Source organism: Actinokineospora alba (genome assembly GCF_004362515.1).
Classification (GTDB): domain Bacteria; phylum Actinomycetota; class Actinomycetes; order Mycobacteriales; family Pseudonocardiaceae; genus Actinokineospora; species Actinokineospora alba.
On sequence record NZ_SNXU01000001.1, the window covers coordinates 5,480,389 to 5,535,299 of the forward strand.

General features: G+C 70.9%; 55 protein-coding genes, 1 tRNA gene and 1 pseudogene (2 of these 57 only partly in view). 22 read left to right on the plus strand and 35 right to left on the minus strand.

All coding sequences use genetic code 11. The annotated features are described in order from the left end of the window. A protein-coding gene (locus tag C8E96_RS25135) for an SCO1664 family protein (RefSeq protein ID WP_091368971.1) crosses the window boundary here: on the minus strand, positions 1-133 show its 5' portion. Its footprint begins 662 nt before the window's first position; 133 of the gene's 795 nt are visible here — the first part of the coding sequence; the start codon lies at positions 131-133; its stop codon lies beyond the left edge, outside the window. 6 nt (positions 134-139) lie between these two features. Beyond that, entirely contained in the window at positions 140-706 is a 567-nt protein-coding gene (locus C8E96_RS25140) for a DUF3090 domain-containing protein (protein ID WP_091368977.1), read from the minus strand. A 112-nt stretch (positions 707-818) separates the two neighbouring features. On the opposite strand from C8E96_RS25140, the gene C8E96_RS25145 reads away from it, so the two are divergent. Both C8E96_RS25145 and C8E96_RS25150 read left to right on the plus strand, forming a co-directional pair. Further along, positions 819-2,756 carry a prolyl oligopeptidase family serine peptidase gene (locus tag C8E96_RS25145; protein ID WP_091368981.1) on the plus strand — a complete coding sequence of 646 codons (1,938 nt, stop codon included), beginning with the start codon at positions 819-821 and terminating at the stop codon, positions 2,754-2,756. Then, positions 2,753-3,661 carry a S66 peptidase family protein gene (locus C8E96_RS25150; protein WP_091368984.1) on the plus strand — a complete coding sequence of 303 codons (909 nt, stop codon included), beginning with the start codon at positions 2,753-2,755 and terminating at the stop codon, positions 3,659-3,661. Before C8E96_RS25145 ends, C8E96_RS25150 begins: the two co-directional genes overlap by 4 nt. Before the next feature lie 82 nt (positions 3,662-3,743). On the opposite strand, the gene C8E96_RS25155 is transcribed toward C8E96_RS25150, so the two are convergent. From C8E96_RS25155 to C8E96_RS25185, 7 genes are all read right to left on the minus strand, one after another. After that, positions 3,744-4,565: a hypothetical protein gene (locus tag C8E96_RS25155; protein WP_091368989.1), complete on the minus strand. Its 822-nt coding sequence runs from the start codon at positions 4,563-4,565 to the stop codon at positions 3,744-3,746. Between the two features lie 30 nt (positions 4,566-4,595). Then, positions 4,596-5,501: an RNA polymerase sigma factor gene (locus tag C8E96_RS25160; protein ID WP_091368993.1), complete on the minus strand. Its 906-nt coding sequence runs from the start codon at positions 5,499-5,501 to the stop codon at positions 4,596-4,598. A 69-nt stretch (positions 5,502-5,570) separates the two neighbouring features. After that, positions 5,571-6,173 carry a C39 family peptidase gene (locus C8E96_RS25165; RefSeq protein ID WP_091368998.1) on the minus strand — a complete coding sequence of 201 codons (603 nt, stop codon included), beginning with the start codon at positions 6,171-6,173 and terminating at the stop codon, positions 5,571-5,573. Between the two features lie 71 nt (positions 6,174-6,244). Next, on the minus strand, positions 6,245-6,925 hold the full coding sequence (locus C8E96_RS25170) for an MBL fold metallo-hydrolase (protein ID WP_091369001.1): 681 nt from the start codon (positions 6,923-6,925) through the stop codon (positions 6,245-6,247). A 58-nt stretch (positions 6,926-6,983) separates the two neighbouring features. Further along, positions 6,984-8,540 (minus strand): polyprenol phosphomannose-dependent alpha 1,6 mannosyltransferase MptB, encoded by a 1,557-nt coding sequence (gene mptB / locus C8E96_RS25175; RefSeq protein WP_166658114.1) that lies wholly within the window; start codon positions 8,538-8,540, stop codon positions 6,984-6,986. Between the two features lie 157 nt (positions 8,541-8,697). Then, positions 8,698-9,429 (minus strand): S8/S53 family peptidase, encoded by a 732-nt coding sequence (locus C8E96_RS25180; protein ID WP_091369005.1) that lies wholly within the window; start codon positions 9,427-9,429, stop codon positions 8,698-8,700. Between the two features lie 107 nt (positions 9,430-9,536). Next, complete coding sequence (locus C8E96_RS25185) at positions 9,537-10,064, minus strand: hypothetical protein (protein ID WP_133794766.1); 528 nt, start codon at positions 10,062-10,064, stop codon at positions 9,537-9,539. Between the two features lie 212 nt (positions 10,065-10,276). Between C8E96_RS25185 and C8E96_RS25190 the strand changes: the two genes are divergently transcribed. Continuing rightward, positions 10,277-13,432: a GH92 family glycosyl hydrolase gene (locus C8E96_RS25190; RefSeq protein ID WP_091369014.1), complete on the plus strand. Its 3,156-nt coding sequence runs from the start codon at positions 10,277-10,279 to the stop codon at positions 13,430-13,432. Here the strand turns inward: C8E96_RS25190 and C8E96_RS25195 are convergent. From C8E96_RS25195 to C8E96_RS25210, 4 genes are all read right to left on the minus strand, one after another. After that, positions 13,426-13,932 (minus strand): hypothetical protein, encoded by a 507-nt coding sequence (locus C8E96_RS25195; RefSeq protein ID WP_133794768.1) that lies wholly within the window; start codon positions 13,930-13,932, stop codon positions 13,426-13,428. The genes C8E96_RS25190 and C8E96_RS25195 overlap by 7 nt on opposite strands. A gap of 38 nt (positions 13,933-13,970) precedes the next feature. Next, positions 13,971-14,399, minus strand: a complete 429-nt coding sequence (locus tag C8E96_RS25200) for a hypothetical protein (RefSeq protein ID WP_091574771.1) — start codon at positions 14,397-14,399, stop codon at positions 13,971-13,973. An 85-nt stretch (positions 14,400-14,484) separates the two neighbouring features. Beyond that, positions 14,485-15,186, minus strand: a complete 702-nt coding sequence (locus C8E96_RS25205) for an MSMEG_4193 family putative phosphomutase (RefSeq protein ID WP_091369023.1) — start codon at positions 15,184-15,186, stop codon at positions 14,485-14,487. Between the two features lie 59 nt (positions 15,187-15,245). Then, complete coding sequence (locus tag C8E96_RS25210) at positions 15,246-15,779, minus strand: hypothetical protein (protein WP_091369025.1); 534 nt, start codon at positions 15,777-15,779, stop codon at positions 15,246-15,248. A 169-nt stretch (positions 15,780-15,948) separates the two neighbouring features. Here C8E96_RS25210 and C8E96_RS25215 point away from each other — a divergent pair, with 169 nt between their 5' ends. The 4 genes from C8E96_RS25215 to C8E96_RS25230 all read left to right on the plus strand — a co-directional run bounded on the left by C8E96_RS25215 (position 15,949) and on the right by C8E96_RS25230 (position 22,330). Further along, positions 15,949-17,358: a sensor histidine kinase gene (locus C8E96_RS25215; RefSeq protein WP_228769603.1), complete on the plus strand. Its 1,410-nt coding sequence runs from the start codon at positions 15,949-15,951 to the stop codon at positions 17,356-17,358. Positions 17,359-17,409: 51 nt separating this feature from the next. Beyond that, positions 17,410-19,206: an ArnT family glycosyltransferase gene (locus tag C8E96_RS25220; RefSeq protein ID WP_091369032.1), complete on the plus strand. Its 1,797-nt coding sequence runs from the start codon at positions 17,410-17,412 to the stop codon at positions 19,204-19,206. A 74-nt stretch (positions 19,207-19,280) separates the two neighbouring features. Continuing rightward, a complete protein-coding gene (locus C8E96_RS25225; protein WP_091370120.1) occupies positions 19,281-20,534 on the plus strand; it encodes a glycosyltransferase in 1,254 nt (417 codons plus the stop codon). Continuing rightward, on the plus strand, positions 20,531-22,330 hold the full coding sequence (locus C8E96_RS25230) for a glycosyltransferase family 39 protein (protein ID WP_091369036.1): 1,800 nt from the start codon (positions 20,531-20,533) through the stop codon (positions 22,328-22,330). The genes C8E96_RS25225 and C8E96_RS25230 overlap by 4 nt, the downstream gene beginning before the upstream one ends. Here C8E96_RS25230 and C8E96_RS25235 read toward each other — a convergent pair. Both C8E96_RS25235 and C8E96_RS25240 read right to left on the minus strand, forming a co-directional pair. Beyond that, positions 22,327-23,154 (minus strand): undecaprenyl-diphosphate phosphatase, encoded by an 828-nt coding sequence (locus tag C8E96_RS25235; protein WP_091369040.1) that lies wholly within the window; start codon positions 23,152-23,154, stop codon positions 22,327-22,329. The genes C8E96_RS25230 and C8E96_RS25235 overlap by 4 nt on opposite strands. Continuing rightward, positions 23,151-24,200, minus strand: a complete 1,050-nt coding sequence (locus C8E96_RS25240; RefSeq protein ID WP_091369043.1) for an LLM class F420-dependent oxidoreductase — start codon at positions 24,198-24,200, stop codon at positions 23,151-23,153. The genes C8E96_RS25235 and C8E96_RS25240 overlap by 4 nt, the downstream gene beginning before the upstream one ends. Before the next feature lie 93 nt (positions 24,201-24,293). Here C8E96_RS25240 and C8E96_RS25245 point away from each other — a divergent pair, with 93 nt between their 5' ends. From C8E96_RS25245 to C8E96_RS25260, 4 genes are all read left to right on the plus strand, one after another. After that, a complete protein-coding gene (locus C8E96_RS25245) occupies positions 24,294-25,271 on the plus strand; it encodes an aldo/keto reductase (protein WP_166658115.1) in 978 nt (325 codons plus the stop codon). Positions 25,272-25,360: 89 nt separating this feature from the next. Further along, complete coding sequence (locus C8E96_RS25250) at positions 25,361-28,327, plus strand: AMP-binding protein (RefSeq protein ID WP_091369049.1); 2,967 nt, start codon at positions 25,361-25,363, stop codon at positions 28,325-28,327. Between the two features lie 69 nt (positions 28,328-28,396). After that, a complete protein-coding gene (locus C8E96_RS25255) occupies positions 28,397-28,954 on the plus strand; it encodes a winged helix-turn-helix domain-containing protein (protein WP_091369052.1) in 558 nt (185 codons plus the stop codon). Further along, the gene (locus tag C8E96_RS25260; RefSeq protein WP_091369054.1) at positions 28,947-29,822 is read left to right on the plus strand and encodes an SRPBCC family protein; all 876 of its coding nucleotides are present in this window, start codon (positions 28,947-28,949) and stop codon (positions 29,820-29,822) included. The genes C8E96_RS25255 and C8E96_RS25260 overlap by 8 nt, the downstream gene beginning before the upstream one ends. Here C8E96_RS25260 and C8E96_RS25265 read toward each other — a convergent pair. After that, entirely contained in the window at positions 29,806-30,225 is a 420-nt protein-coding gene (locus tag C8E96_RS25265) for a hypothetical protein (RefSeq protein WP_091369057.1), read from the minus strand. The genes C8E96_RS25260 and C8E96_RS25265 overlap by 17 nt on opposite strands. Positions 30,226-30,391: 166 nt before the next feature. Here C8E96_RS25265 and C8E96_RS25270 point away from each other — a divergent pair, with 166 nt between their 5' ends. Continuing rightward, entirely contained in the window at positions 30,392-31,387 is a 996-nt protein-coding gene (locus C8E96_RS25270) for a YncE family protein (protein ID WP_228769604.1), read from the plus strand. Then, positions 31,384-31,596, plus strand: a complete 213-nt coding sequence (locus C8E96_RS25275; RefSeq protein WP_091369063.1) for a DUF5703 family protein — start codon at positions 31,384-31,386, stop codon at positions 31,594-31,596. Before C8E96_RS25270 ends, C8E96_RS25275 begins: the two co-directional genes overlap by 4 nt. Here C8E96_RS25275 and C8E96_RS25280 read toward each other — a convergent pair. Then, positions 31,589-32,071 (minus strand): DUF2231 domain-containing protein, encoded by a 483-nt coding sequence (locus C8E96_RS25280; protein WP_091369066.1) that lies wholly within the window; start codon positions 32,069-32,071, stop codon positions 31,589-31,591. The two genes, C8E96_RS25275 and C8E96_RS25280, sit on opposite strands and share 8 nt — an antisense overlap. Positions 32,072-32,116: 45 nt before the next feature. Further along, entirely contained in the window at positions 32,117-33,304 is a 1,188-nt protein-coding gene (locus C8E96_RS25285) for an MFS transporter (RefSeq protein ID WP_228769605.1), read from the minus strand. A gap of 183 nt (positions 33,305-33,487) precedes the next feature. On the opposite strand from C8E96_RS25285, the gene C8E96_RS25290 reads away from it, so the two are divergent. After that, positions 33,488-33,757 (plus strand): hypothetical protein, encoded by a 270-nt coding sequence (locus C8E96_RS25290; RefSeq protein ID WP_091369069.1) that lies wholly within the window; start codon positions 33,488-33,490, stop codon positions 33,755-33,757. 210 nt (positions 33,758-33,967) lie between these two features. Here C8E96_RS25290 and C8E96_RS25295 read toward each other — a convergent pair whose 3' ends face one another. Together C8E96_RS25295 and C8E96_RS25300 are read right to left on the minus strand one after the other, a co-directional pair. After that, positions 33,968-34,852 (minus strand): alpha/beta fold hydrolase, encoded by an 885-nt coding sequence (locus C8E96_RS25295; protein WP_091369072.1) that lies wholly within the window; start codon positions 34,850-34,852, stop codon positions 33,968-33,970. A gap of 20 nt (positions 34,853-34,872) precedes the next feature. Beyond that, complete coding sequence (locus C8E96_RS25300; protein ID WP_091369075.1) at positions 34,873-36,204, minus strand: M20/M25/M40 family metallo-hydrolase; 1,332 nt, start codon at positions 36,202-36,204, stop codon at positions 34,873-34,875. Positions 36,205-36,302: 98 nt separating this feature from the next. On the opposite strand from C8E96_RS25300, the gene C8E96_RS25305 reads away from it, so the two are divergent. After that, a tRNA-Leu gene (locus tag C8E96_RS25305) sits at positions 36,303-36,386 on the plus strand. 32 nt (positions 36,387-36,418) lie between these two features. Here the strand turns inward: C8E96_RS25305 and C8E96_RS25310 are convergent. From C8E96_RS25310 to C8E96_RS25320, 3 genes are all read right to left on the minus strand, one after another. After that, a complete protein-coding gene (locus C8E96_RS25310; RefSeq protein WP_228769606.1) occupies positions 36,419-37,687 on the minus strand; it encodes a recombinase family protein in 1,269 nt (422 codons plus the stop codon). 659 nt (positions 37,688-38,346) lie between these two features. Continuing rightward, on the minus strand, positions 38,347-39,201 hold the full coding sequence (locus tag C8E96_RS25315; protein ID WP_091369083.1) for a V-type ATP synthase subunit I domain-containing protein: 855 nt from the start codon (positions 39,199-39,201) through the stop codon (positions 38,347-38,349). Beyond that, on the minus strand, positions 39,198-39,593 hold the full coding sequence (locus C8E96_RS25320; protein WP_091369086.1) for a hypothetical protein: 396 nt from the start codon (positions 39,591-39,593) through the stop codon (positions 39,198-39,200). The genes C8E96_RS25315 and C8E96_RS25320 overlap by 4 nt, the downstream gene beginning before the upstream one ends. 286 nt (positions 39,594-39,879) lie before the next feature. Between C8E96_RS25320 and C8E96_RS25325 the strand changes: the two genes are divergently transcribed. Beyond that, positions 39,880-41,247 (plus strand): wax ester/triacylglycerol synthase domain-containing protein, encoded by a 1,368-nt coding sequence (locus C8E96_RS25325; RefSeq protein ID WP_091369089.1) that lies wholly within the window; start codon positions 39,880-39,882, stop codon positions 41,245-41,247. A 348-nt stretch (positions 41,248-41,595) separates the two neighbouring features. Here C8E96_RS25325 and C8E96_RS25330 read toward each other — a convergent pair whose 3' ends face one another. From C8E96_RS25330 to C8E96_RS25350, 5 genes and pseudogenes are all read right to left on the minus strand, one after another. Beyond that, positions 41,596-42,237, minus strand: a complete 642-nt coding sequence (locus tag C8E96_RS25330) for a LiaF domain-containing protein (RefSeq protein WP_228769607.1) — start codon at positions 42,235-42,237, stop codon at positions 41,596-41,598. A 148-nt stretch (positions 42,238-42,385) separates the two neighbouring features. Then, a pseudogene (locus C8E96_RS34505) lies at positions 42,386-42,541 on the minus strand (DUF4342 domain-containing protein); the annotation flags it as partial. Positions 42,542-42,565: 24 nt separating this feature from the next. Continuing rightward, complete coding sequence (locus C8E96_RS25340) at positions 42,566-43,150, minus strand: Rv1733c family protein (RefSeq protein ID WP_133794770.1); 585 nt, start codon at positions 43,148-43,150, stop codon at positions 42,566-42,568. A gap of 46 nt (positions 43,151-43,196) precedes the next feature. Next, positions 43,197-43,811, minus strand: a complete 615-nt coding sequence (locus C8E96_RS25345) for an acyltransferase family protein (protein ID WP_091369098.1) — start codon at positions 43,809-43,811, stop codon at positions 43,197-43,199. A gap of 1 nt (position 43,812) precedes the next feature. Beyond that, complete coding sequence (locus tag C8E96_RS25350; protein WP_091369103.1) at positions 43,813-44,016, minus strand: hypothetical protein; 204 nt, start codon at positions 44,014-44,016, stop codon at positions 43,813-43,815. 214 nt (positions 44,017-44,230) lie between these two features. Between C8E96_RS25350 and C8E96_RS25355 the strand changes: the two genes are divergently transcribed. Next, positions 44,231-45,115 (plus strand): polysaccharide deacetylase family protein, encoded by an 885-nt coding sequence (locus C8E96_RS25355; RefSeq protein WP_091369107.1) that lies wholly within the window; start codon positions 44,231-44,233, stop codon positions 45,113-45,115. A 12-nt stretch (positions 45,116-45,127) separates the two neighbouring features. On the opposite strand, the gene C8E96_RS25360 is transcribed toward C8E96_RS25355, so the two are convergent. From C8E96_RS25360 to C8E96_RS25370, 3 genes are read right to left on the minus strand one after another with little or no spacing between them, the layout of a single operon-like run. Continuing rightward, complete coding sequence (locus C8E96_RS25360) at positions 45,128-45,856, minus strand: dienelactone hydrolase family protein (RefSeq protein ID WP_091369110.1); 729 nt, start codon at positions 45,854-45,856, stop codon at positions 45,128-45,130. 19 nt (positions 45,857-45,875) lie between these two features. Next, positions 45,876-46,232, minus strand: coding sequence for a DUF5655 domain-containing protein (locus tag C8E96_RS25365; protein WP_228769608.1), 357 nt, complete (start codon positions 46,230-46,232; stop codon positions 45,876-45,878). A gap of 18 nt (positions 46,233-46,250) precedes the next feature. Then, entirely contained in the window at positions 46,251-47,513 is a 1,263-nt protein-coding gene (locus C8E96_RS25370; protein WP_091369113.1) for an NAD(P)/FAD-dependent oxidoreductase, read from the minus strand. Positions 47,514-47,698: 185 nt separating this feature from the next. Here C8E96_RS25370 and C8E96_RS25375 point away from each other — a divergent pair, with 185 nt between their 5' ends. Then, complete coding sequence (locus tag C8E96_RS25375) at positions 47,699-48,457, plus strand: SDR family NAD(P)-dependent oxidoreductase (RefSeq protein WP_091369116.1); 759 nt, start codon at positions 47,699-47,701, stop codon at positions 48,455-48,457. A 229-nt stretch (positions 48,458-48,686) separates the two neighbouring features. Further along, positions 48,687-49,148, plus strand: a complete 462-nt coding sequence (locus C8E96_RS33540; protein ID WP_166658116.1) for a universal stress protein — start codon at positions 48,687-48,689, stop codon at positions 49,146-49,148. A 57-nt stretch (positions 49,149-49,205) separates the two neighbouring features. Here the strand turns inward: C8E96_RS33540 and C8E96_RS25385 are convergent, their stop codons facing one another. Together C8E96_RS25385 and C8E96_RS25390 are read right to left on the minus strand one after the other, a co-directional pair. Further along, on the minus strand, positions 49,206-49,664 hold the full coding sequence (locus tag C8E96_RS25385; RefSeq protein ID WP_228769609.1) for a universal stress protein: 459 nt from the start codon (positions 49,662-49,664) through the stop codon (positions 49,206-49,208). Next, positions 49,664-49,945: a DUF1918 domain-containing protein gene (locus tag C8E96_RS25390; protein WP_091369126.1), complete on the minus strand. Its 282-nt coding sequence runs from the start codon at positions 49,943-49,945 to the stop codon at positions 49,664-49,666. Before C8E96_RS25390 ends, C8E96_RS25385 begins: the two co-directional genes overlap by 1 nt. Positions 49,946-50,106: 161 nt before the next feature. On the opposite strand from C8E96_RS25390, the gene C8E96_RS25395 reads away from it, so the two are divergent. Further along, complete coding sequence (locus tag C8E96_RS25395) at positions 50,107-51,096, plus strand: Acg family FMN-binding oxidoreductase (RefSeq protein ID WP_091369129.1); 990 nt, start codon at positions 50,107-50,109, stop codon at positions 51,094-51,096. A 20-nt stretch (positions 51,097-51,116) separates the two neighbouring features. Further along, positions 51,117-51,578 carry a GyrI-like domain-containing protein gene (locus C8E96_RS25400; RefSeq protein WP_091369133.1) on the plus strand — a complete coding sequence of 154 codons (462 nt, stop codon included), beginning with the start codon at positions 51,117-51,119 and terminating at the stop codon, positions 51,576-51,578. 71 nt (positions 51,579-51,649) lie between these two features. Here the strand turns inward: C8E96_RS25400 and C8E96_RS25405 are convergent, their stop codons facing one another. After that, positions 51,650-53,242, minus strand: coding sequence for an ABC transporter permease (locus C8E96_RS25405; protein ID WP_091369137.1), 1,593 nt, complete (start codon positions 53,240-53,242; stop codon positions 51,650-51,652). Beyond that, positions 53,239-54,153 carry an ABC transporter ATP-binding protein gene (locus tag C8E96_RS25410; RefSeq protein ID WP_091369140.1) on the minus strand — a complete coding sequence of 305 codons (915 nt, stop codon included), beginning with the start codon at positions 54,151-54,153 and terminating at the stop codon, positions 53,239-53,241. The genes C8E96_RS25405 and C8E96_RS25410 overlap by 4 nt, the downstream gene beginning before the upstream one ends. A 167-nt stretch (positions 54,154-54,320) precedes the next feature. Between C8E96_RS25410 and C8E96_RS25415 the strand changes: the two genes are divergently transcribed. Then, positions 54,321-54,911, plus strand: the 5' portion of a protein-coding gene (locus tag C8E96_RS25415) for a GerMN domain-containing protein (RefSeq protein ID WP_091369143.1). 324 nt of this gene lie beyond the right edge of the window; only the first 591 of its 915 coding nucleotides appear in the window; its start codon is at positions 54,321-54,323; its stop codon lies off the right edge, out of view.

Here is a 54,911-nt window from a genome sequence, read left to right on the forward strand (position 1 = left end):
CGCACTGCGCCCGCACACCGTCGAGTTCGACCGCGCAGAACAGGGTGGTGTTCGACGCGTCGACGAGCCTGCCCTCGATGTCGATCGAGCCGTGCAGCAGTAAGTCCCCGGCGGCCGGGTCGGTGGGGCGCACGGCGGGTCAGCCCTCTTCGGTGCGGCGGTACCCGTTCTGCCGGGGACACACGTGCCCGGCCGGGTCCAGCGGTTCGGCGCACAGCGGGCACGGTTTGCGGCCCGCGTTGACGACCTTGCCCGCCCGGTCGGCGAAGGCGCGGGCCTCCAGCGGCGAGAGGAACACGCGGACGGCGTCGGGACCTTCCTCGGTGTCGTCGAGCACGACCGACTCGTCGACCTCGCCCTCGGTGACCGCGAGCAGCTCGATGACGACGGCACTGCTCTCGGCGTCCCAACCCAGGCCCATGGTGCCGACGCGGAACTCCTCCTCGACGGGCACCTGCAGCGGGTCGGCGTCGACCTGGTCCTCGGGGACGTCGCCGGGCAGCTCCGCGCCGAAGCGGCGGTGGACCTCTTCGAGCAGCGAGCCGATGCGTTCGGCGAGGACCGCGACCTGCTGTTTCTCGATGGTCACGCTGACGGTGCGGGCGCTCTCGACGGCTTGCAGATAGAAGACGCGGTCGCCGGGCTGCCCGACCGTGCCTGCGATGAAGCGGTCGGGCTGGCGGAAGACGTGGATCACACGGGCCATGGCACCCCAAACCCTATTGCACATCGTTGTGGCCGGCAGACCATGCCCCCGTCGGGAGGGTCACCACTCCACGGTATCCGCTTCCGCGCCGGTGATCGGTAGTGTCATTGCTGTGGTGAAGATCGCTTCGTATGGGACATGGGCATCGCCGATCGACGCGGCCGTGGTGGCGCAGTCGGGCCGGCGCCCCGGGTGGACGAGCACGCACGCCTCCGGTGTGTGGTGGACCGAGAGCAGGCCCGCCGACGGCGGCCGCCTGGCCTTGGTGCGCCACGACGGGGCCGGGGCGCGGGATGTGGTCGCCGCCCCCTGGAACGTGCGCAACCGGGTCCATGAGTACGGGGGCAACCCGTATGTGGTCATCGACGACGTCGTCGCGTTCACCAACTGGGACGACCAGCGGATCCACACCGTCGACATCGAGGGCAAGGGTGAGCCCGCGCCGATCAGCCCGGCGCCCGAGCGGCCGCAGGGCGCGCGCTACGCCGACCTGATCGCCGGTCCGGGCGGCGCCCACGTGTGGTGCGTACGCGAGACCGTCACCGGGGACCGGCCCATCGACGTGCGGCGTGACCTGGTCGCCGTGCCGCTCTCCGGCGGCGAACCCCAGGTTCTCGCCGCGTCGCACCACTTCATGACCGCCCCCAAGCCCAGCCCCGACGGCCGCTACGCCGCGTGGCTCGGCTGGGAGCACCCGGACATGCCGTGGGACAGCACCGAACTGTGCGTCGCCGAGGTCCTCGCCGACGGCACGTTCGGCCCGCACCGCGTCGTGGCCGGTGGTCCCGGTGAGGCGGTGTGCCAGGTGGAGTGGGAGGCCGAGGACTCGCTGCTGGTGCTCACCGACCCGCAGGGCTGGTGGAACCTGCACCGGGTCGGCCTCGACGGGACGGCGGTCAACCTCGCCCCGTGCGAGGAGGAACTCGGCGGTCCCCTGTGGATGCTGGGGTACCGCTGGTTCGCCCCACTGGGCCGCGGCCGGTTCGTGGTGCTGCGTGGCGGGCGGCTCGCGGTGCTCGACGAGCGCAGCGGCACGGTCACCGACATCGACACCGACCTGCCGAGTTGGGCCTCGGACATCAGCGCGGTCGACGGGGTCGTCACCGCGGTCGCGGGCGGGCCGCTGTCCGAGCCCGCGGTGGTGTCGCTGAACCTGTCCAACGGTGAGCTCACCGCGCTGTCGGAGCCCTCGACCGGGATACCGGACGAGCGGTACCTGCCGCGCCCGGTCGAGCGCACGTTCGTCGCCGCCGACGGCCGGAAGATCCCCGCGTACGTGCTGGCCCCGACCAACCCCGACTTCGCCGCACCCGAGGGCGAGCTGCCCCCGTATGTGGTGCACGTCCACGGCGGGCCCACCTCGGCCTACTCCCCCGTGCTGAGTCTGAGCCTGGCGTACTTCACCAGCCGCGGCATCGGGGTCGTCGCGGTCAACCACGGTGGATCCACCGGGTACGGCCGCGAGTTCCGCGACGTACTCAAAGGGCAGTGGGGTGTGGTCGACGTCCAGGACAGCGCGACCGTCGCGGCCGCGCTTGCCGCGGAGGGCACCGCCGACGCGGAGCGCCTGGCGGTGCGCGGCGGCAGCGCGGGCGGCTGGACGGCGGCGGCGTCGATGACGACCGTCGACACCTACGCGTGCGGCGCCATCCACTTCCCGATCCTCGACCTGTCGAGCTGGACCAGCGGCGGCGGCGAGACCCACGACTTCGAGTCGCGCTACCTCGAAGGGCTGGTCGGGTCGCTGCCAGAGCACGCCGACCGCTACGCCGAGCGGTCCCCGATCAACCACATCGACAAGCTCGCAGGCCCGGTGCTGCTGCTGCAGGGCCTGGAAGACGAGGTGTGCCCGCCGGAGCAGGCCAACCGGTTCGTCGCCGGCCTCGACGGCACCGGCATCCCGCACGCCTACCTGACCTTCGAGGGCGAGCAGCACGGCTTCCGCAAAGCGGAGTCGATCATCGCCGCGCACGAGGGTGAGATGTCGTTCTACGGGCAGGTCTTCGGGTTCACCCCGCCCGGTGTGCCGGTGCTGGAGCTGCGGCGGTGACGCGGGCCCGCCCACGCAGGCTCGGCCCCGGGTCGACGGTCGCCGTGGTGGCGCCCGCGGGCCCGGTGGACCCCGAGCAGCTTGAGCGGGGCGTGGCGGTGCTGGAGTCGTGGGGGCTGCGGGTCGAGCTCGGCAAACACGTCCTCGACCGGCATCCCACCCTGCCGTACCTGGCCGGGCGCGACGCCGACCGGGCCGCTGACCTGGTCCGGGCGTGGTGCGATCCGGATATCGAGGCGGTGTTCTGCGCCCGCGGCGGCTACGGCTGCCAGCGGATGGTCGACCTGCTCGACCTCGACGCGATGGCCGCGGCGGGCCCGAAGGTGTTCGCCGGGTCCAGCGACGTCACCATCCTGCACGACGAACTCGGCGCGGCCCTGAACCTGTCGACGTTGTTCTCGCCGATGATCGCCGGCCACTTGTTCGACGCGGGCGCCCAGGAACACTTCCGGTCCACGCTGTTGTCGCCGGAGTCGGTGGTCGAGCTGATCGGTCCGCGCACGGCGACTGCCGGCCACGGGATCGCCTCCGGCATCACCGTGGGCGGCACGTTGAGCTTGATCGTCGGGATGCTGGGGGCGCCAGGCTCGGCGCCGCCGCCGGATGGGTCGATCTTGTTGCTTGAGGATGTGACCGAGAAGCCGTATCGGGTGGATCGGATGCTGACTCAGCTGTTGCGGGCAGGCTGGTTCACCGGGGTCTCCGGTATCGCGCTGGGCTCGTGGGCCGGGTGTGGTGACGTGCGGCCGGTGGTGGCGGACTTGTTGGGCAGCCTGGGTGTGCCGATGGTGTGGGAACTCGGGTTCGGGCACTGCCCAGGGCAGCTCACCGTGCCCTTGGGCGCCGAAGCGGTCCTCGACGCCGACAACGGCACTCTCACGATGGTCGAACCCGCCCTGGTCTGAGCGGCTCAGGGGTCGCCGTGGTACTCGGGCGGATATCGCTGACCAGTGGTTCGCCTGCGCGAGCTGCGGCGTGCTGCGCGACTCATCCCGCCTGCCACGCCCGCACGGCTTCGGCGACCGTCGGGTCGATCGCGGCCAGGCGGTGCACGACGGCCTCCGGGCTCAACGTCGGTTGGCCCAGTGTCTGCTGGAAGGCCATCATCGCGTCGATGCCGCCGGTGTTCCAGATCGACTCGGCGAACCCGATGAGCATGAACTCGAACCACACGTAGTTCGGCACGCTGGCCTGCATGCTGGCGCCCATCGCGGCGAGCTCGCGTAGTGGCCACGGCTGGGCGCCCGCGGCCCGGGCGGCCGCGGCCAGCGTGGCAGGCAGCGGTAGGAGCTCGGGCTCGTGTGTGGCGACATAGCCGTGCATGCCGATGTTGGCGAACAGCTCCATCACCCAGTCGGCCGGGAACTCCGGCGCCCAGGTCACCGGGTGGATCTCGTGGAACAGGTGGGTCAGCTCGTGCACCGCGACCAGGTCGGCCATCGTGGTGAAGTCCGCCGGGTCGCCGAACACGCGTGCCAGATCGGCAGACACCTCCGGCGGCAGGTGTGGCCGCAGCGCGTCGAGATACTCCTGCCACCAGCCCGCAGGCTCGGGTGAGGTGACGATCTTGCCCGGTACCGACTGCGGCATGCCGTAGATCGGCACGTCCGCCACCGCGGGCCAGTCCTGCTCATCGAGGACGTAGAGGGTGAACAGCGGCCGCCGCCGCAGCGAGCGTTCCAGCCAGGACAAGGCACGGTCCACGCGGGCGGCGATCACCCGGGCCCGCTCTTCGCTGCCCGCACTCGCCAACACGGGCATCGCGTAACCGTCGAGGGCGACCAGGTTGGGATTCGTTGTTTCGGTCATACCCACCAGTGGCACGCACGGCCGGAAAGTTCACTCCCGGCCGTAATGCAGATGCAGCGCGGCGATCTCGGGTCCGCGGTGGAAGAACACCTGGGTGGTCAGCGGCGGGCAATGGGCAGGGTCGTCCGGCGGGTTGGTGAACGCGCCCTCGACCACCGTGAGGTCGCGGCCCGCGATGACGTTGAGCAGCCGCAGCCGAACACCGACGGCGACATCCTCACCGATGCCCCGCACGATCAGGTCGCGGCCCAGGATGACCTCCGACGTACCGGCCGCGGTGAGCCGGGCGTCCGGCAGCAGCGCGGTCCTCAGCAACGCAGGCTCAGCGCCACGGTTGTACTGCTCGGCGATTCCCGCGAACAGCGCCGTGCGGTCACGCTCGAGCGCGCCGTGATCAGGGGACGCGGAACCCGCCAGGTCGCGGAGCTGCGCCGCCAGGATCCGGCGGGCGTGGCTGAGCCTGCTACGCACCGTGCCGACCGGCACGCCGAGCGCCTGCGCGATGGACTCATAGCTGCGTGCCGAGCTGAAGTAACGGAGCAGCACGGCGTGGTGCAGCGGCTCGGACAGGGCGTTCACCGCGCCCCAGACCCAGTCGTGATTCGCGAGCCGGTCAAGCCGTTCCTCGGGCCCCGGCGCCTCGTCCGCGGTGTCGGGTAGCTCGACCGTGCGGGCACCACGCATGCGGTCGCGGCAGACGTTGCGGGTGATGCCGGTCAGCCACGAACGGGCCAGGTCCGGGTCGCGCAGCCGCCGCAACGACGTCAGAGCCACCAGGCTCGCGTCCTGCACGACGTCCTCGACATCGGCCCCGGGGCCCAGCCTGGCAACGGCGACCGCGTGCATCGCCGCCCGATGACGCACGAGCAGCACCGAGAACGCCTTGCTGTCACCAGCTCGCTCCAGCAGCACCAGCTCACGGTCGGAAAGCTCCACGACTTGTATTCGCGCCTGCCGCCGACGGCGCTACCGGGACGAAAGCTTGAACGCCACCGAGTACCCCGCTCAGGCCGAGTACCCTCGGGCGGCGATCCAGTGCGCCATGCGGGTCGTGTCCATCCAGTACCAGCCATACCCGTTGGCGTCGGCGGAGTCCGCGAGCTTCACCGTCCACCCGTTGTTGCCGTACCCGATGATCGTCAGGTAGTGCCCGCCGCTGTAGGTATGCCAGTCGCCGTCGGTGTCCATGGCACTGCCCACCACGTTCGCGACGATCGGGTAGCCGCGGTCGATGTCGTAGACGACGTCCCACTGCAGCCGGTTGATCTCGGCCTGGGTCGCGGACTGCCCAGGGATCCACTTGGTCTCGTAGAACCACGTGTTGCCCAGGTTGTTTAGGACCCGGGTGGTGTCGGCGGCGGAGTTGGTGCCGTTCGTGGTGGTGCCGAGCCTGCCCGCGATGAACGACTGCGAGTGGTAGATCCCGCGCGAGGTCAACGCCATGCGGGTCGCGGCCGGGCCGCAGAAGTAGTAATTCTCCTGCCACTGGAACTGGTAGCTCAGGACCTTCGACGTCGCGGCGCTCGCCGGTGCGGCGGTGGTGATCAGACCGGCGAGCAGGATGGCGGTGACGGTGAGCAGGTGGGCGAAGCGGGGGCGGCGGGACATCGCGGCTCCTGACGTCGTTCGCGGGCAACCACGTCCATCATTTGCGTCAGGCGCCGACCGTCACCAGCCCCTTAAGGGGCGCTGACCGTGCGCAGGCTGCGGGCGGCGTCGCCCACTACCGGGTCGCCGTGGCCGAAGCAGGCGATGTCGACGTCGAGTTCCGCCTGCCGCCGCAACGACTCCAACGCGCGGTCCGGGTCGGAGTTGAACACCCCGAGGATCACCTTGTCCTCGTAGTTGGCGATGGTGTCGCCGGTGAACAGGACCCGGTGTTCAGGCAGGAAGATCGCGATGCTGCCGTCGGTGTGTCCCGGCACCGACAACACCTGCGCTCCTCCGCCAAACGGCAGGACCTCCCCGCCCTCAAGCTCCACATCCACCGGACACGGCGCCGCGTCGGGGACGGTGGGGACGATCTCGTCGTAGAGCGCGCGTTCCCAGTCCTGCAGCACCGGCTCCGGAGGCCCTGCTTCCCCACGAACGATCGGGGCGTCGGCGCGGTGGGCGAACACCGGGGAGCCATGCCAGCCGCGCACCTCGGCCGCGCCGCCGGTGTGGTCGTTGTGGCCGTGGGTCAGCACGATTCGCTTGATCGCGGCCGTGGTCAGTCCTAAGCCGGTGACCGCGTCGGCGATCAGCTGGGCTGAGCCTGTCGTGCCGGTGTCGATCAGCGTCAGGTCATCGCCGTCGCGCCAGAGGTAGGCCTGGCCGATGGGGAAACGGATCAGGGTGAGGTTTTCGGTGATCACCATGTGCGCGAGGCTAGGCGCGTGATCACGCGCCTAGCCTGTCGTTTCGCGCAGAGCGGAGTCAGACCTTCGCGGGGAGGGTGACCAGTTCCTGTCGTTCGCCGAACAGGCCCAGCGGGTCGTTGCGCAGCAGGGAGATCCCCGCCAGCACCGACACCGCGATGGCGCCCGCGATGAACGGCCAGTTGTAGAGCAGGTCCTCACCGGCAGGCGAGTACGTCAGCACCAGGAACACCGCGGCGCTGGCCAGGATCGCGAGCTGGCGGCGTTGCCACGGCAGCGCGGCGGCGATCACGAAGCCCCAGGTCAGGTACCACGGCAGGGTGGCCGGGGACAGGACCGCGACGGCGAACAGGACGAACGCCATGCGGCGGACCGCGTCGGAGCCGCCGTGCCGCGAGAGCCACCACTGGCGGATCGCGATGGCGAAGAACAGCAGGCCGCCGATCGCGCGGGCGGTGTTGACGAACCAGCTCTTGTTCGCGTCGATGACCACGTTGACGACCGTGTGGACGATCTCGCCGATCGCGGTCGGCACCGAGAGCCAGTTGACGATCATCGCGGGGGCCTGCAGGGCCTTGAACCAGCCCAGGTTGACCCCGGCGAGCCACGTCGTCGCGGCGAACGCGCCGACGAAGATGCCGACGGAGGCCGCGCAGGCGCGGGTGAAGTTCTTCCAGAACGTGGAGTTCAGGTGGCCGGCCCACACCCACACCAGGAACGGCAGGGCGATGGCGGCGGTGGCCTTGACCGCGGCGCCGAGGGTCACCAGCAGGATGCCGACGACGTGCTTGCGTTCGAGGACGCACAGCGTGCCCGCGGCGAGGAAGCCCACCATCAGCAGGTCGTTGTGCGGGCCGCCGACAAGGTGCACGACGGTCATCGGGCCCGCGATGGCCAGCCACAGGGTGGTCGGCAGGTTGCCGCCGAGGTGGCGGACCAGGCCGGGCAGCGCCCACAGCAGCAGTCCGAGGCCGATCAGCAGCGCCAGCCGCATGAGGATGACGCCGAGGATCATGTTCGTCCCGGCGACGGCGGCGATGCCCTTGGCCAGGAGGATGAACAGCGGCCCGTAGGGCGCCGGGGTGGTCTGCCAGAACGGGTGCACGTTCTGCACGAGTTCCTGCAGGCCCAGCACGATCGGCCCGACGGCGTACGGGTCCTCGCCGTAGAGCGGCAGCGCGCCCTGGGCGAGGTAGGAGAACACGTCGCGGGTGAACACCGGCGGCGAGATGAGCAGCGGGCCCATCCAGCACGCGGCGGCGACGAGGACCGGCCGGGAGCCGACCCGCCCCGCGAGCACGTGCCTGCCCAGCCGGATCCACGCCCACACGACGAGCGCGAAGCCGAGGTAGAGCACGACGGTGGCCAGCATCCGGCCGTGGCCGTATCTGATCCACGACAACGGGCCGTGGCCGAGGACGGGGTCGCTGACGAGGATGCCCGCGGCGCCGAACGCGCTGATGAGGATCATCAGGCTGCCCGCCGTGCCGAGGGCGATCGTGCGCACGGGAAGCGGGCCCCTGCGCTCAGCGGCGGCGGGGGCTTCGGCGTGCTCAATCTTCTCTGCGACCAAGGACTCTTCCACGTCTGGAGACGGATCTGTGGTGGTGGCCATCGTGGGTTGAGATTACACAGGGCACGCGGACCGCTTTCGCGCAATGGTCATTACGGCGGTACCGCGCGCGTGCGATTGGTCACCAGAGGTAGCCGCCGAACGGCTCACATGGGGCGGGTGGGCCGCTCGGGTGATCGAGCCCACACGGTTTGTCCGGTCAGCCTGCGGCGAAGTTGAGCAGGCCGAGGTGTTCGTGGGCGCGGGTCACGTCGAGCAGCGGGGGGCCGCTGCGGCGCGGGTTGGTGGCGCCGATGGACAGCGCGGAACGGACCCGGTGACCGCCCGCGAGGGGGTGCAGCGACAGCAGCAGCGCGGCGGTTCCGGCGACGAGTGTCGCGGCGACGCCGTTGCCGGAGGCGGGCCCGGTGGGTCCGGGGAGGTCCTCGCCGGGGGCGAGCAGGCCGCGGGGTTCGTCTTCGAGGTCGACGAACCAGCTGACCCGGCCCGAAGGCGCGCAGGAGGAGACGGGAAGCACCCAGGAGTGGGTGGTCAGGTCGGTGTGCGGGCCGCCCGCGGCGAAGATGAGGACGCCGCGTTCGGCGGCGCGGTCGAGGGTCTCGGCGAGAACACGCCGTTCGTGCACGCCCCCGTCGAGCAGGCCGGTGCCGATGGCGATGACGTTCGCCGGGCCGTCGAGCAGTTCCCCCAGGATGACCGATAACTCCCCTGGGGTGACGCCCGCGTCCGGGCAGGACCGGGGCAGGATCGGGCACAGGGGGCTGACCGAGAGCGCGTCGCCGGTCAGGACGCAGGCGAGGGCGGTGATGTCGTTGTCGCCGCTGACGAGTCCGATGGCGATGTCGGGCGACCCCGCGCCGTGGCGGCGGACCGGGGGCAGCCGCACGAGGTCGAGCAGCGGTGAACGAACGCGGCGGCGCGTTCCGATCATGGCCGCACACCTCCAGCCGTCGTCTCGGCCTTGCGGAGGTCTCCGCCGGGCATCGCGAACTGTAGCGGCGGGACGTCGCTGTGTGATCACTCCAAGCGAGTGAACGTTCAGCCGGTCGAGGACTTGACGCGGCCCGCGGAGAACCGGTTGACGGCGTCGAGGATCTCGTCGCGGCCGCGGGTGAACAGCCGGGTGTCCAGGGGCAATCCGGGGCCCGAGGCGACCGGCCAGGCGTCGCGCCGGTGCAGGCCGGTCACCCCGGCGGTGCCGGGGGTGACGCCCGCGCGGAGCCGGAAGCGCAGGGTGGGGCCGTCGACGACGACGTGGCGCAGGGTGTCCCACGGCAGGAACGCGGGGCCTTGGCCGGTGGGCAGCCGGATGCCTTCGACGTCGATCAGGAGCGGCGACTCGCGGCGGTGGCGGCGGAAGTAGTAGGCGCCGAGTTTGGCACCTGGGGCGGCGAGCGCGGCACCGATGAGCAGGAGCGCGACGCCGACGCCGATCAGGTCGGCGACCGTGGCGATGATCACCGCGATCAGGGCGATCACGCCGCCCGCGACCCAGGGGACCAGTGGTCGCCGCCAGGCCTCGAGGTCGACATCGGCCACGAACGATTCTCCGGCCCCAGACGTCATCGCATGGTCCTCCCCGACAGAGTTCGATGTTGGGGCGAACACTATGGCCGGGCGGGTATTGGCTGGTGGCGAACCGCCGGGCCGGTGGGATGAGCTCGGTCACCGTGGGAGCTGGGTGGGCGGGCGCCGCTTCCTCGTCGACACCCGCCGCTGCCCATCATGCCGGGTGGGTCGCGGCACCGACCACTCGAATTTCGGCCTACCCTTGATCAATGACCTTTCGCACGTCGTTCGAGTCCGACGATGCCGTCCCGACCTGGTCGGACACCGTGGAGGTGTCCGCGCGCGGCGCCGCGGTGTCCGATGGGGCCACGTTGCGGACCAGGGTCGAGGGCGGCCCGGCCGACGCTCCGGCCGCCCGATCGGGGGTCGGGTTCACCGGTTCGTGCGCGCTTCGGTACGAGGGCGCGCACACAGCCGACGGTGTCGGGTACCAGACGAACCGGGTGTTCTGGACGGAGATCCCGGTGGTGGCGGACACCGTGCTGAGCTACGTGGTGTTCCCGGAGCTGGTGGGCGGCGACCTGCGGTATCCGAGCACGTATGTGGCCGTGGACCTGCTGTTCGACGATGGCGCGTACCTCAGTGAACTCGGTGCGGTCGACCAGTTGGGGTTCCCGATGACCCCGCTGGGTCAGGGCGGGTCGCGGGCGCTGTTCCCGGACCAGTGGAACCACCGGTCGGTGCGGCTCGGTGAGGTCGCGACGGGCCGGACGATCACCCGGATCCTGGTCGCCTACCGCGGCCCGGAGGGTTCGGCGGAGTTCGCGGGGTGGATCGACGACCTCGCGGTGGAGTCGGTGCCGCGGCGGGAGCTCGACCCGGTCGACCGGGTGCTCACCACGCGCGGGACGCATTCGTCGGGCGACTTCTCCCGGGGCAACACTTTCCCGGCGACGGCGGTGCCGCACGGGTTCAACTTCTGGACGCCGGTGACGAACGCGGCGGTGACGAACTGGTTCTACGAGTACCACCGCGGGTCGACCCCGAGGAACCAGCCGGCGCTGCAGGCGATCGGGATCAGCCACCAGCCCAGCCCGTGGATGGGCGACCGGCACACCTTCCACCTGATGCCCACGCGGGAGACGAAGGTGGGGCGGGAGGCGCGGGCGCTGACCTTCCGCCGGGAGAACGAGCTCGCCCGCCCGCACTGCTACGAGGTGCGGTTCGACAACGGGATTCACGCGCAGGTGGCGCCCACCGACCACGCGGCGGTGCTGCGGTTCACCTTCCCGCCGGGCCAGGCGAACCTGGTGCTGGACAACGTGGGCCTGGGCGGGGCGGTGCGGGTCGCGCCGGACGGGACGATCACCGGGCACTCCGACGTGCGCAGCGGGCTGTCGGTGGGGGCGGGCCGGATGTTCGTGCACGCCACCGTGGACCGCCCGGTACGGGAGTCGGGGCACCGGCTGCGGGGGCTGGCGTGGGCGCGGACCGCGCTGGTGCGGTTCGAGCCGGAGGCCGAGGGCGAGACGGTGCTGACGGTGCGGATCGCGACGTCGCTGATCAGCCCGGAGCAGGCGCGGCGCAACCTGGAGACCGAGATCGGCCCGGACGACACGTACGAGTCGGTGCGTGACCGGGCGCGGGCCCAGTGGGCGGAACTGCTCGGCCGGGTCGAGGTCGACGGGGCGAGCGAGGACGAGCTGACCACGCTGTACTCGTGTCTGTATCGGCTGTTCCTCTATCCGAATTCCGGATACGAGGAGACCGCGTCGGGTCCGCGGTATGCCAGTCCGGTGAGCCCGCCGGCGATCGTGGACGGGAAGGTATTCGTCAACAACGGGTTCTGGGACACCTATCGGACATGCTGGCCCGCGTACGCCCTGCTCGCCCCGACCCGCTGCGGTGAGCTGATCGACGGGTTCCTGCAGCAGTACCGCGACGGCGGGTGGGTCTCGCGGTGGTCCTCCCCCGGCTACGCGAACCTGATGACCGGCACCAGTTCCGACGTCGCGTTCGCCGATGCCTACCTCAAGGGCGTGCGCGGTTTCGACGTCCACGACGCCTACAACGCCGCCCTGCGCAACGCGACCGTGACGCCGCCGGACGAGTCGGTCGGCCGCAAGGGGCTGGAGCGGTCGATCTTCCTGCACTACACGCCGACCAACACCCACGAGGGCCTGTCGTGGGCGCTGGAGGGCTGCGTCAACGACTTCGGCATCGCCAACCTCGCCGCCGCCCTGGGCGATGAGGACAACCACGCCTACTTCCTCGATCGGGCCCGTCACTATGTTCACCACTTCGACCAGCGAATCGGGTTCTTCCAGGGGCGCGGTCCGACTGAAGGGTGGCGGTGCTCGCCCGCCTCCTACGACCCGAAGGTGTGGGGCCACGACTACACCGAGACCAACGGGTGGACGGCCGCGTTCGCCGTCCCGCACGACGGCGCGGGCCTGGCCGAGCTGTACGGCGGGCCGGACAAGCTGGCCGCGAAGCTCGACGAGTACTTCGCCACCCCGGAGACGGGCACGCACCCGGGGTCCTACCGCCGGGTGATCCACGAGATGACCGAGGCGCGCGATGCGCGGATGGGGCAGTACGGGCACAGCAACCAGCCCGCCCACCACATCCCGTACCTCTACACCCAGGCCGGTCACCCGGCGCGCGCCCAGGAGAAGGTGCGCGACGTGCTGGCCCGGCTCTACCAGGGCAGCGAGATCGGTCAGGGGTATGTGGGCGATGAGGACAACGGCGAGATGTCGGCCTGGTTCCTGTTCAGCGCCCTGGGTTTCTACCCGCTGCGCGTGGGCAGCCCGACCTATGTGATCGGCTCACCGTTGTTCCCGCGCGCGGTCCTGCGGCTGGAGAACGGGCGGGAGCTGGTGGTGACCGCGGCCAACCACGGCAGGCGCAACGTGTACGTGCAGAGCCTGCGGGTCAACGGGGAGCCGTACGGGCTCACCTACATCAGCCACGAGATTCTCGCCGAGGGCGCGCGGCTGGAGTTCGAGATGGGCCCGGAGCCCTCGGACTGGGGCACCGGCCCCGACGCCACTCCCCCGGCGCTGGGCGCGGGCCCACCGCTGCGCGACGTCACGCGCGGCATGGAAGGTCCGCTGTTCGACGACACCACGCGCACGGAGTCCGTTGTGGACGCTCCAGTGGAGATCGAGACGGACCCTGCCGAGGTGCTGATCTACACCCTCACCTCAAGTGGCGAAGGCCCGGACCCGACCGACTGGGTGCTGCGCGGGTCGATCGACGGGGTGATCTGGGACGAGCTTGATCAGCGCACCGACCAGAAGTTCCCGTGGCGCAGGCAGACCCGGCCCTTCAAGGTGAAGGCGCCGGGCCCGTACCGCCACTACTCGCTGGTCTTCGACGGTGTCGCCTGCCTCGCGCAGATCGAACTGCTTGCTCAGTAGCGGCCGCTGCGGAAGCGCAGCCAGGCGCCGGTGCTGTGGGCGCCTGCCTGGATGAGGCTGACGAGCGGCAGCACGCTGAAGGCGATCGCGATGAGGACGAGGCCGCCCTTGGCGCCGGAGGGGTCCTCGGGATCAAGGGTGGTGCCGGGAAACCAGACAGCGACGCCGATCCAGAGCAGCGACAGCAAGAGGTGGATGGCGTTTCCCGCGATGATCACCGACCGGTGCTTGCCGAGGAGGAGCAGGACCCCGCCCGCGACCAGACCCTCCATGGCGATGAACTGCAGACCCCAGAGGGTGTGCGCGATCACGGCGTGCGTTCCGGTCCTTCCCATGGCCACGAAGACCATGACGAGCGTCGTGATCGCGGTGAGGCCGCTCTGGATGAACGCGAGCACGGCCGCCGACACCACCATCCCCGGCCGCCGCACCACAGGTCGGTCGACAGCCGCCACCGGCGGACCGCCGTAGTGCGGTGCGCCGAGTTGTCCGTCTGTCATCCACGCTCCTCGTCGTCGGGCCCGGTGCCGAGTATCCGTCAGGGCGAGCGCAGCCAGGCACCGGTGTCGCGGTGCCAGGTCTGGATCAGGCTGATGACCGGCAGCACAGCGAACGCCACAGCGAAGCGGGTGACCACGGCCTGCCCACCCGCCGGGTCGTGCACCTCGATGTCGCCGCCGAACTCGACCGCGGTGGCGATCCACAGGCACGACAACACGAGCTGCACGGCGTTGCCGCTGGTCAGCACCTTGCGGCCGCGGCATTGGAGCAGCACGATCCCGCCGTGGACCAGCAGGTACAGGCCGATGACCTGCAGCACCGCGAGTCCCAGGACGGCCGGAGCCGCGGAGTCGTCACGCAGGATGCCGACCATCAGCATGTAGATCGTCGTCATCGCCGTGGCCGACGCCTGGACGAACGCCAGCACCGCGGCCGAGAGCGCCACACCTGGCCGGTCCGGGGGCATCGCGGTGATCTCCGTTCGATCGGAGGCCGCATGATCGCACGATGGTGACAGGTCGGCCGCCGCCGTTGTCCGTTCCGTGACGAAATCAGGCGCCGGTGGAGCCGCCGACGACCGCGTCACCGGAGGCGACCGCCTCTTCCTCGGGCTTGGGTTCGGGCGGGACGATGCCGGTGAGCGCGCTGCCCAGGTCGTTCATCCGCAGCACGAACGGCCGGGTCTCGGTGTAGCGCACCACCGACACCGACGACGGGTCGACCATGATCCGCTGGAACGAGTCCAGGTGTTGGGCGAGCGCGTCGGCCAGGATCGCCTTGATGACGTCGCCGTGGCTGCACAGCAGCCAGACGGCGTGGTCGCCGTGCTCGGCGGTGATCTTCGCGTCGTGCGCGCGGACGGCGGCCACCGCGCGGGCCTGCACCGCGGCCAGCCCCTCACCGCCGGGGAACACCGCGGCGGACGGGTGCTGCTGCACGACCTTCCACAGCGGTTCGGAGAACAGGTCTTTGAGCGCGCGGCCGGTCCAGGAGCCGTAGTCGACCTCGGCGAGCGCGTCCTCGGTGACGGGGACGAGTTCGCGGTCGGCCGCGAGCGGGGCCACGGTCTCCGCGCAGCGGGTCAGCGGTGAGGAGACGATCGCGCGCAGCGGGACGTCGGCGAGGCGGGCGACGAGCCCTTCGGCCTGGGTGCGTCCGGTGTCGTCGAGGTGCACCCCTTCGGCGCGCCCGGCGAGGACGCCGGAGCCGTTGGCGGTGGATCGGGCGTGTCGGAGCAGAACGACTGTGGCCACGGTCCGAGCTTAATGCGCGCCCGGAGCGGCGGACCCGGTCGCCCGGGTCCGCCGCGCGCTCACGGGGTGCCCTCGCGGCGCGGTGGGACGCCCTGCTGGTTCATGGCGGGGCCGCCGCCGGGGCCCGCCATCGTCGACGGTTCGGCTATCGACTCGGCGACGCCCACCTCGTCGGCGGTGACGACCACCTCGTCGCCGACCTCGACGGCGGCGCGGACGGTGTCGCCGTCGATCGTGTAGGTCTTGGTGTAGCCGTCGTCGCTCTTGGCGGTCAGGGCGGTGTCGCTCACTTCGGTGACCTCTCCGGTCTGCGTCAGCTGCGTCTTGTAGCCGCCCCGTTCGTCGGGGACGACGAACTCGCCGTGCAGCGCTCCTCCCTGGCCGCCGCGCATGAGCATCGGACCGCCGCCGCGGCCGCCTGGCGAGTCGGCGGTGGCGCCGCTCGCGGCGTAGACGGCGAAACCGCCCGCGGTGGCGACGCCGAGGGCGACCCCGGTGGCGGCGACGGTCTTCTTCCATGACCAGCCGGGCTCGGTGCGCTCCGGCACGGGGGCGCCCCACACGCCCGGGGCGGGCTCGGTCTGCTCAGTCATGATTCCTCCTGGGTCACGGGGGCACTGTGCCCGCGTGGACTCCACGATCACGGCCGTCCCTGTGCGCTCCCTGTGCCCGTGGTGGGCATCGGCTATGACTGCCCCGACGCACAGCTGTGGCACAGGTTCGGCACAGGGCGCCCCCACCGGTGGGCGACACAGTGGCGGCATGTCGTTGAGGGCGAAGCTGATCGCCGAGCAGGTGGTGCTGCTGGCCATGGTGTGCCTGGTCATCGGGGTGGTGACGATCGTCGGCCTGCGCACTTTCCTGGTCGGCCAGCTCGACGGTCAGCTCACCGACGCCAGCCGCCGGGCGCTGGTGTTCGTCGGCCGCGACCGTGGGCTGCCCAGCCCGCCGCCGCCGATCAACGCCCCAGGTCAGGGGCCGGGCACGATCAACGCGCTGCTCGTGCGCGGCTCGGTGTACGACGCGGCCCGGCAGACCAGTTCCGGGTTCAGCCAGTCGCTGCGGACCGAGCTGCACAGCGTGCTGCTGGCGCTGCCGACCGACGGCGAGGCCCACGACCGCGCGCTGGGCGAACTGGGTGACTACCGGCTGCTGGCGACCCGATCGCTCGACGAGGACGTCGTGGTGATCACCGGGCTGCCGCTGGGCGCGGTCGACGACACGATCCTCACCACCGGGCTGTTGCTCGGCGGGATCACGCTGCTCGGCCTGACCATCGCCGGGGTCGCCGGCGTGCTGATCGTGCGGCGCACCCTGCGTCCGCTCGACCGGATGGCCGCGACCGCCGCCCGGGTCGCGGAACTGCCACTCGACCGCGGGGAGGTGGCGCTGTCGGTGCGGGTTCCGACGGTCTACACCGACCCGCGAACCGAGGTCGGGAAGGTCGGTTCCGCGCTGAACCGGATGCTCGGCCACATCGGGGCCGCCCTCACCGCGCGGCACGCCAGCGAGTCCAGGGTGCGCCAGTTCGTCGCCGACGCCAGCCATGAACTGCGCACACCGCTGGCGGCGATCCGCGGGTACGCCGAACTGGCCCAGCGCCGGGGTGTGGACGTGACCCACGCGCTGTCGCGGGTCGAATCCGAGGCCAAACGCATGACCATCCTGGTCGACGACCTGCTGTTGCTGGCCCGTCTCGACGCGGGCCGCCCGCTGCGGCAGGAGACCCTCGACCTGTCCCGGCTGGTGCTCGACGCCGTGGGCGACGCGCGGGTCGCGGGTCAGGACCACCGGTGGCGGCTCGACCTGCCCGCCGACCCGGTCATGATGCGCGGCGACGAGGCGCGGCTGCACCAGGTCGCCGCGAACCTGCTGGCCAACGGCCGCACCCACACCCCACTGGGCACGACGATCACCACCAGGCTGGTGGTCGACGGCGACGAGGTGGTCCTCACCGTCGCCGATGACGGCCCGGGCATCCCCGACGCGCTGCTGCCCGAGGTGTTCGAGCGGTTCGCCCGCGGCGACGGCTCCCGGTCGCGCGCGCAGGGCAGCACCGGCCTGGGCCTGGCGATCGTGGCGGCGGTCGTGCACACCCACCACGGCACGGTGACGGTGACGAGCAAGCCCGGGAACACCGTGTTCACCGTGCGGCTGCCCACGCACAGCTGACGCACAGGGCGGTCACACGGTCAGCCCAGCGCGGATCGAGAGCGTGGCGCCATGACACAGACCGCCGAACCTCCCGTGCTCCCCCGCGGGCATCGAGCCGCGCTCGTCGTGCTGCTCCTGGCCACCGCCGCCCTGTATTGCTGGGATCTGGGTGCCTCAGGCTGGGCGAACGCGTACTACTCCGCCGCGGCGCAAGCCGGGTCGCAGGACTGGTCGGCGCTGCTGTTCGCCGCGACGGACCCCGCGGGCGGCATCACCGTCGACAAGACACCCGCGGCGGTGTGGCTGATGGGCCTGTCGGTCCGGGTGTTCGGGCTCAGCGCATGGAGTGTGCTGCTCCCCCAAGCCCTCGCCGGGGTCGGCTCGGTGTGGCTGCTGCACAACACGGTCCGCCGCTGGTCCGGGCCGACCGCCGGACTCATCGCGGGCGTGGTCCTGGCCGTGACTCCGGTGGCGGCGCTGATGTTCCGCTTCAACAACCCCGACGCGCTGCTGGTCCTGCTGCTCATCGCGGGCGCGTATTGCACCGTCCGCGCGGTCGAACACGCGAGTCCGAAGTGGATAGTGCTGGCCGGGGCCGCCGTCGGGTTCGGGTTCCTCACCAAGATGATGCAGGCGTTCCTCGTGCTGCCCGCGTTCGCCGTCGTCTACCTGGTCGCCGCGCCCACCACCGTGGGCAGACGGATCGCGCACCTGGGTGCGGCGGCGGGCGCGATGATCGTCGCGGGTGGCTGGTGGGTGCTGTTGGCGGAGCTGCTTCCCTCGGGCAGCAGGCCCTACATCGGCGGCTCGCAGACCGACAGCGTGCTCGAACTCGCCTTGGGCTACAACGGGATCGGCAGGCTCGACGGCGACGAGGTGGGCAGCGTCGGCGGCGGCGCGGGCTGGGGGCAGCCAGGGTGGGCGCGGCTGTTCGGCGGGGAGATGGGCGACGGGATCGCCTGGCTGCTGCCCGCCGCGCTGATCGTTCTCGGCGGCGGCCTGTGGCTGACCCGGCGCGCGCCGCGCACCGACACCACCAGGGCCGCGCTGCTGCTGTGGGGGTTGTGGCTGCTGGTCAGCGGGGCCGTGTTCAGCCTGATGGCCGGGATCATCCACGGCTACTACACCGTCGCGCTCGCCCCGGCGGTCGCCGCCCTGGTGGGAATCGGGACGGTCACCGCGTGGCGGCGGCGTCGCGAACCCGCCGCGGCCGCGGTCTTGGCGGCAGCGACGGCGGTGACCGCGGTGCAGGCGGCGCTGCTGCTCGGGCAGGTGCCGGACTGGGTTCCGTGGCTGCGGGCGTTTGTCCTCTTCGGCGGCCTCGGCGCGGCGGCTCTGTTGGCGGTAGCCCCGTTGGCGCCCAAGGCCTACGCGGGTGCGGTGGCGGTGGGCGCACTGGTGCTCGCCTTGGCGGCACCCGCGGCGTATTCGCTGGCCACGGCGGCGCAACCGCACTCCGGGGCCCTGCCCTCCCCCGGACCCGCCACCACCGGCGGGCTCCGTTTCGCGGGCGGACTGCTCGGGGCCCCGACACCCGGTGAGGAGGTCGTCGAGGCGCTGCGGGCCGACGCGGCCGGGTACCGGTGGGCCGCGGCGGTCGTCGGGTCGAACAACGCCGCCGGGTACCAGCTCGCCGCCGGGGTGCCCGTGCTCGCCGTGGGCGGGTTCAACGGGACCGATCCCGCGCCGACCCTCGACGAGTTCGTCCAGCTCGTCGCCGACGGCCGGATCCACTGGTTCATCTCGGGATCGACGATGCGCGGCGAGACCGGCAGCGACGCCGCCCAGCGGATCGCCGAGTGGGTCGCCCAGCACCACACACCGACCACTGTGGACGGTGTGACGCTCTACGACCTGAGCCGGTGAGCGCGGTGATCCCCACAGCCCACGCACAGCCGGGACACACGGCCCGCCCAGCGGCGGACCGGATCGTCGACACCATGACAGCGACCGATCTGGCCCTCCCCCAGCGCACCCCGGTCCGCACGACCGGCCCCGCGCCCGTGCTCGACGTCGTCGTACCCGTCCACAACGAGGAGACCGACCTGGAACCGTGCGTGCGCAGGCTGCACGCGCACCTGGCCGACCATTTCCCCTACCGGTTCCAGATCACCGTGGCCGACAACGCCAGCACCGACTCCACCTGGGACATCGCCCAACGCCTCGCCGCGGAACTTCCCGGTGTGCGCGCGGTGCGATTGACCGAGAAGGGGCGCGGCCGGGCCCTGCACACCACCTGGCTCGAATCCGACGCCGAAGTGCTGGCCTACATGGACGTCGACCTGTCCACCGACCTCGCCGCCCTGTCGCCGCTGGTGGCGGCGCTGATCTCCGGGCACTCCGACGTGGCCATCGGCAGCAGGCTCGCCCGCGGCGCGCGGGTCGTGCGCGGACCCAAGCGGGAACTGATCTCCCGGGCCTACAACCTGCTGCTGCGCGGCACCCTCGCGGCCACCTTCTCCGACGCGCAGTGCGGGTTCAAGGCGATCCGGGCGGACGTGGCGCGCGCTCTGCTGCCCCATGTCGCCGACACCGGCTGGTTCTTCGACACCGAGTTGCTGGTCCTGGCGCAGCGGGCGGGGCTGCGCATCCACGAGGTGCCGGTGGACTGGGTGGACGATCCTGACAGCCGGGTCGACCTCGTCGCGACCGCGCTGGCCGATCTGCGCGGCATCGCCCGACTCGGGCGCGCCCTGGCCACCGGCGGGCTGCCGATCGCCCGGCTGCGCGGCCAACTCGCCCGGGGCGCGCTGAGCGCCGACCCACCCGACGTTCCCCGCGGGCTGCTGCGCCAGCTGGTGCGCTTCGCCGCGGTCGGCGTGGTCAGCACCCTGGCCTACCTGCTGCTGTTCGTGCTGCTGCGCGGGTCGGTCGGAGCCCAGACGGCGAACCTGGTGGCGCTGCTGGTGACCGCCGTGGCCAACACCGCGGCGAACCGGCGGCTCACCTTCGGCGTGCGCGGGACACACGGGGTCGCGCGCCACCAGTTCCAGGGCCTTCTGGTGTTCGGCCTCGGCCTCGGGCTCACCAGCGGAGCACTGGCCCTGCTGCACGGGCTCACCGACGCGGGCCGCACCGCCGAGATCGTCGTGCTCGTCGCGGCGAACCTGCTGGCCACCGTCCTGCGCTTCCTGCTGCTGCGCGGCTGGGTGTTCCGCGCCACCGAACCGACGACCCCGGAGACGACCCGATGACCGCCACTCTCGACCGACCCCACGCCCCGGCGTCGCCCGCATCGCGCACCACGCGGTGGGAACGACCCGCGCTGATCACGCTGCTGGCCGCGACCGCCCTGCTCTACCTGTGGGACCTGAGCGCGACCGCCATGGGCAACTCGTTCTACGCCGCCGCCGTGCAGGCCGGAACCCAGGACTGGAAGGCGCTGTTCTTCGGATCCCTCGACCCCGGCAACATCATCACCGTCGACAAGCCGCCCGCGGCGCTGTGGCTGATGGGGTTGTCCGGCAAGGTGTTCGGCTTCTCGTCGTGGAGCATGCTGCTGCCCCAGGCGCTGGCCGGTGTGGCGTCGGTGTGGCTGCTGCACAACACGGTCCGCCGCTGGTCGGGGCCGGTGGCCGGGCTGTTCGCCGGAGCCGGGCTCGCGCTGACCCCGGTCGCGGCGCTGATGTTCAAGTACAACAACCCCGACGCGCTGCTCGTGCTGCTGCTCGTCGCGGGCGCGTACTGCACCGTCCGCGCGGTCGAGCACGCGAGTCCGAAGTGGATAGTGCTGGCCGGTGCGGCCGTCGGGTTCGGGTTCCTGACGAAGATGCTGCAGGCGTTCCTGGTGCTGCCCGCGTTCGCCCTGGTGTACCTGATCGCCGCGCCGACGAGCCTGGGCAGGCGGATCGCGCACCTGGGGGCCGCCGCGGTCGCCGTGGTGGTCTCGGCGGGCTGGTTCGTCGCGGTGGCCGACCTGTGGCCCGCCGAGTCGCGGCCCTACATCGGCGGCTCGACCGACAACACCGTGCTCGACCTCGCCTTGGGCTACAACGGTCTCGGCCGGATCTTCGGTGGTGGCGGCGGTGGCGGCATGGGCAACACCGCGTTCGGCGGCGACACCGGTCCCCTGCGGATGTTCGGCGCGGCGTTCGGGTCCGAGATCTCCTGGCTGCTGCCGGCCGCCCTGATCGGGCTGGTCGCGGGCCTGTGGTTCAGCAGGCGCAGGCCGCGCACCGACCGGACTCGGGCCGCGCTCGTGCTGTGGGGCGGCTGGCTGGTCGTGACGGCCGCGGTGTTCAGCTTCATGGAGGGGATCACCCACCCGTACTACGCCATCGCGCTCGCCCCGGCGGTGGCCGCACTCGTGGCCATCGCAGGCCAGGAGCTGTGGCGTGGCCGCGACCACCTGCCCGCGCGCGTCGCGCTGGCGGCGATGGTGGCGGTCTCGGCGGGCTGGGGATTCGTCCTGCTGACCCGCGACGGCGACTGGCTGGTGTGGCTGCGCTGGGTTCTCGCCGTCAGCGGCGTCGCCGCGGCCACGGCCATCGCCGTGGGGGCACACCTGTTCCAGCGGGTCGCCACGGCGGTCGCGCTCGTCGCCGTGGTCGCCGTGTCCGGCGGGACGGCCGCGTACACGGTGGCCACCGCGGTCACCGGGCATTCCGGCCCGCTCCCGGTCTCCGGCCCGGTCGCCCAGGACGGCAGGCAGTTCACGGTCGGCGGTGGCGAGGTCAGCGCCGAGGTGGCGGACGCGATGCGGTCAACGACCGAGACCTGGGCGGCGGCGAGCGTCGGCGCGCAGGGCGCCGGTGGGCTGCAGCTGGCCAGTGGCAGGCCGGTGATGGCGATCGGCGGGTTCAGCGGCGGCGACCCCGCGCCGACCCTCGCCCAGTTCCAGGCCCACGTCGCCCAGGGCCAGGTGCGGTACTTCGTCGAGGGCATGGGCATGGGGCGCGGCGGCAACGACATCACCTCATGGGTCCGGTCGACCTTCACCCCGGTCAGCATCGGCGGCCAGACCGTCTACGACCTGACCGCGCCGCGCTAGATCGGGTCGACGACGCCGGTGGCGAGCAGCCCGCACAGCACCGCGCCCAGGGCGATGCGGTACCAGACGAACACCATGTAGCTGTGCTTGGAGACGTAGCGCAGCAGCCACGCCACGCAGGCGTAGCCGACAACGAAGGACACCGCCGTCGCCGCGATCGTCTGCGGGATGTCGGCCTGCAGGCCGGGTCCGCTGCGGTCGAGGACGTCGGGGATGGAGAAGATCCCGGCGCCGAAGACCGCGGGGATGGCCAGCAGGAACGAGTAGGTGGCCGCTGATTCCCGGTTGAGCCCGAGGAACAGGCCCGCGGTGAGGGTTCCGCCGGAGCGCGACACCCCGGGGATCAGCGCCATCGCCTGCGCCAGGCCCATGAAGATGCTGTCCTTCATGGTCAGCGAGTCCCGCTTGAGCTTGGCGGTCTCGTCGGCGACGGCCAGGATCACCGCGAAGATCATCAGGACCATCGCGGTGATCCACAGGTTCCGCAGCCCGCTGCGGATCTCGTCCTTGAACAGCACACCCAACAGGCTGATCGGGATCGACCCGATGATCACGTACCAGGCGAGCTTGTAGTCAGGGTCGGCGCGGGCCTCGGCGTTGAGCAGCCCGCGGAACCACGCCTTGATCAGCCGCCAGATGTCCTTGGCGAAGTAGATGATCACCGCGGCCTCGGTGCCGAGCTGGATGACCGCGGTGAACGAGGCGCCCGCGTCGCCCCCGAACCACAGTTCGGAGACGATGCGGATATGCGCCGACGAGGAGATCGGGAGGAACTCGGTCAGACCTTGGACGATGCCCAGGACAATGGCTTGAAACCAGGTCAACTACCGACTCCCGCGAGATCCAGAGCATCGACGGCGACGCGCAGGGCCGCCTTGGCTTGCTCCAAATCTTGCAGGATGGGCGAAACGGTCAGTGTGGTGACCCCCGACGAGGCCAGGGCCTGCATCTTCTCCGCGATGCGTTCCTTGGGGCCGAGCAGCGTGGTGTCGTCGATGAAGCCGAGCGGCACCTTCGCGGCCGCTCCGGCGTAGTCCTTGGCGAGGTAGAGGTCCTGGCATTCGGCGGCCTCGGCCTCGTAGCCCATGCGGCAGGCGAGCTGGTTGTAGAAGTTCTGCTCGCGGCTGCCCATGCCGCCGACGTAGAGCGCGGCGTAGGGGCGCACGGTGTCGGCGGCGGCCTTCCAGTCCTCGCCGACGACGATCGGGGTGGTCGGGACGACGTCGAACCCGTCGAGGGTCTTGCCCGCCTTGGCCCGGCCCTTCGCGATGAGCTCCAGGGACTCGCGGCCGTGCTCGGGCGAGTAGAAGATCGCCAGCCAGCCGTCGGCGATCTCACCGGTCAGCTCGAGGTTCTTCGGGCCGATGGAGGCCAGGTAGATCGGGATCTGCTCGCGCACCGGGTGCACGGTCAGCTTCAGCGGCTTGCCGGGGCCGTCGGGCAGTGGCTGCACGAAGTGCTTGCCCTGGTAGTCGACGCGTTCGCGGCGCAGCGCCTGGCGCACGATGTCGACGTACTCGCGGGTGCGGCCCAGCGGCTTGTCGAACTTGACGCCGTACCAGCCTTCGGAGACCTGCGGGCCGGACACGCCAAGGCCCAGGCGGAACCGGCCGCCGGAGAGGGTGTCGAGGGTGGCCGCGGTCATCGCCGTCATGGTGGGGCGGCGCGCGGGGATCTGCAGGATGGCGCTGCCGATGTCGATCCGCTCGGTCTGCGCGGCGACCCAGGCGAGCACGGTCGGCGCGTCGCTGCCGTAGGCCTCGGCCACCCAGGCCACCGAGTAGCCCAGCCGGTCGGCTTCCTTGGCCAGTTCGAGGTTCGCGGCGTCGTTTCCGGCGCCCCAGTAGCCCATGTTCAGTCCCAGTCGCATTCCGGCGACATTACTTGTCGGTAGCACCGGCTGCCAGGGGGACTCGGAGTGGCGTGCGCACTCAGGCGCGGCGTCCGCCTAGGCTCCCTGCCCGTGGAGCAACGACACCTGGGACGTAGTGGGCTGCGGGTGTCCCGGATGGCTTTGGGCACGATGACCTGGGGCGGGGACACCGAGCCGGATGAGGCGGCCAGCCAGCTGAGCGCGTTCGTCGACGTGGGCGGCACCTTTGTGGACACCGCCGACGTCTACTCCGACGGGGAGGCCGAGAACATCCTCGGCGCCCTGCTCGACGACGTGGTCCCCCGCGAGTCGGTGGTGCTGGCGACGAAGGCGGTCGCGCGGCGCACCGACGGCCCGTTCGGCGGCGGCGCCTCCCGCGGCGCCCTGCTCACCGCGTTGGAGCAGTCACTCAACCGGCTCGACACCGACCACGTCGACCTGTGGCAGCTGCACGCCTGGGACGCGACGGTGCCGCTGGAGGAGACCCTGGCCGCGGTCGACGCGGCTGTGCGCAGCGGCAAGGTGCGCTACGCGGGCATCTCGAACTACACCGGCTGGCAGACCGCGACCGCCGCGAGCCGCCAGGCGTTCACCGCCGGGGCCGCGCCGCTGGTCAGCACGCAGGTCGAGTACTCGCTGCTGGAACGCGGCATCGAGCGGGAGGTCGTGCCCGCCGCCGAGCACCACGGGCTGGGAATCCTGCCGTGGGCGCCGCTGGGGCGAGGCGTGCTCACCGGCAAGTACCGCGCCAGCACCCCGGCGGACTCCCGGGGCGCGTCGGCGAAGTACGCGTCCTATGTGGAGCAGCACCGCACGGACCGGGCGGGCCGGATCGTGCAGGCCGTCGCGACAGCGGCCGATGGGCTGGGCACGTCGCCGCTGGCCGTGGCGCTGGCGTGGGTGCGTGACCGCCCGGGCGTGGTGGCACCGGTCGTCGGCGCGCGGGACACCGCGCAGCTGCTGGGGTCGCTGATCGCCGAGGAACTGGTCCTGCCGCCCGCCATCCGGGCCGCGCTCGACGACGTGAGCGATATCGAACTCGGGTATCCGGAGCGCCGACTGAGCTGATCTGTGACGCGAATGACGGATGACCGGCAAGGTTGGTTAGCCTATGCTCACCTCGGCATATTTCCCACCGTCGACGCCGAGGATCATCCATGGAGCTGCTCAGCGCGCCCGTGGCTCTCGGGGTCCCGTTCGTCCGCGCGTTGGCGGACTTCGGTGACCGAGTCGCGGTCGTCACCCGAGAGGGTTCGCTGACCTACCGGGAACTCGCCGAGCGGGTCGAGTCCACAGCCGACACCCTCGGAACCACCCGAAGACTCGTGCTGGTCGCGACGGCCAACGACGTTGATTCCCTGGTCACCTACCTGGCCGCGCTGCGCGGTGGCCATCCGGTGCTGCTCACCGGGTCGCAAGTGGACGAGCTGACCGCGGCGTACGACCCAGACGTCGTCGCGACCGCGGCCGGTCTGCGCGAGCGGCGCGAGGGCACCGCGCACGACCTGCACCCGGATCTGGCGCTGCTGCTGTCCACTTCGGGCAGCACCGGCTCCCCCAAGCTCGTGCGGCTCTCGGCGGCGAACGTGCAGGCCAACGCGGAGTCGATCGCGTCCTACCTGGACATCCGCGACACCGACCGCGCGGCCACGACGCTGCCGATGCACTACTGCTACGGCCTGTCGGTCATCAACAGCAACCTCTCGCGCGGGGCGGCGCTGCTGCTCAGCGACCACTCGGTGGTCGACAAGTGCTTCTGGGAGTCCTTCCGAGCCCACGGCGGCACCAGCCTGCACGGCGTGCCGTACACGTTCGACCTGCTCGACCGCGCGGGCTTCTCCGACCGCGACCTCCCGACGCTGCGCTACGTCACCCAGGCGGGCGGGCGGCTCGCCCCGTCGCAGGTCCGCCGCTACGCCGCCCTCGCCGATGAGGGCGGCTGGCGGTTCTTCGTAATGTACGGCCAGACCGAGGCCACCGCGCGCATGGCCTACCTCCCACCGGAGCTGGCCGCGACCCGCCCGGAAGCCATCGGTGTGCCGGTCCCGGGTGGCTCCTTCGAGATCCGTCCCGACGGCGAACTTGTCTACCGCGGCCCCAACGTGATGCTCGGCTACGCCCGAACCCCGGCGGACCTGGCCCTGGGTGCCACCCTCGGCGCCCTCCCCACCGGCGACCTCGCCCGGCGGGCCCCCGACGGGCTCTACGAGGTCATCGGCCGCACGAGCCGCTTCGTCAAACTCTTCGGCCTCCGCGTCGACCTCGACCGCATCGAGAAACTCCTCACGACAGCAGGCTTCACCGCCGCCGTCACCGGCGACGACACCGTGCTCACCGTCGCCCTGACCCACGCCGCCGACGCCGTTGACCAGCCTGGCGCCCACGCCATCGACCTGGCCGATGCCCACCGCACCACGGCCGCCAACCGGGCTGGCACCCACATCACCGCGGCCGCCAACCGGGCTGGCACCCACACCGCCACGGCCGCCAACCCGACTGGTGCCAACACCGCTGCGGCCAACTCCACCAGCGCCGCCACCGTTGACCTGACCGACGCCAGCCTCACCGACGCCGTCGACCCGGACGCCACGCGCACCACCGCCGCGATTGCCGTCGTCACCGCCCGCACCGGCCTACCGCACCACGTGATCCGAGTCGTCGAGTACGCCACCCTCCCCCGCCTGACCACCGGCAAACTCGACTACGCAGCCATCCACGCCGCAGGCCTCCCCACCGCCCCTACACCACCCCCCGGACATTCCCCCGCCAACACCCACTCACCGACACCCACCCATCCCCACCCGCCGACTTGTCCACACCCGCCCCCAAACCAAGATCACCCGTCACCCCACCCCGATAGACTGGCCAAGGGCCGTCCCCCCGGGGAAGGGTGGGGGCCGCGCTGGGGCGCTTTTCGGGATTTCCTCGGCATTCGGGGCCGTTCGAGCGGTTCGGCTGGGTCGACCGGTTCGGCAGGCTCAAGCGGTTCGGCCGGATCTCGTGGCTGGTCGAACGGGTCAACCGATTCGAAGGGGTCAACCGATTCGGCCGGGGCAACGGATTCGGTGCGGGCGGTGTACCGGCGGGCGCTCAACCGGGCCGACATCGCCGACGACGCCACCTTCGTCAGCCTCGGCGGCGATTCCCTGACCTACGTGCGCGCGTCCATCGAACTCGAACGTCTCCTCGGCCACGTCCCCGACGGCTGGCACACCATCGCGGTCGCCGACCTCGAACGCGCCCGGCCCAAGCGCGGCAGGCTGCGGTCGCTGGAGACCAACATCGTTCTGCGCGCCCTGGCGATCACCCTGATCGTGGCCACCCACATCGGCCTGACCCAGGTCTGGGGCGGCGCGCACCTGCTGCTGGTCATCGCGGGCTGGAGTTTCGCCCGCTTCGCCATCGCCCCCGTCGATCCCGATCGCATGGCCGGGCGCATCGGCCGCGCCGCCGCCCGGATCGCTGTCCCGTCGTCGCTGTGGCTGGCCTGGCGGTCCATCGAGGCCGAGAACGTGACCGTGTCGAACGTGTTGCTGGTCAACAACTTCGTCCAGTCCGGCACGATCGCCTACTGGTACGTCGAGGTGCTCGTCCAGATCCTCGTGCTGATGGCCCTGCTGTTCGCCGTCCCCTCGGTCCGCCGTTTCGCGGTCACCCACGGCTTCGCCCTGGCGCTAGGCGTGTTGGTGTTGTCGCTGATCGCGCGCGCGCCCGCGGATCATGTTCCCGGTTTCTCCCCGCGCGACATGAGCCTGCACGGTGTCCTGTGGCTCTTCGTCCTCGGCTGGGTCGTCCAACGCGCGGTGACGTCCTCGCAGCGGGTCGCCGCCGTGATCGTCACCCTGCTGGTGGTCCCCGGCTACTTCGACGACCCAGTGCGCGACGCCATCGTCGTCGGCGGTCTGCTGCTGGTGCTGTTCGTGCCGCGCCTGCACGTGCCCGGCCCCCTCGTGCGGCTCAGCGGCCTGCTGGCGGGCGGCTCGCTCTACATCTACCTGACCCACTACGTCGTGTTCCTGCCCCTGCTCCCGCACCTCCCGGCGGCCGCGGTCCTGGCGATCACCCTCGCCGTCGGGGTCGCCGCCTGGCGCCTGTCCTGCTGGGTCGGCAAACTCCGCCTCTGAAAACGCCCCCGATAGCTTCAGCAGGCTCCATTGACAAAATGGATTTTTACGTCAAACCTTGACTTTGCCATGAGAGACGTCCTGTATCTAGACCAGATCGAGCAGGCCGAGACCCTGCTCAAGCCGCAGCGCATCGAGGTGCTGCGGCAACTAGCCGAGCCACGCTCGTGCACCGAGGTCGCCACCCGGCTCGACCAGACCCCGCAGCGGGTCTACTACCACGTCAAACGCCTGGTCGATGCCGGTCTGGCCACCCTGGTGAGCGAACGCCGGGTGCGTGGCATCGCCGAAGGCGTCTACCAGGCGACCGCCCGCTCCTACTGGCTCTCACCGCGGCTCGTCGGCAAAGTCGGCCTGCCCAAGGCGCGCGACGAACTCAGCCTCGGCTACCTCCTCGACCTGATGGAGGACGTCCAGGCCGACATCGCCGCCCTCGACCGCACCGCCCCCGAACTGCCCTCCATCGGCGTGTCCGGGGCGATCCGCGTCGAACCCGAACGCCGCCAGGAGTTCCTCGCCGACCTGCAAAACACCCTGAAAGACCTGTTCACCCGCTACGGCGGCGCCGAAGGCGACGCCTTCAAGCTCGTCGTGGCCTGCTACCCGAAGGAAGAACCCCATGACTGACATGACCTTCAGCGTCCGCGTCCCCGCTCCCCTCACCCGGGTCCGCCACGCCCTGACCGACCCGGCCGAGCTGACGACCTGGCTCGCCGAGCACGCCGAGGTCGACCTGCCGCACACCTACGCGTTCTGGGGCCGCTACACCCCCGCGGGCGACAAACCCCGCCAGCGCCTGCTCCACGCCGACGACACCACCCTGCGCTTCGCCTGGACCCTCGACGACACCGAGACCACCACCGAGATCAGCCTCGAACCCGAAACCGACCACACGACCGTCCTCACCCTGTCCCAGTCGGACATGCCGACCTGGGAGGAGATGATGGAGGACAACAGCGACCGCGGCGCCCTGCAGACCTTCTGGGCGCTGGCCGTGGCCAACCTCGTCGACCACGTCGACAACCGCGCGCCGATCGCGCTCTGCGACTTCACCAGCACCGACCTGCGCGCCCGGTTCGACATCGCCGCCGACCCCGCCGAGGTGTTCGACGCCCTGGTCGACCCGGAGAAGTTCAGCGCCTGGTTCGGCGCGCGCTGCGACCTCGAGCCCTACGTCGGCGGCCGGTTCGCCATGGGCGGCTTCGAGATGGAAGAAAACCCGGGGACCGTCACCGCGTTCGACCCGGGCCGCAAACTCGCCATCGACCTGGGCGGCGCCGGAGTGTCCACCTGGGAACTCGACGGCAGCGACGGCAAGACCCGGATCACGTTCGTGCAGAGCGGGTTCGAGCGCCCGCCATACGGCTCCTGGATGGGCTGGCTCAGCGGATTCGGCGAACTGCGCCGCTACCTGGAGGTCGAGGACTGGAGCCACAGCTGGCTCAGCGTCACGATGCCCGGCATGCCCGAAGGCATCCTCACCATCGAGTCCTGACCTTCTCGGAGTCCGCGGGCTCGAAGAACTCCCGCACATCGGACCGGTAGACCAAGTGGGTGCCGACGGCGACCGCGGCCACGATCGGCACCAGCAGCGCGACGTCCACCGGCCCCGAGGTCAGCCCGATCGAGAACAACACCGACAGACCCGACACGACGACCACGCCGACCCGCGCCCAGTCACGCCCGGCGGACATGCTGACCGCCAGCCACACGGTCACCGCGAGCGGCACGAGATACAGCGACAGGTCCAACCCACTGCGTGCCCACACCACGGTCAGGTGAACCGTGGACAGCGCGACCTGGGTGATGAACAGCCCGCGGGCGGCGCGAACCGCCGCGGGCGCCTCGCTGGGCCGCGGGTCGCCGAAGATGGGCAGGTGGGCCGGATCTATCGCCATTGATACCTCCGTGTCCACTCCGTCGACGCCAACCGGGTGGTTGTTACAGGTTGGTGTCGAATCGGTGGCCGGATGTGAGAGACATGTCGGCGCGGAACGTGGCCTCCTCGGGCCGGGTGCGGGATGCTTATGTAAGTCCCATACCCCGTCGGCCACCGGAGGAAACTTGTCGCGACGCTTGGGCGCCGCCGTCGTCGCTATCGCCACCCTTGCCGGGTGCTCGTCCAACGGGCAGCCGCAGGACGAGCTGATGGTGTCCGACAACCCGGTAGCCGCCACCGCCGCGCACTCCCCCGCGCCCGCCACAACCCCCGCCGGAACGGTCCGGCCCCTGGCCGCGGCGTCCGCCGCCATCGTCGACGACCGCAGCCGCACCCTGGTCGTCGCCGTCGACAACCCCCCTGGCCTGCGGCTCTACCAGCTCGACGCGCTCGACCGCGAACCCCGCACGGTCGACTTGGCCACCGCAGCGGAGTCACTCGCCCTCGCCGCCGAGGGCGGGCCGCTGCTCGCGGCGACCGGCAAGACGGTCGTGCGGGTCGACCTGGCCTCAGCCGAAGTCACCCCGGCCACCGTCGACGGCACCGCCGCCAACGCCGCCGCATACCGCGACAGCACCCTGGTGGCCGTGCGCGACCGCAAGTCCGTCGCCGTCCTCGAGGGCACGGGCACCCGCACCATCACCGGCGGCCTGCTCAGCGCCGACCAGGTCTACGCCGTGGGCGACCGCGCCGCGGTCCTCGACCGGCTGCGCAACGCGGTGTTCGAACTCGACGTCGCCAAGGGCACCGTCGGCGAAGGCCTGCGCGCCGGGCAGGGCGCCACCAACGGCACCGTCGACCGGTTCGGCCGCATCCTGGTCACCGACACCCGCGGCGGCGCGCTGCTGGCGTTCTCCCTGGACCCGCTGCTGATGCGCCAGCGCTACCCCGTGCCCGGCGGCCCGTTCGCGATCGCCTTCGACCCCCGCCGCGACCTGGCGTGGGTGACCCTGACCGAGACCAATGAAGTGGTCGGCTTCGACGTGGCCGGCGAACAACCCGAACAGCGTTACCGGTTCCCTACCGTCGGCCAGCCGAACTCGGTGGCCGTCGACCCGGCTAGTGGGCGCGTGGTCGTGGCGTCCGCCAACGGAGGAGGTGTCCAGGTGATCGAACCATGAGTGACGGGGTGGTCGAAGGCGATTGGGAGTACCGGCCGCTGCGGCTGCCACCGGCGGTGTCGCGGCTGACAGCGGCCACGCAACTGGCCATCCACGCGGAGTTCGCCGGATGGGAGCTGTCGAACGTGCGGCTCTACTCCGACGGCACCCGCAAAGTCTGGCTGCGGCGCAAACGGCGTCCGCACCCGCAGCCCGGCATCATCACCTGACGGGAAGCTTGTCGAACCCGTCCCACACCGCGCGCGACCCGGCGTCGCCGACGCGGTAGGCGTGCACGCCTGAGGCCACCCCGAACCCGACCGCGAGCACCGCCGCGGCGATCACCGCGACCCTGCTCCACGAAGCGGGCTCGACCTGGGTGGCGGCGCGGTGCGCGAGCATCAGGGCGAGGACGACCACGAACAGCGGCAGCGTGAAGTAGATCATCAGGTCGCCGAGCCGCTCATGGGCGTTGATCAGCTCGTTCTCGGGCAGCCTGCGCTCGAGCTTCTTGCCACTGTTCGTCGCGACCGGTGTCGCCGCGGCCGCCACCGCGGCTCCGGCCACCACCAGCCACCCGAACCGCGCCCGCGCCGCGGGCCACACGGCGATGACCACCGCGCCGAGGGCCGACAGCGGCACCATCACGACCACGAGGTGCACGATCAACGCGTGCAGTGGAAGACCGTTGACGAACTCAGGCATGGGGCCACCTCCGACTCGTTGTTACGCGCGGCGACCTCGCCCGGTTCAGCGCAGGAGGTGACGGGTCAGCGCTGCCCCGGACAGTATCGCCACCACCGCGCACACGCCCGCCCAGCCGAACTGGGCGAAGGCGCGAACACCGCACCAGGAGCCGATACTGCCGCCCAGGAAGGCGCAGGTCATGTAGGCGGTGTTAAGTCTGCTGCGCGCGTCGGGCCGCAGGGCGAAGATCCGCACCTGGTTGGCGACCATGCCGCTCTGCATGGCCACATCGAGCACCAGCGTCCCCACCGCGAGCGCCACCAGTCCCGCGACGCCACCTCGCATTCCGCCCGCTAGCACCACCGCGGACACGAGGACGGCGACCATGCAGACGAGGTTCACCGGGTCCGGCCCACGCCGGTCGATCCACCGCCCGGCGAGCGGCGTGCAGAACATCGTGGCCGCGTTGACCAACGCGAAAGCACCCACCACATGGGCGCCCAAGCCGTAGGTGGGGCCGGTCAGCAGCAGCGCGAGCCCGGTCCAGACCGCGGTGAAGGCACCGAAGATGGTCGCCTGATAGAAGCACGACCGTCGCAACTCGCGCTCGCTTCGCAGCAGCCGCAACGCCTCACCCAACAGCGACGGATACCGCTGCCGCGTGGAGGGCACGGTGCGCGGCGCGACGAACACCAGGACGGTCGCCATGGTGAGGACCATCGCCGCGGCCACCAGGTAGGGAGCCCGCCACCCCAGCCACTCCCCGACCGCCCCACCGAAGGCCCGCGACAGCAGCATCCCGCCGATCGACCCAGCCAGAAGGGTGCCGGTGACAGCCCCGCGCCGGTCGTCGGGCACCAACCCCACCGCCATGGGCGCGATGATCGGCGCCACGACGGTCGTGATCCCCACCAGGACGCTCGCCCCCAGCAGGAATGGCAAGGACGACGCCGCACTCGCCGCGAGCAGCCCCAACCCGCTGAGCCCCAACAGGCACACGATCAGCGGCCGATGCGCGAACCGGTCGCCCAACGGCACGAGCAGGAAGATCCCGACCGCGTATCCGACCTGCGCCGCGGTCACCACCGTCGCCGCTGAATCAGCCGGGACGGCCAACCCGGAGGCGACCAGTGGGGTCACCGCCTGCGGGAAGTAGATGTTCCCCACGGCCACACCACAGGTGACGGCCAACAGAAAGACCACCCGCCTGCTCACGGTCCGCTCAGGCACGGCCACCGGCGTCGTCGTCACCACTCCACCCTCATGGTTCCCACCCGCCACCCGCAAACCGTTTTACGGCATTCCATGACAAGACGGCGACACCTAGGGCGCGATTAAGTAGCTGTATAGGTATTCCCCCTGATGCTTCGCACGCTCTCAGGGGCGCACGCTTCGGAGGACAAGCAGGACACAACGGTGTGTCGGAGGTGTGAGATGACAGGCAGCGAAGCTGAGGCTTTGCGGCATTGTGCTGCCGGTTCGGTGTTGTTCCACAGTGGGCTGTGGGGTGGGCCGATGGGCTTCGTCTGGGCGGACGCCGACGGGGCCGCGGCTGGACACGTTCCGCAATGGGAGTCCGAGGCCCTGACGATCCTGGAGCGCAAGAGGTTGGTGGCGATCGAGCCTACCGGCGGCGCGAGGGACGCACGGGTCGTCGTGACCCCCATCGGGTCCCTGCACCTGACGCAGGACCTCGCGGCATAGCCACCCCACCCTCACCAGCCCCGCGAGTCGCCCGTTCCCGACAGTGAGTTCGCAATTCAGGCAAGCGAATGCACAGTTCAGGCAAGTGAGTTCACAGTCCAGGCAAGTGAGTTCGCAGTTCAGGCAAGTGAGTGCGCAGTCCGGGCAAGTGGGTGCGCAGTTCAGGCGGCTTGTGCACGACCAGGCAGCCATCGCGCCCCCGTGCGGCGCTCAGCGCCGGAACGCCGCGTGCGCCAGCCCGACCAGCCGCGGCAACACCTGGGCCACACCCTCCAGCGGCAGCATGTGCCCCAGCCCCGGCAACACCACCGCCGTCCCGTCCGCCACGGCTCCCGCCAGTGCCTCGACATGCGACACCGGCACCACCCGATCCCGGTCTCCGACCATCGCCACGACCGGCGTGCCCGCCGCCACCGACAGCGCGGCCTCCTGGTCGAACCGGTCGAGCGCGGGACGGAACAGGGCGACCGTGTCCGGCCAGTGCGCCGCGATCATCTCCGCCACCAGGCGCACGTCGTCGGGCTCGGGGTCCTCACCGAGCAGCAGCCACCGCAGCCCGATCGTCTTCGCCTTGTCGATCCGCTGCGCCACCCGCTCGACGATCTTCGCACCGAGGATCGCGCGCAGGTCCTGCACGATCTTGCCCAGCGAACTCGGGATCGCCGCCTCCGCGACCCACCCGGCGGGCGTCGACAGCAGGGCCAACCCCGCCACCCGGGCCTCGAACAGCGCGGCGTGGCGGGCGGCCAGCGCCATCGAGACCAAGCCGCCCATCCCGTGCCCGGCCAGCACGACCAGGCCCTGCGGCACGACACCGTCGAGCAGCTCGGCGAGGTCGTCACCGAGCTGCTCGACGGTCGCGGTCTTCTCGTCGGCCGCGCTGGACTGCCCGTGGCCGCGGTGGTCGTAGGACACCACCTGCACCGGCCGCTCGGTCGCGTCCGGCAGCGCGGCGATGATCTTGTGCCACTCCCGCTGGTCCATCGCGTAGCTGTGCGCCAGGACGACGGTGACCCCCGCCTCGGGTTCCCCCGCGCGCTGAACCGACAGCTTCGCCCCGTCGGACAGGGCGAAACGTTCAGTGGTGGTGGGCACCGCCGAATCCTGGCACGCCCTCAGCAGCTCCGCAGGAACCGATCCATCACCCGGGTCCCGAACTTCAGCGCGTCCACCGGAACCCGCTCATCGACCCCATGGAACAGCGCCGCGAAGTCCAGGTCCGCGGGCAGCCGCAGCGGCGCGAACCCGAAGCACCGAATCCCCAACGAGTCGAACGCCTTCGCGTCGGTCCCACCGGACAACATGTACGGAACCGTCCGGGCGCCTGGGTCCTCCGCCACGATCGAGTCGGTCATCGCGTCCACGAGGGCGCCGTCGAAGGTCGTCTCGACGGCCGGAAGCCGCGCCACCCATTCCCGCTCGACGTCCGGCCCGAGGATCTCGTCCAGTTCACGCTCGAACGCGGCCTCGCGGCCCGGCAGGATCCGACAGTCCACAACGGCCTCGGCGACCGAGGGGATCACGTTCGCCTTGTAGCCGGCCGTCAACATCGTCGGATTGGCGGTGTCGCGAATGGTCGCCCCCACCATCCGGGCCACCGCACCCAACTTGCCCACAGCGCCGTCGAGGTCGTCCTCGTCGAACTCCATGCCGGTGATCTCGCTCATCGCCGCGAGGAACTCGCGCACGGACTCGGTCAGCACCAGGGGGAACTTGTGCGTCCCCAACCGGGCGACCGCCTGCGTCAACTTCGTGACCGCGTTGTCCTCGTGCACCATCGACCCATGCCCCGCGCGCCCGCGGACCCGCAACTTCAACCAGGCGATGCCCTTCTCCGCGGTCTCGATCATGTAGGCGCGGACGTCGTCCTTGACGGTGATCGAGAACCCGCCCACCTCACTGATCGCCTCGGTCGCCCCCTCGAACAGCTCCGGGCGATTCCGCACCAGCCACTGCGACCCATAGTCGCCCGCGGCCTCCTCATCAGCCAGGAAGGCGAAAATGATGTCCCGCGGCGGCACCACCCCATCCCGCTTGAACCGGCGCGCGGTAGCCAGCGTCATGGCCACCATGTCCTTCATATCGACCGCGCCCCGCCCCCAGACATAGTCGTCCTGGACAGCGCCGGACAGCGGATGAACCGACCACTCCGACGGATCAGCGGGCACGGCGTCGAGGTGCCCGTGCACCAACAACGCCCCCCGAGACGGGTCCGCCCCTTCCAACCGAGCGAAGACGTTGCCTCTCCCCTTGGCCCCCGACTCGACGTAGGTGGTGTCGAACCCCACCTCCGCCAACTTCTCCGCCACATACTCCGCCGCGGCCCGTTCCCCCACCACCGTCGCGGGATCCCCGGTGTTGGTGGTGTCGATGCGGATCAACTCACTGGTCAGCTGCACCGACTCGGCCTCAGCCACAGCCCTGGTGTCGCTCTGATGCTCGGTCACACCGCTTTCCTACCACCACCGACGCGGTAAGGCGGCCCCGATTTGGGACCACGCAACCCCATCCGATACTCTGTGCGCACACCAGCGGGAGACCGCAAGTCCGGGTGGCGGAATGGCAGACGCGCTAGCTTGAGGTGCTAGTGCCCTTAACGGGCGTGGGGGTTCAAGTCCCCCCTCGGACACATAATTGCCCCACGGGTCCTATCTGAGCCTATCAGACGGATTTCGTGGGGTTGTTTGTTTTGGCGTCGGCGTGTCGTTTCTCCGTTGTGTCCGGCCTCTTGCCGCTCGTTGTGCCTGGCCCGTTCAGGGTGATGCTGCCGGGGCGGTACTCGATCAGGGACGCACTCGATCTGATGACCTCGACCGGATCTAGGTCGGGCATGGGCCGCGTTCCATGGTTGGTCAGCTGGTCACGGATCAGCTCGACGATGCGGTCTTCCCGGGCGTACCAGGATTTGGCGACGCTGACGGCTGGCTGGGCGCTGGTGCGGCCGTGGCGGCACCGGTAACCCGCCCGGCCGTGGACCCAGTGGGAATCCATGCGTCGCCCGCACAGCCCGCACCGCACGAGGCCCGCCAACCGGTAAGTGCGCACTACGCCGGTATCACTCGTGCGTGGGGTGTGGGCGAGCTGGGCGTTGACGAACTCGCCCTCGGAGACCAGCGGCTCGTGCGCCAGCTTGGTCGATACCGCCCACTCCCCCATGTCGCGGCGGGTCGACGGGCGCCTCCCGGTGACGGAGCGGTGGCGGCGGTCGGTGCTGGTGCGCCCCCAGACCTGGCGGCCGGTGTACCGGGGGTTCTCCACGATCTCGATGATCGTGCGCAGCGACCATCCGGTGTTCGACCGGTGCCGGTTTCGGGTCGGGTCGTTGCTCGACGGGCACGGCACACCGCGCTCGTTCAGCTCCCGTGCGATGGACGCGGCGCTGCGCCCGGCACCGCGTTCGGCGAAGATCCACCGCACATGCGGCGCGGTGACCGGATCGGGCGCCAGGCGCTGCAGTTGCCGTCCCCAGCGGGCGTGCGCCCGGGTCGGGTGCGCACCGGCGTCGACCAGCCGGTACCCATACGGTGGGCGACCACCGAGATATCGGCCCTGGTCCACCGCCTGAGTCCGCATCGCCGCCATCGCGCGGTGCCGAGCTCGCAACACCTCACGCCGTGACTGCGCTCCCAACACCGTCATCAACGCCTGGTGCATTACGCTGCCGAACTCCACTGGCCCGCCAGTTTCCGGCAACCACAACTGCACTCCGTGGGCCTCGAGCACCGGTAACAGCTCGTCGAACTGGCCCGCGTCGAACGCCCGCTCGTACTCCCCGACGACTACCGCGTCGAACCCGCGATCCGGGTCGGCCAACGCCGCGAGTAACAAGCCTGCCTGTGGTCGCTCGGCCCATGGCACCTGACGCGAACACGCCACGTCGAAGAACTCGGCCACGATCACCCCGTGCCCCTCGACCAACCTCTCCCCCACCTCACGCTGCCACCCACGCGTGGTGGCCGGATCCTGATGATCCCGCGATGACGCCCGCCCCAGAAACGCAAACCGCAACCCATCCCGGACACCGACGTCCTGCCCCGCCGATGTGGCCCTACCCGCACGTCCCAACCAGAGATCAAGGGACGACGCTTCTCCCGCTGCACCCACGATGGCTTCCCCTACCTGTCGATGGCCTTGCCCAACCGACGGCCCAACGCTCCAGCCATGACTGCAGACGACCCAGACACCACCTGCATGGAGCAATGACGTCCCCGTCGGCCTCGACCAAGACCAAACTGTGGTGGCCTGCCATGTCGAGCCCAGGAGATCGAATCAAGAGGGATCGGAAGATGCCGTCCAACGACCCGTTTCCAAGACCCTGCCGTGCTGCAGGTTGCGCTACCCCTCGCCGCACTGACCACATTCGATGAGATCGCACGCCTGCCACCCGAGGAGCGCAGGCGGGTGGCAGCCGGGTTCGCCGAGGCGATCGCCACCCACGGTGACGACCTGTCGTACGGGGCAGGCACTGCGCATCGACTCTCGCCTCGTGGCCCGTCGGAACGCGAACACCCTGGAATCGGGCAGCAGCTCGCTGACTTCGATCGGGCGCCACATGCCCGTCATCGAAATCTGTCAGGGGCGCCGCGTCATCAGGATTGCCAGAGGGTCGGCCGGAGCCAACCGGAACTCGGGCGTGCGATGCGGCTCATCCCGTGCGCCAGGACCGTTGTGCACACCACGATCATCCCCGCGAACAGGCCTGCGACTGTCCAATTCGGATCGCTGTCGTTCATCAGGGTGCCGATCGCCATGGCCCAGATCGCCAGGCCCAGTGTCGTGATCTTGATCAGTACGATCGCGCCGAGGACTGGTGCCGCGATGTGCCCGCGCACCAACGCGATCCCGGTCATCACCACGGCGGGCAGTGCGAACCCCAGGTCGGCGACGTAGACGGGGTAGGGCAGGCCACCGGTCCCGATGGTGGTGGGAAGCCCGCCGTCAATTGTCGGCACGATGTCCGTGAGCCACAGACCCGTGAAGGCGACACCGATGACGATCAGGAACCATCCGGTGCCGCGATGGCTGGAGGAACCGAACGCGTGCGCGACTGCGCCCATGTCGATCCGCCCGATCCCGTCGACGAACGCGGCGACGGACAGGGTCACCGCGGCGATGTAGAGCAGGAACGCCTGGTTGTGGGGGACGCCGATCGCGTAGATGACGTACGTGTAGGCGATGTATGCGAGCAGCCCCAGCCAGAGCAGGTGCCCCGGCAGCGATCCGGTCCGGCTTCGACGCCCCGCCCAGACAAGCGCGGGCACCATCGCCAGGGTGAGGACGTCCTGGGCGATCGACTCGATTTCCACCTGCCGGTCGAGCCGGTAGGCGTGCTCGGACAACAGCCCGTACAGGGTGGCGGTGGTGAGGATCGCGCCCAGTGCCCATGACACGAGTTCCGGCCACCAGGTGCGCGCGGATCCGCGCGCCGTCGAGGTGGTGGTCATCGTGGTTCCTTCCGACCGAGCAACCCGGCGGCGAGCACCGCGGCGCCCGCCGCGGCCATCACCGGCTGCAGCCAGCTGAAGGTCTGGATGAATCCGATCTGCACGATGATCCATGCGATGAGCAGTGCTCCCGCGGTGATCGCGACCTGCCGGCAGCGGGGATGGCCGGTCGTGGCGCACCACGACGCGGCGCCCATCGGCAGCGCGACGACCGCCAGGAGCGCGATGGCGGCGAGCAGCGGGCTGTCCAAGGGCAGCCGCATGTCGATCACCGGTCCGAAGTCGATGATTCCGGTCGAGATCGCGATCGCGCCGGCGAACGCGCTGACGGCGATGAGACCGGTGACGGCGGCCAACACCGGGCGGACGCCGGTTCGTGAAGTGGTGGTCATCTCATACTCCTGTTGGCGAGCCGCAGGTCACGCCGGCGCAGGGGCCGTCGCCATAGTCGTATCCATCGCATGAGGTTCATACGTGCACGGTGGAATTCGAGCCAAGGCCACATACAGAGCCCTTCGTCCTGAAGGTTCAGGACGTACTCGGCGAGACTTGGGCCGTTGGTTGAAGCCGCCCGCCGATCGACTGAGCCGAGCGTCTCCGGCCTGGCGAGACCTCAGTCCATGGCGGCGGGACCTTTGGGCTCTTGCAGGCCCGAGCGCCGGCGCGTCGACTCGGGATATGACTGACACGGTGCGCCACCAACGCTCACGGCCTGGCGAGCCGATCGTCGACCGTGCGAGTCCCACGGACCGGGCGTTCCTGGCGATGGACACCGGGCAGGTGCCCGCGCAGTTCGGCGTGGTCTTGCGGATCGATCAGGTCGGCACCGTCGACTTCTCCCGTGTCCGACAGTTGCTCGCCGAGCGCGTCCCCGCGATTCCCCGGCTACGGCAGCGGCTGATCCGGGTTCCGTTTGGGTGCGGCGGTCCGATCTGGGTGGACGACGACACGTTCGACATCGGCCGCCATGTGCGCGCCGTGGTGTGCCCTGCCCCAGGTGACGAGCGGGCACTGCTGGACACGGCCATCTCCGTGATCGCCACACCGTTGCCGCGCGATGCGCCGCTGTGGTCGGTGGTGTGCGTCAGCGGACTTTCCGGCGGCGGGTTCGCTTTGGTGGTCGTGCTGCACCACGTCCTCGCCGATGGTGTGGGCGGGCTCGCAGTCCTGGCTAACCTGGTGGACGGTCCAAGCGCCACGAACGAGAGCGACTTCCCACGGCCGCGCCCGACTCGAGGCCGCCTCCTCCGGCAGGCGCTGTTGGGCCGGTTACGCGCGCCGCGCCGCGGCAGGGCGGCGTGGCGGATGCTGCGGGCTTCGATGAGCGCGGGTGGTGGCCTTCGCCCGCTGCGGGCCGCCCCGTGTTCACTGATTCAGCGGACGGGCCCACGTCTGGTCGCCGCCGTGGTCCGCGTCGAGCGCGCCGCGCTCAGGACCGCCGCGCACCGCCACGGCGCGACGACGAACGACGCCCTGCTGGTGGCGGTGGCAGGCGCGTTGCACCGGGTGCTGACCATCAGAGGTGAGTCCGTCGAGCGGATCGCCATCGCAGTGCCCGTGTCCGGCCGGTCGGACAGCGGGCCTGAACTGGGCAATGTGGTCGCACCACTGCTCGTCCAGGTCCCGACAGCGGGCGACGTCGGTGAGCGCCTGCGGACAGTCGCCGCCGAGGTCCATGCGCACAAGGCCGACGCGACCGGGCCGCCGCCGATCGCCGTGCTGGGTTGGCTGTTCCGACCGCTCGCCTCGCTCGGCGGTTACCGGTGGTACATGACCCACCAGCGCCGCCTGCACACGCTCGTGAGCCACGTCCGCGTGCCTTTCGAGGGACTGGCCTTCGATGGATCACCGATCACCTCGGCGATACCGCTCGCCCTGGCCGACGGCGGCAACATGACCGCCTGCTTCGACGCCGTGTCGTATGCGGGAACGATGACCGTCACGGTGATCGTCGATCCGGATCACTTTCCGGACCTCGAGGCGCTGACCGCGGGCCTGCGCACCGAATTGGACCTGATCACGCACACCGTCGCCGCCGCGGGATGAGGAACCATGAAGGCGTTGTCCTGGCGGCTCGAATGCGCTCGGGTGCGAGCGTTAGCGGCGGACCGCGCCCGCCAACACCAGCTGCCATCCGCGACCATCGACGCCGGTGTCCGAACTGGCTGAGACCCCGGGGCGACTCGAGTCCCGCCTGGCTTCCCTTCCGGCCGCAGCGAAGCCGCTCCAGTCGGTCGCCGCTGCAGTTCGCGCCCGCGCCCGCCACGGGGATGGCGGCGCACCGTCACCGTCCTGCGAGGCCTTCCCGCTGTCGGGCGATCCCGTCTGGATCCTGCTCGTCCCGCAGTGATCAGTCGTCATCCGAGGCGCGGCCCGCGGGTTCGTCGCTGACCTCTACCGCGCCGAAGATCGCGGTCGCGTTGACCTTGAGCAGCGGCGCGTCCGCGGCAGGGAGCCGTTGCCCCTGGTCTTGTCCTCGTAGCCGCCGAAGATGGGCAGCCCACCGACAGAGACCCGCCATCCCCTTGGCACCAGGACATCGACACCGCTGAAGAGGGCGAACGCGTCCACTGTGGCCGATCGGTCGATGTGCGCGTCGCGCAGGTCGAGGGTGGCGCCGCCGAACACGGCCGAGACGGTGCTGTGTTCGAAGTGCTCGCCGTGGTCGGTGGTCTTGGCCTCGCCGAACAGTGCGACCGGCGCCGGGAGAGGTGGTCGTGGGTGCGGTTGCGCACGACACTGGCCAGCACAACGATGCCGATCGTGATGAGCAGCGCGGGCCCGATCAGGTCCTCGTCGGCCCAGCCGTTGGTGTCGGCCAGCAGGATCAGGCCCAACCCGGTGACCACGGCGGGCCGAGCGAGACCCGCCCCTGGTGATCATGGCGACCACGCCGAGCCCGCTGAGCGCGGCGGGCCACCACCAATCGATGGTGGTGCCCGCGTCGAGCGCGTCGAGCACGTCGAGCGCGTCGAGGGCCAGGAATGTGCCGAGGACCAGCAATACCAGGCCGATCCAGAGCCGCACGGGTTTCATGACCGGTCCTCCGGCTCAGTCCCGGGTCCATCGGCGGCAGGGCTTGCGGGGCGCTCGACCTTGATCGTGCAGTGGCCCGCGAGCGCGGCGAGCGCACCGAGCGCGGTCGCGGCAGGCGCGACCACGGCGGCGACGACGCCGCGGTCACGGGCAGTTTCACCACGGTGTCGCCGTGGCTGTCGCGGACGACGATGCGGCGGACATTGCCCTGGTGGACGAGCCGCTTGGCGTCATCGAGCCACGTTTGCCCGCTCAGCAGCACCGCCGCGCGCCGGTCGTTTTTGGCTTCCTGGTTCAGCGTCATGACGTGTCTCCTTGGTTGTGTCTCTTATTCCTGTCTGGTCGTCCACTCGACGCGCACCCGGGTCCACTCGTCCGCCCAGCGGCGCAGCCGGAAGCGGTCCAGCGACCACCGCACGAGCAAGTAGGCGAGGAGGAGTCCGACGACGCCGAGGCACAGGGCGATCACGCCGGTCGCCACCGCCGCGACGACCGCTCCCCCATCGGTCATCGGCGCGAGGGTCACCTCGCCGGACCGGTCGACCCAGATGTCCACGCGGTCACCCGCGGCCGCCTCCTGGCGCACGCTGACCTTCCCGACCGCGACCTGTTCGTCCGGCTGCACCCAGGAGGCACGCACGAGCTCGCCCAGTGCGCCGCGTTCGACGCCGGGCGCCGGATCGAGGAGGGTCGCGGTCGTCGGCGTCCTGTCGTCGCGCTGCCGCTGGGCCAGCTGCGAGGTGGTGTTGTAGACCTCGGAGCCCACTGCGCCCGCCACCGGCACCGCCACCATCAACAACAGGACGAGGATGAGCAGGCTGCCCGCCTCGATCCAGTCCGACGGCCTGGCCAGCGAGGAGCGCCCGGGCCAGAAGCGGCGGACCAGTCGGCTCAGGTCCATTGTGGAGAGCATCTCGGCACCCCTTCTCGCTGTCGGCTCTGTTGGTGTCGCGGGACAATCACAGCGCGTGCGGTGGCGGCCGCCACACGGCACAAGGCCCCCGTCCGGCCGGGACTTCGGTCAGCGCCGGGTCAGGCGGGCGCCGAGCCAGAAGCACAGGGCGATGCCTGCCGAAACGGCGCCACGCGGCGAAACCCAGCGAGTAGATCAGCAGGATCCCGGCGAACCACAGGGCACCGGAGTCCAGCAGCGGCTCACGGGCGAGCATCACGTCCCACGGCGCGCCCTCGCGGTCCGCCGCCCGGTAGGCCAGCCACATCGAGAGCGGCCACAGCAGCAGCGCCGAGACCAGGAAGGGCACACCCAGCCGCCTCAACCGGTTCCGCGTGAAGCCGCCCGCGCCTTTGCGAGCCAGCGCTTCGGGGGAGAACAGGCCGGCGACGAAGAAGAACACCCCGATCATGTAGAGCCCGGACGAGCCCAGGATCGTGCCCAGGGCCAACTCGACGCCCGGGGTGAACGTGACTTCGTTGTTCTCGTCGTAGGCCCATCCGCCGGTGGCCGAGTAGCCCAGCAGGGCGTGCCCGCTGATCACCCAGGCGACCATCAGGGTCTTCAGGTTGTCGATCTGCGGCAGCCTGGTGCTTGTTCTCGGTTCGCTGGTCGTGGACATGTCAGTGGCAGGTGTGGCCGTCCCAGCCGGCGTACCCGGTGTGCGTTCCCGGGTTGTGATCGGCGTGGAAGCCCATCGTCTGAGCGCACGTCGACACGTGTTCGCCGAACTCCTTTCCGGTGCCTGCTTGCGCGGATCCGCCGCCCAGCACGGTGAGGGTGGCGGCGATGAGCGCGGTCGCGAGGATGGTGATCTTTCGGTTCATGGCGGTGCCTTTCCCGGAGGTTGTCGCTCTTCAGGACAGCCGTTGCGGCGGCCCCGGCGGAGAGTCGAAAGGCGGTGGTCACCGGGGACCAAGGGAGCTTTGGCCGGTCACGGTGTCGGACTTTGGTCCCTCGGCGTGGTGTCTTTCGCGGCTGCCGGGCGCGATCCCGCGCGAGGTCTGCTTTCGGTGGGACTATCCGCAAAGGGAATGACAGATGATCACGTGGCTGAGGACGCACCGCCTGGTCGCGGTGGGAGCGAGCGCGCTGGTGGTGTTGTTGGTAGCCGTGCTGTCGGTGGTGCTCACCCGAGGCAGTGACGAACCGGACGTGGCGGAGCCGGGCGCTTCGACCACCATGGAGACGACCACGACGATGTCGGCGTCCGCCACCGCGACGTCGACCACGCGGCCGTCACCGAAGCCCACCACCTCGACGGCGCCGACGACGAAGGCCCCACCGTTTCCCGCCGCGCTGCGCGGGCAGGACCTCACGGTGCTGCCCACCTCCCGCAAGGTCGTCGCACTGACCTTCGACGCGGGCGCGAACTCGGCGGGCCTGTCCAAGATCCTGGCGACGCTCTCGGCCAAGCAGGTGCCCGCCACGTTCTTCCTGACCGGCACGTGGGCGCGGTCGAACCCGGCCGGGGTCAGGTCGATCACGGCGGGCGGGCACCGGGTGGGCAACCACTCCATGACGCACCCGCACCTGCGCGGGATGTCCGACGCGGCGGTCGCCGACGAGCTGGCTCAAGCCGAGCGGGCGATCCGGGCCGCGGGCGCCGACCCGCGCCCGTGGTTCCGGTTCCCGTTCGGTGACCGTGACGCCCGCGCCATCTCCGCGGTCAACGCGGCGGGCTATGTCTCGGTGCGCTGGACGGTCGACACCTTGGGCTGGAAGGGAACCAGCGACGGGATCACCGCCGCCCAGGTGACCGAGCGGACCCTGAACGCGCTGCGGCCCGGCGAGATCGTGTTGATGCACATCGGCTCCAACCCCGACGACAAGTCCACTTTGGACGCCGACGCGCTGCCCGGGATGATCGACGCGCTGCGCGCCAGGGGATACGGGTTCGTGACGATGGACGCCGCCCTCGGCTGACCCGGCCGGCAATCACCGTGGGGGTCGAAGGTGCTTGTCGAAGAACGCGATGACGCGGCGGCGGGCGTCCGCCGTCGCGTCCGGGTCGTAGCGGGTGCCGGAGATCCGGGCCAGCAGTCGCAGCATGGGGGTCAGGTCGGCGGGGTCGTGGTCGTTCATGAACCCGTGCCCGACGCCGGGGTAGATCTTCACGTCGTGCTCGACGCCGAGCTCGGTGAGCACCCGCTCCATCCGCGCACCCGCGGATCGGCCCAGCGGCGACCGGTCGGCGCCGCCGAAGCTGCCCACGATCGGGCAGGCCTCGCCGAGCCAGGACTCGGCGTCGGTGGGGCAGCCGCCGTAGTTGACCGAGGCGGCGGAGTAGCCGTTGCCCGGGGCCAGGGCGATCGCGTAGCCGCCGCCCATGCAGAACCCGATGACACCGGTGGTCCCGGTGCAGTCCGGATGGTCGGCAACCCAGTTCTGGGCGGCTTTGATGTCGTCGAAGGTCCTTCCCCGCCGCCTGCCCAGGTCGCCCATGATCGTGCGCAGGCAGCCCAGGCGACTCCCCCAGTGGTACAGGTCCGGGGCGATCGCCAGGAAACCCTCCCCCGCCAGCCAGTCGGCTTGGGCGCGCAGGTCGGTGCTCATGCCGGTGAAGTCGTGGACGACGACCACGCCCGGCCAGGGTGGGTCCGAAGTGGGCACCGCGAGGTAGGCGGGCATGAGTCCCAGCGGGGTCTTGACCTGTAGGTCCGTCATGGCGATCCGTCCTTCGGACTCAGTTCGCGGTCTCGGCCGCTTCGCGCAGCCAGGCGGCGACCTCGTCGTCGAGGTCGGCGAGGTCGTGGATCTCAAGGTGGTGCATCCAGTGCCCGGGCGCCGGGTTCACCACCTCCTTGAACCGCGCGGAGTCCACCTGCCTGTCCAGTGCGATCGACAGCACCACCTCGGCGTCCGGTTTCGCGAGGTAGCGGCCGGGCAGCCACAGGTAGGCGAATCCTCTCGAGCGGCGGAAAGCTATCTGGCTGCGGCTGACGCGAACGGTGAACGGGCCGAACGCGGCGACGATCGAGCAGGTGCGCTGGAACACCGCCGCCGCGAACGGGTGGCCCGCGAGGAACTCCTCGAGCGTCATGCCCTCCATGGTGGCTGGTCAGCGGGCCAGTGTCCGGGCGCCGACGCGCAGCGCCACCTCCATCGCCCGCCAGCCCAGGCCCGAGTGGAACGGCAGGCCGCGGCGGAACCGCATCGGCAGGTAGAGGCCGAGGGCCTTCTTGCCCAGCCGCCAGATGGGGCTGGTGCCGACCCGGTAGGCGTCGGCCTGGTCCTGGTTCACCGCGACCGGGGCCGACGGGTCGCCGGTCTCGATGAGCGGCACCTGCGCGAAGGTGGCTTTGTCGAACATCTCCATCACGCACATGCCGGTCGGGCTGAACGCGTCGGCGGGGGCGGTGCCGCGGATCTCCGCGGCGATCGCCCCGGCGGCGGCGTCGGCCTGCAGGAACGCCAGGAACGCCTGTTTGACGGGGAAGTCGCCGGCGTCGCCGGGCGCGAAGATCTCGGGGTGGTCGACGAGCGCGCGGCTCGCTGGGTCGCAGGTGAGGAATCCGCGGTCGTCGGCGGCCAATCCCTCGTAGCGCACGGAAGCGACGTAGGGCGGGAACGCGACGAGCAGGTCGTAGTACTCCTCGGTTCCGCCCTCGAAGAGCAGTTCCGACTCCCCCACCTTGGTCACGACCGCACCTGTGCGGCCGTCGACGTCACGGTCGGCGAACTCCGCGGTGACCACCTCGTGCAGCCGCGGGCCGAACGCCTGGACGAACGTGTGCTCATAGGTGCGGAACACCACTTCGACCTGGTGGCGGACGTCGCGGCGGCGCAGCCAGGTGTCGAGCATGAAGGCGAGTTCGTAGAGCGGTCCGGCGCACTTGTTGCCGGGCGGCACCAGGAACACCACCCGCTGTTGCCTGCCGTACCGGGCGTCGGCCACGGCCCACTGCAGCGCCTCACCGAGGCGGTGCAGCTGCCCCGACGTCCACACCTGGTAGGCGTGCTCGGCGAGGCCCGGCACCTCCTCGGGCGCCATGGCCGCGCCGGTGGCGATCACCAGCCGGTCGTAGTGCAGTGGCAGGCCCGTGGTCAGGTGTACCCGGCCACCCGCGACGTCGACGTCCGTCACGGTGCCGATCCGGTGCCGGATGTCCCTGCGCGCCATGGCTTTGGCGAGTGGGATGTGCAGCGGGGCCTCGGCGGCGCCGAAGGGCAGGTAGATGGTGTTGGGCTTGAACAGGAAGTCGTCGCGGTCGGACACCACGGTGGTGGCGACCTGGTCGTCGGTGAGCTGGGCGGCGAGTTGGAAGGCCGTCTCCAACCCGGCGAAGCCCGCGCCGAGCACGACGACATCTTTCGGGGCCATGGGAACTCCTTGGCGTCTGGGGAACCGCGCCTGTCCCCTGATCGAAGTCGCCACGCGGGCCGCGGGGTCAGCGCCGAACGTCCCGTGACGAAGGGGACAAGAACCCGCCTGAGCCGGGACCGTCGCCCCTCCCCGCGAAGGGGCGGACCTCGCATCGTCGGGGGAACACCCACGAAGGGACTGCCATGATCGACTATGAACTCGGCGACAAGGTCGCCGTCATCACCGGCGGCGCCTCCGGAATCGGCCGGGCGTGCGCGCACGCCATGGCTCGCTCCGGCGCCGACGTCTCGATCTGGGATCTCGACCAGGACGCCATCGACGACACGCTCAAGGAACTGGCCCGCTACGGCCACCGGACCCACGGTGTGGTCGTCGATGTCGCCGACAGCGCGGCCGTGGACCAGGCGATGGCCGACGTTGTGGCCACGCTGGGCCGAGTCGACATCGCCGTGTGCAACGCGGGGATCGGCGGCGAGGCGAGCCCATCGGGCGACTACAGCGACGAGGGCTGGCACCAGGTCATCGGGATCAACCTCGACGGCGTGTTCTTCACGCAGCGCGCGGCGATCCGTGCGATGCGTGAGAGCGGCGGCGGGTCGATCGTGAACATGGCTTCGATCCTCGGCCAGGTCGGCTTTCCCACCGCGAGCGCCTACACCGCCGCGAAACACGGTGTCGTGGGCATGACCCAGGTGGCGGCGTGGGAGCACGCGGCCGACGGGATCCGCGTCAACTCCGTGGGCCCGGCGTTCATCCGGACGCCGCTGCTGACCAAGCACCTCGACGAGGCCACACTCGACGCCTTGGCGGCCCAGCACGCGCTCGGGCGCATCGGCGCGCCCGAGGAGGTAGCCGAGCTGGTGACCTGGCTGGCCAGCGACGCGGCGTCCTTCGCCACTGGCACGTACTACCCGATCGACGGCGGCTTCCTCGCCAAGTAGCCCGGGACGGGCGCAGACTTCCGCCACCGTGCGGTCGAGACCATCGACTCTGTGGCGCACCGGCGCGGTGGCGAAGCCTTGGAAGTACCGGGAGTTGATCCCGGTCCCCGGCCCGAGAGCGGACCGGCGTGGTGCCGCGGCACGCACGCCCGGACCGTCCCGTCGCTCCCCCACGACGGGCGTCTCCGTCTCTCGGGCCGGTGCGGACACCCAGACAGGAGCAACAACCGTGGACACTGCCAGCCGTGAACACAGGATCGTCGTCGGCATCGATGGGTCGCCGCGCAGCCGGGCGGCGCTGCGGTGGGCGATGGAGGAAGCGCGTGGCCACACCGCGGTCGTGCGGGCGGTGGAGCTGACCGCGCCGTCACCGGAGAGACTTGTCCCGGCCGCCGCGATGGGTCTCAACCCCTATGGCGGCCCGCCGCGGCCGCGGGAGCGCACCGACGCGCAGCGTCTCGCCGACCTGGTTGCCGAGACCGCCGCTCAGGTCGACCACGCGCCGCCGGTCGTCGACACGGTCGTGCCGGGGCACCGCGGCCGTGAACTCGCCCGCATCGCCGAGGACGCGGACCTGCTGGTCATCGGCGCCCACCACCACCCCACGCACGTCAGTACCGGGGTCGGGGCGTTCGCCGCGGACCTGTTGCGGCACGCGACCTGCCCGGTCGTGATCGTCCCCGCCGTTTGAGCCCCGCACAGCTGTGGGCGGGACCCGTACGCGGGTCCCGCCCACAAGCCTTTCCCGCTACAGCAGTGGCCCGGGCAGCGCCGGCTCCGCCATGGGGGCAGTGGCGGTTTCGCGGACGGCCATGGTGTTCGGCACGACGACCACCGGGCAACCGGCGAACCGCACGCAGTACGCGGTCACCGAGCCGAGCAGGACCGACACGATCCGCCCGACACCGTGGCTGCCGACCACGAGCATCGCCGCGTCGGCGGCGTCGGCCACGAGGACCTTGCCCGGCGCGCCCGTGCGGTAGACGTGGGACAGGGCGACGCCGGGCCGGTGCCGTCCCACTGTGTCGATCTGTTCGGCGATGCCCTCGACGAAGTAACCGGGGGCATCCTGCGGCGCGGCGGTCACCGCGCGCACCGGGCACCCGCGCCGGGCGGCTTCCTCGACCGCCCACGACAGTGCCGCGGCGGCGGTCGGCGACCCGTCGACGCCGACCACGATGGTCTGGGTGTGCTGTCCTTGCGGCATCATGACTCCTCCGGCCGGTGAACTGGGTGTGCGCTGATTTCCCGCTGCACGCGGGTGAAGCGGGCGTTCGCGGCGGCGTCGGCGGCGGCGAGGTCGGCGGCGCTGACCACGTGCCCGTCGGGTCCGGGGAACACGAGCACGACGCGGTCGGTGTCGAGCCACCGCACGACGAACGGCGGTGTGCCGCCCGCGCCGCGGACCTGCTCGATGCGGCCGCGGCGGGCGTGGTGCTCGATGTCGGAGCGTTCGATGACCAGCCAGTCACCAGGTTCGGCGTGCATGCGCGGTCCTCCCGTCCTGTCTCACCCATCACGGTCGTTGTCCGGCCGTGCCGTCGACAGGGCATCTGGGCCCGCCGCGGCGGGACCTCGGTCTCTCGCCCGCACCCCGCGCGCGCCCGACAGTTGAGGTGACCGCAGACGAGTTGGTGGAGGGAAAGGTCATGGCCGCAACGGATATGGACCGCGTCACCGTGAACGACGCGATCGAACTCGCCGCGAGGGCGCCCTCGGTGCACAACTCGCAGCCGTGGCGTTGGCTGATCGGGGACGACTCGGTGCACCTGATGGCCGACTGGTCCCGCCAGGTGCCCGCCACGGACCCGCAGGGCCGGGACCTGCTGATCAGCTGCGGCGCCGCCCTGCACCACCTGCGGGTCGCGTTCGCCGCGCTGGGTTACGCCACGTTGGTGCACCGCATCCCGAACCCGGCGACACCCGATCACCTGGCGGCCGTGGAGTTCGTCTCGGCCGAACCGTCCCGTGAGGACGTCGCACTGGCCTCGGCGATCACCCGCAGGCGCACCGACCGGCGCGCGTACTCGTCGTGGCCGGTGCCCGCCGAACTCCTTGACCTGCTGGTGGAGCGCGCGGCCCATGAGGGTGTCATCGCGATCCCGGTCACCGACACGGACGCCCGGTACCGGCTCGCGGTGGCGATGGAACTCGCCGCCGAGCGGCAGCAGCGCGACCCCGAGTACGCCGCGGAGATCGCCCAGTGGAGCGGCCGGAGCCGGGTGAGCACCGACGGCGTCCCCGCCGTCGCCGCACCAGCGGGCAGCGAACACCACGGCGACACCCGGATGCGCACGTTCACCGGGGGCGAGCTGCGCGAATCGCCGGTGCGCCGCGGCGAACCCGACGCCGGTGAACTCATCGTGCTGGCCACGCCCGGCGACGACGCGCTGTCGCGGCTGCGCGCCGGTGAGGCGGCGAGCGCGGTGCTGCTGACCGCGACCGAACTCGGGTTGGCGAGTTGCCCGCTGTCGCAGGCGGTCGAGGTCGCCGACAGCCGGATCCTGATCCGCGACACCGTCCTCGACGGCGCCGCCATCCCCCAGCTGGTGCTGCGGGTGGGGTGGGCGCCCACTTCCGCCGAGCCGCTGCCCGCCAGTGCGCGCCGCGCGGTGGCCGACATCAGCGCGACCCTCTGATCCTGAAGGGAACCAACGCCGTGCCGTATGAGATCTCGATTCTGGAGACCCCGCCACATCTGGTGCTCAGGATGAGCCGCACGTTGCGCGCGGAGAACATGGGCGAGGACGTCGCCATGGCGATGGCGGACCTGTACCAGCGGGCAGGGCAAGCCCACCTGCCCGTCACCGGTCCGCCCGCCATCACCTACCGCGGCGAGTTCCGCCCGGACCAGCCGATCGAGGTGGACTTCACCGTCCCCGTGGGCTCGGCCGACGACACCGCCGGGGTGATCCGGCAGGAGGCCGCCACCGTCGCCACGACCCGACACCGCGGCGCCTATGACGACATCGGCGCCGCCCACGAGGCGCTCGACGAGTGGATCCGGGCGTCGGGCAGGCACGCGGCCGGCCCAGCCACGGAGACCTACCTCGTCGGCCCGGACCAAGCCGCCGGTGTGGACGATCTCATCACCGAGGTGTCCGTCCCGGTGGACACGTAGGCGACCGGTCGTCGCCCAAATCGGCGCTCGCCTTCCCCGGCGGGCGCCGACTTGTGTGCACCGCTTGTGGTTCAGCCGAGGTCGCGGCGGCGGAAGCCGGCCAGGCCCGCCGCGTTCATGAGAGCGGCGATGGCGCTCAACCCGAGCAGCGGTGTGAGAGTCCAGTCCGAGCCGGGGAGTTTGGGCAGGTGGGTGAACGGCGAGAGGCCCATGACCCACTGGTCGAGCTCCAGCAGCGGGCCGAGGTCGCTGAGCACGACCACCGCCACCAGCACCACCCACCCCAGCGCCGAAATCCTTGGCAGTAAACCGAATCCGGCGACCACGACACCGACGAGCACCCAGATCGCGGGCAGCTGCGCGAGCGCTCCGCCGAGGACCCGGCCGACCTGGCCCAGGTCGCCGACCCGGGCGCCGTGCGCGAACCCCACGCTCAGGCCCAGAACCACCATCAGGACCGTCGTCCCGCCCAGCGCGACCACCAGGTGGCTCAGCGCCCAGCGGGTGCGGCCGACCGCGGCCGCCAGCACGGGCTCGGCGCGCGACGCGGTCTCCTCGGCGCGCAGCCGCATCGCCGAGGTGATGCCGTAGGCCGCGGCGATCAGGGCGACCAACCCGAGTTCGGTGGCCAGGAACGCGTCGGTGAGTCCCTTCTCCCCACCCAGTGCCATGACCATGTCGCGGGCGGCCGGGCTGTCGAAGAAGTCCCCGACGCTGGAGGCGATGTTGCCGAACACAGCCCCGAGCAGCGCGAAACCCGACGCCCACGCGAGCAGCGATCCGCGCTGCAGCCGCCACGCCAGTGACAGGGGCCCACGCAGCCGCGGACCCGTGGCCGGTCCCGGGTGTTCGCGCACCAGTCCGGCGCCGAGGTCGCGCCGCGCGGCGAGCAGGTAGGCCGCTGCCACGGCGACCGCGGCGAAACCTGTGGTGATCAGCACCACCCACCACCGGTTGCCCGCGTAGGGGCGGAACTGCTGGCCCCACCCGATCGGCGAGAGCCAGCCCACCCACCGCGGCCCGGACTCCGACGCGGTGTCGCCGACCGCGCGCAGCACGTAGACCACACCGAGCACGGCGATCGCGAACCCGCGCGCGGCTCGGGCCCGGCTGCTGACCTGGGTGGTGATGGCGGCGATCGCGGCGAACGCGATGCCCACACTGGCCCAGGAGAGTCCGAACACCAGCGATCCGTCGGCGGGGAGTCCGGCGCCCACGAGCGCGGCGGCGGTGCACACGCCCAGGGCGACATTGGCGACAAGGGCGATGATGATGGCGGCGGTCAGCGGGGCGTGCCTGCCGACCACCGTGGCCGCGACCAGTTCCAGCCGCCCGGTCTCCTCCTCGGCGCGGGTGTGGCGGACCACGAGCAGGATCGCGAGGACGGCCACCATCACCGCGCCGCTGCCGCCGAGCTTCACCATGGCCAGCGCACCGGCCGAGGTCGGGTCGTAGACCTTGCCGTACAGCGCGGTCAGCGACTTCGTGTGGTTGAACATCTCCGCGGCTTGCACCCGCGCCTGTTCGGTGGTGTAGAGCCCTACGGTGGCTTTCGCCGACACAGCCGCGATCGCGGCGAACACCGCGATCCACACCAGCAGCAGGACCCGGTCGCGGCGCAGCGCCAGCCGCACCAGCGCGCCGGTGCCCGCCGGCCCGGTCATCGCGGCCCCGCCGCGGACTCGGATTCGGGCTGGTCGCCGTAGTGCCGCAGGAACAGCTCCTCCAGGGTGGGCGGCCTGCTGACCAGGCCGCGGACCCCCGCCACGGCCAGGTGCGCGAGCACGCCGTCGAGGTAGCCGGTGTCGACGTGGCAGTGGACCCGGTTGCCCTCGACCCGCAGCCCGTGCACACCCGGAAGCGTCGAGAGCCCGTCCGGGTGCCCGGCGAGGTCGGCGGTGATCGACGTCCGGGTCAGCTTGCGCAGGTCGGTCAGCGACCCGGATTCCACAGTCCGTCCTTTGCGGATGATCGTGACCCGGTCGCACACGGCTTCGACCTCGGCGAGGATGTGACTGGAGAGCAGGATCGTGCGGCCCGCGCGCCGTTCCTCGGCGACACAGCCGCGGAACTCCGCCTCCATCAGCGGGTCCAGCCCGAGGGTCGGCTCGTCGAACAGCAGCAGTTCAACGTTCGCGGCGAGCGCGGCGACGAGCGCGACCTTCTGCCGGTTGCCGGTGGAGTAGCCACGGCACTTCTTGGTGGGGTCGAGGTCGAAGCGCTCGATCAGCTCGGTCCGCCGCCGGGGGTCGGCCCCGCCGCGCAGCCTGCCGAGCAGGTCGATCACCTCGCCGCCGGTCAGGTCGGGCCACAGGGTGACGTCACCGGGCACGTACGCCAGCCTTCGGTGCAGCTCGACCGCGTCGCGCCACGGGTCCGCGCCGAGGACGGTGGCTCGTCCCCCGTTTGACCGGAGCAGGCCGAGCAGCACGCGCAGGGCGGTGGTCTTCCCGGCGCCGTTCGGCCCCAGGAACCCGTGGACCTCACCGGTGCGGACCTCAAGGTCCATCCCGTCGAGGGCGCGGGTGCGGCCGAAGGACTTGACCAGTGACTCCGTCTGGATCGCAGTAGTCATGGCGCCACACTGCGCCCGCGCGACCCGGTGGTGAAGGACCTTAGGTCCCAGCACCGGCATCCGAAGGGCTCATCGGTCGAACGGCACTGTCGGGGTGGGACCTAGGCGACTGTGCACCCCAGCCGGTGACGGTGTCCGATCAGGTCAACTGACCATGGAGGCTTCACATGTCCATCCGCCGACAAATAGTTCTCGGTGTTCTCCTGGCCACGGTCGCCGCGACCGGATGCGGCCGTTCGGAACCCGGCACGCCACAGCCGACCCCACCCGCCGGGACCAGCACCGCGAGCAGCGGACCGGGCAGCGGTTCGACGCCCACCACCCCGCCCAGCGCGGCACCCACGACCTCGACATCCCAGCCCCCGGCCGTCACCGCGGGCGTGTCGGTGTACTTCCTGCGCGGGGAGAAGCTGATCGCCACCCGCAGGCAGGTCCAGACACCCGCGGTCGCGTCGGCGGCGGTGAGCGCGTTGCTGCAGGGGCCGACAGCGGCCGAACAGCAGGCCGGGATGTCGTCGAGCGTCCCCGCGGGCACCACGCTGCGCGGCGTCGCACTGCAGGGCGGGCTCGCCACCGTCGACCTGTCGGGGACTTTCGCCTCCGGCGGCGGCACCCTGTCGATGACCTCGCGCCTCGCGCAGGTCGTGTTCACCCTGACCCGGTTCGCCACGATCGACCGGGTGAACTTCCGGCTCGACGGTGTCCCGGTGACGGTCTTCGGCGGCGAGGGGATCATCCTCGACCACCCGCAGACCAGG

What these genes read in the sequence shown, in the direction of transcription:
- C8E96_RS25410 (WP_091369140.1), bottom strand. Translation starts at nt 54,153, where the DNA reads ATGACTACTGCGATCCAGACGGAGTCACTGGTCAAGTCCTTCGGCCGC.
- C8E96_RS25340 (WP_133794770.1), bottom strand. Translation starts at nt 43,150, where the DNA reads ATGCTCTCCACAATGGACCTGAGCCGACTGGTCCGCCGCTTCTGGCCC.
- C8E96_RS25250 (WP_091369049.1), top strand. Translation starts at nt 25,361, where the DNA reads ATGGAGCTGCTCAGCGCGCCCGTGGCTCTCGGGGTCCCGTTCGTCCGC.
- C8E96_RS25405 (WP_091369137.1), bottom strand. Translation starts at nt 53,242, where the DNA reads ATGACCGGGCCGGCGGGCACCGGCGCGCTGGTGCGGCTGGCGCTGCGC.
- C8E96_RS25350 (WP_091369103.1), bottom strand. Translation starts at nt 44,016, where the DNA reads ATGAACCGAAAGATCACCATCCTCGCGACCGCGCTCATCGCCGCCACC.
- C8E96_RS25365 (WP_228769608.1), bottom strand. Translation starts at nt 46,232, where the DNA reads ATGACGCTCGAGGAGTTCCTCGCGGGCCACCCGTTCGCGGCGGCGGTG.
- C8E96_RS25170 (WP_091369001.1), bottom strand. Translation starts at nt 6,925, where the DNA reads ATGGTGATCACCGAAAACCTCACCCTGATCCGTTTCCCCATCGGCCAG.
- C8E96_RS25255 (WP_091369052.1), top strand. Translation starts at nt 28,397, where the DNA reads ATGAGAGACGTCCTGTATCTAGACCAGATCGAGCAGGCCGAGACCCTG.
- C8E96_RS25225 (WP_091370120.1), top strand. Translation starts at nt 19,281, where the DNA reads ATGACAGCGACCGATCTGGCCCTCCCCCAGCGCACCCCGGTCCGCACG.
- C8E96_RS25360 (WP_091369110.1), bottom strand. Translation starts at nt 45,856, where the DNA reads ATGACGGACCTACAGGTCAAGACCCCGCTGGGACTCATGCCCGCCTAC.
- C8E96_RS25165 (WP_091368998.1), bottom strand. Translation starts at nt 6,173, where the DNA reads ATGTCCCGCCGCCCCCGCTTCGCCCACCTGCTCACCGTCACCGCCATC.
- C8E96_RS25140 (WP_091368977.1), bottom strand. Translation starts at nt 706, where the DNA reads ATGGCCCGTGTGATCCACGTCTTCCGCCAGCCCGACCGCTTCATCGCA.
- C8E96_RS25260 (WP_091369054.1), top strand. Translation starts at nt 28,947, where the DNA reads ATGACTGACATGACCTTCAGCGTCCGCGTCCCCGCTCCCCTCACCCGG.
- C8E96_RS25375 (WP_091369116.1), top strand. Translation starts at nt 47,699, where the DNA reads ATGATCGACTATGAACTCGGCGACAAGGTCGCCGTCATCACCGGCGGC.
- C8E96_RS25320 (WP_091369086.1), bottom strand. Translation starts at nt 39,593, where the DNA reads ATGACCACCACTTCACGAACCGGCGTCCGCCCGGTGTTGGCCGCCGTC.
- C8E96_RS25290 (WP_091369069.1), top strand. Translation starts at nt 33,488, where the DNA reads ATGACAGGCAGCGAAGCTGAGGCTTTGCGGCATTGTGCTGCCGGTTCG.
- C8E96_RS25390 (WP_091369126.1), bottom strand. Translation starts at nt 49,945, where the DNA reads ATGCACGCCGAACCTGGTGACTGGCTGGTCATCGAACGCTCCGACATC.
- C8E96_RS25190 (WP_091369014.1), top strand. Translation starts at nt 10,277, where the DNA reads ATGACCTTTCGCACGTCGTTCGAGTCCGACGATGCCGTCCCGACCTGG.
- C8E96_RS25185 (WP_133794766.1), bottom strand. Translation starts at nt 10,064, where the DNA reads ATGACGTCTGGGGCCGGAGAATCGTTCGTGGCCGATGTCGACCTCGAG.
- C8E96_RS25180 (WP_091369005.1), bottom strand. Translation starts at nt 9,429, where the DNA reads ATGATCGGAACGCGCCGCCGCGTTCGTTCACCGCTGCTCGACCTCGTG.
- C8E96_RS25200 (WP_091574771.1), bottom strand. Translation starts at nt 14,399, where the DNA reads ATGCCCCCGGACCGGCCAGGTGTGGCGCTCTCGGCCGCGGTGCTGGCG.
- C8E96_RS25385 (WP_228769609.1), bottom strand. Translation starts at nt 49,664, where the DNA reads ATGCCGCAAGGACAGCACACCCAGACCATCGTGGTCGGCGTCGACGGG.
- C8E96_RS25315 (WP_091369083.1), bottom strand. Translation starts at nt 39,201, where the DNA reads ATGACCACCACCTCGACGGCGCGCGGATCCGCGCGCACCTGGTGGCCG.
- C8E96_RS25325 (WP_091369089.1), top strand. Translation starts at nt 39,880, where the DNA reads ATGACTGACACGGTGCGCCACCAACGCTCACGGCCTGGCGAGCCGATC.
- C8E96_RS25155 (WP_091368989.1), bottom strand. Translation starts at nt 4,565, where the DNA reads ATGACCGAAACAACGAATCCCAACCTGGTCGCCCTCGACGGTTACGCG.
- C8E96_RS25230 (WP_091369036.1), top strand. Translation starts at nt 20,531, where the DNA reads ATGACCGCCACTCTCGACCGACCCCACGCCCCGGCGTCGCCCGCATCG.
- C8E96_RS25210 (WP_091369025.1), bottom strand. Translation starts at nt 15,779, where the DNA reads ATGACTGAGCAGACCGAGCCCGCCCCGGGCGTGTGGGGCGCCCCCGTG.
- C8E96_RS25195 (WP_133794768.1), bottom strand. Translation starts at nt 13,932, where the DNA reads ATGACAGACGGACAACTCGGCGCACCGCACTACGGCGGTCCGCCGGTG.
- mptB (WP_166658114.1), bottom strand. Translation starts at nt 8,540, where the DNA reads ATGGCCACCACCACAGATCCGTCTCCAGACGTGGAAGAGTCCTTGGTC.
- C8E96_RS25280 (WP_091369066.1), bottom strand. Translation starts at nt 32,071, where the DNA reads ATGCCTGAGTTCGTCAACGGTCTTCCACTGCACGCGTTGATCGTGCAC.
- C8E96_RS25370 (WP_091369113.1), bottom strand. Translation starts at nt 47,513, where the DNA reads ATGGCCCCGAAAGATGTCGTCGTGCTCGGCGCGGGCTTCGCCGGGTTG.
- C8E96_RS25220 (WP_091369032.1), top strand. Translation starts at nt 17,410, where the DNA reads ATGACACAGACCGCCGAACCTCCCGTGCTCCCCCGCGGGCATCGAGCC.
- C8E96_RS25215 (WP_228769603.1), top strand. Translation starts at nt 15,949, where the DNA reads ATGTCGTTGAGGGCGAAGCTGATCGCCGAGCAGGTGGTGCTGCTGGCC.
- C8E96_RS25355 (WP_091369107.1), top strand. Translation starts at nt 44,231, where the DNA reads ATGATCACGTGGCTGAGGACGCACCGCCTGGTCGCGGTGGGAGCGAGC.
- C8E96_RS25330 (WP_228769607.1), bottom strand. Translation starts at nt 42,237, where the DNA reads ATGAAACCCGTGCGGCTCTGGATCGGCCTGGTATTGCTGGTCCTCGGC.
- C8E96_RS25275 (WP_091369063.1), top strand. Translation starts at nt 31,384, where the DNA reads ATGAGTGACGGGGTGGTCGAAGGCGATTGGGAGTACCGGCCGCTGCGG.
- C8E96_RS25265 (WP_091369057.1), bottom strand. Translation starts at nt 30,225, where the DNA reads ATGGCGATAGATCCGGCCCACCTGCCCATCTTCGGCGACCCGCGGCCC.
- C8E96_RS25345 (WP_091369098.1), bottom strand. Translation starts at nt 43,811, where the DNA reads ATGTCCACGACCAGCGAACCGAGAACAAGCACCAGGCTGCCGCAGATC.
- C8E96_RS25240 (WP_091369043.1), bottom strand. Translation starts at nt 24,200, where the DNA reads ATGCGACTGGGACTGAACATGGGCTACTGGGGCGCCGGAAACGACGCC.
- C8E96_RS25395 (WP_091369129.1), top strand. Translation starts at nt 50,107, where the DNA reads ATGGCCGCAACGGATATGGACCGCGTCACCGTGAACGACGCGATCGAA.